Here is a 54911-nt window from a genome sequence, read left to right as displayed (position 1 = left end):
ACGGCTTCTCGTCAGGCATGGGCGGCGGCCCCGGTGTCGTCAGTCGAACCGCTCCGCCGGGTTGAAGTCGCTGACGCTGGCCTGTGGCATGTCGATGCGGCGCAGCAGTTCCTCCAGCGACGCGGCGAGCACCCGACCGTCAAAGGAGCGCAGCGTTTCAAGAGATACCCCCGCGAGGTCTACTAGGTCGGACTCGACGGCGGCCACAGAGGGCTCCATGACGGTCAAACCCCTTCCCCCGGCTGATTCGTGGATGTGGGCTGCACACATACCCCGGCATCCCCCAGATAATGGCCCGCCGGGCACAGAATGAAACCCCGGGGGCGCCAGGGCACCGCGATATCAGGTCACCGCGCGATGACGCCGGGCCAGCGCCGCCGCCTCCCGGTCCATGCGGGCCACACCCTCCGAGTCGCCCTCCAACAGCCTTACGGCTTCCAGGAATTGGTCCAGCGTCCCGCGATAGCGCAGACAGGTGCGCAGGATCCCGAACACATCGGGGCGCAGGGAGTCCGAGCGGGGGCTCGTCGCGGCGATCGAGGGGTCGATGCCGGACAGGACCAGGTCGAGGGTGGTGCGCCGGGCGACGGTGGGCAGCGCGACCAACGCGCCCGCCAGCCCTCCCAGTTCACCGAGCGGCAGATCGGCGGGCAGCCGGGTGAGGGACAGCGGGGACCCGGGCGTCTCGCCGGGCGGGCCGGAGCGGTCCAGCCCGGCGGCGGACAGGGGCAGTCCGGCGCAGGCGTGCAGGGTGGTCAGTTCGGTCCGGCTCAGCAGGGTGTACCAGCGGCTCACCCGGACCGCCGCGAGCCGGCCCAGGCCGTCCGACCGGTGGTGGGCGCTCACCAGACCGACGAGCCGTCCGCCGTGCCAGACGGCCGCGCCCGACATGCCCTCCCAGGGGGAGTGCCGCGGCTCCGGGTCGGCGGCGGGCGGCGGGACCGCCAGTTCCAGCGTCCCCTCCCGGCGGTTGGAGAGCACGGAGGTCAGTCCGGTCGCGTGGCAGGAGTCGCGGAACCGGGAGGGCGAGCCGTCGTCCGACGGACGCGTCGGGTCCGTGCGCAGTTTGAAGCGGGGGAAACCCAGGGCGCTCCACGGCAGATGGACGTCCTCGTCCGGCAGGTCGCCGTAGACCGGGGGCTCGGCCGGTGCCGCGTGCGGGCCGGGCGGCGGTGCGTCGGTGATCTCCAGAAGCGCCACGTCCGCCTGGTCGGAGGCGAGGACGACCGCGGCCCGCGCGGTCCACTCGTCGCCCCGGTCCGCCTCGAACCGGACCCGCGCGGCGCCGTCCCGTACGACGTGGGCGGCGGTGAGCACCCAGTGGGACCCCACCCGGTAGCCGGACCCCCGCCGTCCGGACCCGTTCGCCCCCGCACCCGAGCGGACCAGCACCTCCGCCACGCGGAGCGGGTCCAGTCCGGCACCCGACTCCCGGGCCGGCGCGAGGCGATCCGCTTCAGTCACGCACACGTTCTTCCCCGTTCCCGCCGCGGGGTCACCCAATTCGGGAAGATTCCGAGCGGTTTGCGGCTCGCGGTACGGGTGATGGACTAGAGTCGACCAAGTGGCATGAAAACCGCCGAAAAGGTGGTTTTCTATCACATTACTTTTCACAGCACGCTTACGTGTACTGAACACGTGTACTACTCAGGGACGGCACCATGGAGAAGTCGGGAGTCGAGTCCGAACTGGTCGACCTCAGCGGGGTCCCGCTGGACGCCTGGCCCGCGCTGGACCTCCCGTCGGCCGACGCCTCCATGCGCCGGCTGCTCGCCCGCATCGACGACGCCACGAGCAGCCTCGGCGGCTACAACCCCCAGCGCGACGGCTAGCCCACCGTGCGGCAGACCTCGCCGGCCCATGTCCTGCCCGCCCGCTCCTTCGAGGAACTCCTCGGTGGCGGCGGCGACACGACGACGGTGGACGCGCTGTGCGCGAGTGAGCGCAGCTGGCGGCTGCTCGTCGTACGCGCCCTGCTGGACGCGGCCGGTACGGCGCCCGACGGCCCGCTGCCCCCGCCGGCCGACGCCTGGCGGCTGCTCGTCCGGGCCGGGGCGGCCGACCCGGCGGCGGCCGAGCGGGTGCTGGCCTATCCGGCCACCGGCGTCTGGGCCGCGCACACCCTGCGCCGCCTGCGCGGCAGCACCGAGGACGACGCGCCCTCCTGGGTGCACACCGGCCACCTCCACGCCCTCGCGGCGAGCGCGGCCATCGCCGCCGGCCTGGACTTCCGCACCACTGTGCCGGTCCGGTACGGGTGGGCGGTGCTGCCGGGCATCGGCGCGATGAAGGTGGAGGGCGCGCCTGGGGGCGGTGCAGCCGAGGGCGGCACTCTTGCGGGCGGCACTCTCGCAGGCGGCGCGCCTGAGGGCGGTGTGCCCGGGCGTGCCGCCGTTGACGATGGCGCGTCCGGGTGGGCCGCCGTGGAGGATGGCGCACCCGACTGGGCCGCCGTCGAGGTGTGCGGCGACGGCGACGGGCGGCTCACGGTCGCGGGGCGGGCCGTGCCCGGGCCCGGCTGGCACGGGCTCACCCGGCTCGACGCCGACGGCTGTGCCCTGCTGCTCGACGACCTCGACCCCTACCGCACCCTGCGCGCCCCGTCCGTGCCCGAGCCGCTCGGCTCCGCCGACGACCGTGACTGGCGGGAACTGTTCGCCGGTGCCTGGCAGGTGCTGCGGGAGGCCGGCGCCGAGGAGGCCCGCGCGCTGGCCCGTGGACTGGCCGTGGTCGTGCCCCGGCCGCGCGCCGAACGGTACCGGCCGCACAGCGCCTCCTCCGGCGACGCCTTCGGCGCCGCGCTGGCCTCTCTCCCGGACGACGCCGAACAGTTCGCCGCGACACTGGTGCACGAGTTCCAGCACAACAAACTCAGCGCGTTCATGCACCTGTTCACCCTGTACGAGGGCGGCGGCGACCGTCTGCACTACGCGCCCTGGCGCGACGACCCGCGCCCCCTGGGCGGACTGCTCCAAGGCGTGTACGCCTTCCACGGCGTCGCCGGATTCTGGCGCCGACGCCAACACCCCCTCGGACGCTTCGAGTTCGCCCTGTGGCGGTCCCAGACCGCCCATGCTCTGCGATCCATCGCCGACGCCGAGCAACTCACCGACCTCGGGCGGCGGTTGGTGAGCGAACTGTCCGCACGGCTTCGGCCCTGGCTCGCCGAACCGGTCGACCCCCGCTGCCTCGCCGCCGCGGAACTCGCCACCGCCGACCACCGCGCGACCTGGCGGGCGTACCATCTGCGCCCCGACCCGCGCACGGTCCGCGCCCATGCCGAGGCCCTCGCGCAGGGGACCCCGCCGCCCGACGGCCCCCCCGCCCCGGCGCTCGTCCCCGGCCGCCCGACCCGGGGGCTGGACACCCGGGCGGTGCTGCTGCGCCGCCTGCTGGCCGATCCCGAGGGCCTCACCGGGCTGCGCGACGACCCCGGCGCCGTCGTCGAGGGCGCCCGCCCCGAGGACGTCGCCCTGGTCACCGGCCGCACGGACGAGGCACTCGACGCGTTCCGGGACCGTATCGCGCAGGGTGCCGGCGACCCCGAGACCTGGGTCGGCCTGGCCCTCGCCGCCCGCGCCGCCGGCCACCTGGCCGGCGCCCCCCTGCTCGCCGCCCCGGAACTGGCGATGGCCCTGCACACCGGACAGGATCCGCTGGACCTCGCACTCGCCCTCACACCCGGCGGCTCACCGGTCCCGTAGGAGGCGGCCGATCTCCAGGTGGTGCGGGGCCGGAGAGCGGCCGCCCGCGATCACCCACAGGCAGTTCTGCAGCATCCGGCCCAGGGTCCAGGCCCGGGCCCGCTCCCGGTCCAGACCCAGGACGTCGGTCATCGCGTCGAAGCGCCAGTGGACGTCGTCCGGATCGAAGCGGTTGTCGAGGGCCGGCCAGAGTTCGAAGCCGGGGTCGCCCGCGAGCGGCTTGGGGTCGATGGCCAGCCAGGGGGCGCGGTCGGCGGCGAGGACGTTCTCGTAGTGCAGGTCCCAGTGCAGCAGCCGGTCGCCCGGCTCGGCCACGACCTCCCGTACGGCGGCCGCGCAGTCGGCGAGCAGCCGCCGCTCGGCGGGATCGGGGACCTCGGCGAGCGCCCCGGGGGTCTCCTCCAGCATGTCCCGTGCGAGGGCGCCGAGCGTACGCAGCCCGGCCGGCGCCGGGACCGACGTCAGCCGCTCCAGCAGACCGGCGATGACCAGGACCGCCTCATGGATGTCCACCCCCGACAGCATCCGGGCCGGATCGAGGCGTTCGAGAAGCATGGTGCCCGTCGGCTCGTCGTGCCGCAGCAGGCGTACGGCGTTCTTGCCGGCCCAGGCCCGCAGGGCGACCGGTTCGCTCCCGGTCTCCTCGTCCAGGATCTGGAGCTTGAGCACCGCCCGGGTGCCGTCGGCGGCCGTCACCGGCAGGACCAGCGCGCACACGCCGTGCATGGAGGGGCCGTCGATCCGCAGGTCCCAGCGCTCCAGAAAGCCCTCCGCGAGTGCGGGCAGCCCGGCGATGAACGCCCGTCCCGCCGCACCGTTGATCTTTACCTGTTCTGTCACCAGCGCGCCCGGAATGTCGATCACCTCCCGGACGATACTTGCGCGTGTGAATCGGCTCCCGCGAATTTCCGGCGCCCGGCGGGCGGTGTGGGTGTACGTCCGCAGCGCGCCCGGCACCTATGTGTGGCTGGCGGTCCTGTTCTTCACCACGGTCGCCCTGCACCACATGTCCCCGGAGTTCGAGCAGGAGTTCCTGCGGCAGCGGTCGACCAACCTCCACGAGCTGTCCCGGCATCCCGTGCGGGTGCTGATCGCGAGCGCGATGTGGATCGACGGCGGCTACTGGCTGCCGTACGCGGTGCTGTACTCCGTGTTCCACGCCCAGGCGGAGCGCTGGCTCGGAACCCTGCGCTGGCTGGTGGTGGTCGTGGCGGCGCACGTCCTGGCGACGCTGATCAGCGAGGGTGCGCTGCTGAAGGCGATCCGGGACGGGATGGCGCCCAAGTCGGCCGTCAACACCCTTGATGTGGGGGTGAGTTACGCGCTGGCGGGGGTGGTGGCCGTCCTCGTGTACCGGATCCCGTCGCCCTGGCGGTATCTGTATCTGGCGGTCGTGTTCGCCGTCTACACCGTGCCGCTGGCCGCCGGGCCGACCTTCACCGACTTCGGCCACTTCGTCGCCGTCCTCATCGGACTGGCCTGTTTTCCGCTGGTCCGAGGGCGGGTTACCGTCCGTCCATGAACGGTTTCGTCAACGGCGGGGTCTCCTTCTGGTACGCGTACGACGGGCTTCCCGCCGTACGGGAGCCGCTGGCCGGTGACACGACCGCCGACGTCGTGATCGTCGGGGGCGGATACACCGGGCTGTGGACGGCGTACTACCTGAAGAAGGCCGATCCGGCGCTGCGGGTCTTGGTCCTGGAGCAGCGGTTCTGCGGATACGGCGCCTCCGGGCGCAACGGCGGCTGGCTCTACAACGGCATCGCGGGCCGCGACCGGTACGCCGCCCTGCACGGCCACGACGCCGCCGTCCGCCTGCAGAAGGCCATGAACGACACGGTCGACGAGGTGGTGAGGGTGGTGGAGGAAGAGGGCTTCGACGCCGACATCCACCAGGGCGGCGTGCTGGAGGTGGCCCGGACGCCCGCCCAGCTGGCCCGGCTCAAGGACTTCCACGCGCACGAGCTGTCGTACGGCGAGCGCGACCGCGAGTTGTACGGCGCCCGGGAGACCGCCGAGCGGGTGCGGGTGGCGGGCGCCGTCGGATCGACCTGGACGCCGCACGGCGCCCGTGTGCACCCGGTGAAGCTGGTGAAGGGGCTGGCGGCGGCGGTCGAGGCGCTGGGGGTGGGGATCCACGAGTCGACGCCCGTGACCGCGATCCTCGCCGGGCGCGCCGTCACGCCGTACGGGACCGTGCGGGCGCCGTACGTGCTGCGCTGCACGGAGGGGTTCACCGCCGCGCTGAAGGGCGAGCGGCGGACCTGGCTGCCGATGAACTCCTCGATGATCGCCACCGAGCCGCTGAGCGAGCGGCAGTGGGCGGCCGTGGGCTGGGAGGGCCGGGAGGCGCTCGGTGACATGGCGCACGCCTATATGTACGCCCAGCGCACCGCCGACGGACGGATCGCGCTCGGCGGGCGCGGGGTGCCGTACCGCTTCGGCTCGCGGACCGACCACGACGGGCGGACCCAGCGCGAGACGGTGGCGGCACTGCGGGAGATCCTGGTGGGCTTCTTCCCCGCGCTGGCGGGCGTCCGGGTGGCGCACGCCTGGTCGGGGGTGCTGGGCGTGCCCCGCGACTGGTGCGCGACGGTCACCCTGGAGCGGGGCAGCGGGCTCGGCTGGGCGGGCGGATACGTCGGCTCGGGTGTGGCCACGGCGAATCTCGCCGGGCGGACCCTGTGCGACCTGGTCCGGCTGGACTCCGGGGCCGCCGGGCACACCGGGCTGACCCGGCTGCCGTGGGTCGGGCACCAGGTCCGCAAGTGGGAGCCGGAACCGCTGCGCTGGCTCGGCGTCCAGGGCATGTACGCCACCTACCGCACCGCCGACCGCCGTGAGACGCGCACGCACAGCGCCGGGTCGTCGCGGCTGGCGCGGATCGCGGACCGGGTGGCGGGGCGGCACTGACACCTCGACGGCCGCTGGAATCCCCTGGGCGCGGTGTCGGACGTGTGTGCGACGATCGCTCAACGACCATTGTTCCAGGGGGAATCGATGACTGACGCGGATACCTGTCCGCCCGCGAGACGGCGGCGGGCCGCCGCGCTGCTCGCCGCAGTGCCGCTGCTCGCCTCGCTCCTCAGCCTCACCGCGGCCGGCACCGCCCGTGCCGACGACCCGGTCGATCCCACGTGCGCGCCGCTCGCGCTCGCGCCGTTCGGGGACCCGGGCGACGCCGTGGGCAGGGCGACCGTCGCACCCGACTCGAGCGTCTGCTACACCGTCACCGTCGACACGCCCGGCCTGTATCTGGCGCCCGCGCTGGACGGCAGCGGCAACGCGGTGACCAGGCAGCTGCTGGCCGCCGACGGCAGCCAGGTGGACTGCTACGGCGACGCGTACACCACGCGCACCATGTGCGCGGTGCCCGCGGCGGGCACGTACACGCTGAAGGTTCTCAACACCGGCTGGGAGGACGAGGACACCTCCGTCAGCTTCGTGCCGCTCGGCGCGGCCAGGGGCTGCGCCGACCCCGTCGGCACGAACTGGGACCAGCCGGACCTCACCCGCACCACCGTGAGCCCGGTGGAGGTCGACTGCCGGCCCTTCGAGGGCGCGAGCGGCGACCGGGTCCGGCTCACCTACGGTTCGAAGACGTACGGCGACTCCCTCGCCTGGATCACCGACGCGACCGGCGCCCGGATCTGCGAGCAGTTCCCGGAGAACGACGAGGACAGCTGCGTCCTGCCCGGCGACGGCCCCTACCGGGTGATCTCCACCGTCACGAGCGCGGACAACGGCTTCCCCGCCGAGTACGCCGTGAAGGTGCGCCGGCTCAACGACCCGCAGGGCTGCACCACCGCCCCGGTCCGGCCCTACGGCCCGCTGGAGCAGCAGGACCTCACCACCAACCCGTGCTTCACCTTCACCGCCGCCGCGGCCGGCCCGTACACCGTGCACTCCGTGAACGAGGACCGGCAGGTCGGGGTGGCCCGGGTGTACGACGCGGCCGGACTGAGCGTGTGCCGGTACGGGGCCGACCCGTGCCGCATCAAGGACCCCGGCACCTACACCGCCGTCCTCGACGACGGCAGCTACCCCTTCCGTGACACCCGCGCCGGGCTGGTCGTCCTCGACCGGGCGTCCGACGCCGGGTGCGTGGCCACCGGCACCGGCCTGTACCGGGGCGAGCTGAGCACCGTCGGACAGTACGACTGCCTGGCACTGGACGCTCCGCAGGGTGCCAGGATCGCCGCGCTGACCCCGGCGGGCTCGTCCGGGGCCGAGGCCGAGGTGGAGGTCGTCGACCGGGACGGCACGGTCCAGTGCTCCGCCGACAAGCTGTCCGGCGGCGACTGCGCGCTCACCGGGACCGCCCCCTACCGGGCCCTGGTGCACACGGACGAGGGCGAGGGCGACGCCACCGGGCCGTACGGCGTCGCCCTGTACCGCACCGACGCCGCCAACAACTGCCCGGTGCTGCCCGCGGGCGGGTTCTCCGCCGACGGCGCGAAGGCCGGGTTCGCCACCGGTGGCGGCGTGTTCTCCGGCTGCCTGAACATCCCGGCCGACGCGCACACCGCCTCCGAGGTCCTCCAGCTCGACGCCGCCTCCGGAGACGTCGGCGCCGAGTTCTCCGTACTGGACTCCGACGGCCGCCGGATCTGCGCGCAGGACTGGCCCGCCACCCACAGCTGGGCGCTCTGCGCCCTCACCCCGGGCAAGGCGCACACCGTGCTGGTGACCGGCCTCGACCAGACCGCCACCTACACCATGACCCGGCGGGACGTCACCGCGACCGCCTCCTCGGCAGGCTGCACGGAGGCACCCGCGACGGCGGTCGGCGGCCCGTCGGCCAAGGGCGCGTACACCGGCAAGGGCGCGTTCGGCTGCCGCCAGGTCACCACCACGGCGGCCACCGACGTGCTGCACATCAACGTGCGGGACTCGCTCAACGCCCTGGAGGCGGTCGTCCTCGACGCGGCCGGCAACACCAGGTGCACCGCCCGTACGTCCCCCTGCGCGGTCACGGGTTCCACCACGTACCAGGTCCTGGTGCGGGACCCGATGACGACGCGGACCGTGCCCGTGTACCGGCTGGACGCGCTGCGCGTCGCGACCGCGGCGGGGCCCGCCCCGGAGTGCACCAAGGTCCCGTCGGTGGCCTACGGCTACGGACCGGTCACCGGCACCCTCGACGAGACCCGCACGGCGGTGTGCGCCGTACTGCCCACCGCGCGCACCGACAGATTCGACGCGGAGATCACGAACACCGCCGGCAGCGGGGCCACCGCGGTGCCCGTGCTCTACAACAGCAGGTGGACCAACGGCTGTTCGCTGTACACCGGCGGCTACGAGTGCGAGGTCGCCAGCCCGTCCGGCAGCGCCCAGAGCGTGTTCCTGCTCGGTCTGCCGGACAAGGTCTCCAGCACCTCCTACAGCGCCAGGCTGACCTGCGCGTCCGCGCTGTGCGGCCCGGACAAGGTGAGTGTCACCGCGCTGAGCCCGGCCACCGGGGTCACCGGGGCCAAGGTCAGGCTCACGGTGACCGGCACCGCGCTGCCCGCGAACGCCACGGTACGGCTCACCCGGAGCGGCACGACCCTGACCGCCACCACCGACTCGGTCTCCGCCGACAACCGGACCCTGACCGCGACCCTCGACCTGACGGGCGCGGCCACCGGTACCTGGAACGTCAGCGTGCTCGCCGGCTGCTGCGAGTACCGGCCGGGCAGCTTCACCGTGGCCGAGCCCCTGCTGGCGAACACGGCAGCCCCCAAGGTGACCGGCACCGCCAAGACGGGCGCCAAGGTCACCGCCACGCCGGGCGGCTGGTCGGCGACGCCGACGTCGTACACGTACCAGTGGAAGGCGGACGGCCGGGCGATCGGCGGGGCGACGGCGAAGACGTACACCGTGCCCGCGTCGCTGGTCGGCAAGAAGCTCACGGTCACGGTCACCGCGGTCAGGAGCGGCTGGAGAAGCGCCTCGGCGACCGCGGCGGCGGTGACCGTCGCCAAGGGGGACGCGCCCAGGGCGACCAAGGCGCCGGTGATCAGCGGGACCGCGAAGGTCGGGAAGACGCTGAAGACCACCAGGGGGACCTGGAGCCCGGCGGCCACGTCGTACGCGTACCAGTGGTACGCGAACGGCCGGGCGATCAGCGGGGCGACCAAGTCCTCGCTGGTGCTGAAGTCGGCGCAGAAGGGCAAGAAGATCACCGTGAAGGTGATCGCGCACCGCAGCGGTCACAAGGACGGGTCGGCGGTGAGCAAGGCGACGAGGGCGGTCGCCCGGTAGGGCGTCGCGCGTGTGGACCGGGGCCGGGGGGCGTTGCCGGGGGGCGTTCAGCCCACCGGCTCCGGTACGGCCGTCCGGGCCGGGACCTCCCGCTTCGGGGGTTTCACCGTCACCATCAGGCCCGCGATGAGGCCCGCCAGGAGCATGATGCCCGCCGCCCACCAGATGGCGACCGTGTAGCCGTGCACGATGCCCACGCGGGTGACCGCCGCCCTGTCGGCGGGGTCGGGGTCGGGGTCGGTGAGGTGGGCCGTGATGTATGCGGTGCTGCTGGTGGTGGCGATCGTGTTGAGCAGAGCCGTATTTCAGTCGCCGGTCATGGTTCCAGGACCACCTTTCCGGTGGTCCTGCGGGTCTCCAGGGCGCGGTGCGCGGCGGCGGCCTCGGCGAGCGGGAAGCGCTGTACGGCCGGGGTGAGCCGGCCGGCCGCGGCCTCGGCCAGGGCCCGGGTCTCCAGGGCGCGGACGCCGCCGGCCTTCTCCAGCATCACGGGCCCCAGGACCGACCGGGAGACGCCCTCCACGTAGTGGCCCTCTCCGTCGCGGATGCCTTCCGCCGACCAGCCGAAGACGAGGTGTGCCCCCTTCTCGCCGAGGAGGGCGACGGCCTCGCGGGCGGCCTCCCCGCCGACGCCGTCGAGGACGACGGTGACGGCCCGGTCGCCCAGTCCGGCGCGGATCTTCCCCGCCCAGCCGTCGTCGTCGTAGTCGACGGCGAGATCGGCGCCGTTGGCCGCGACCAGGGCGGTCTTCTCCGGCCCGCCGGCGACACCGACGACCGTGGCGCCGGTGTTCCTCGCGTGCTGGACGAGGAGGGTGCCGATACCACCGGCGGCGGCGAGGACCAGGACCACCGCCCCCGGCCCCAGCTCGGCGAACTGGGCGATCCCCAGTGCCGTACGGCCCGTGCCGATCATCGCGACGGCCTGGGCGGGGTCCAGGTTCGGCGGGATCTCGTGCAGCCGTCCCGCGTCGGTGACGGCGAGCTCGGCGTACCCTCCGGGCGCGAAGCCGAGGTGGGCGACGACGCGCCTGCCGAGCCAGGAGGACGGGGTGCCCTCGCCGAGGGACTCGACGACACCGGCGACCTCGCGGCCGGGGACGGTGGGCAGCGGGGTGGGCGTGGGCGCGGGGCCCTGGAATCCCTCGCGCAGGGCGGTGTCGAGAAGGTGCACACCGGCGGCCTCGACGGCGATACGGACCTGGCCGGGGGCGGGGAGGGGGTCCTCGACCTCCTCGTAGGCCAGGTTCTCGGGCGGGCCGTAGGCGTGGAGACGTATCGCATGCATGAGCCAAGCCTTCAACCTCGAGCGAGCTTGAGGTCAAGGGGCCGGTGGGGTGGGGGGACTGTCAGTGGCGGGGTGCAGGATGGGGGCATGGCGAGGACACGGGCAGGATCTTCGGGCAACGGCAGTGGTGTGAAGGGGGCGCGGCGCCCGGAGGTGCGGCTGCCGCCGCTGGAGCCGTACGACGGCGGCGAGCTGGAGCCCGACGGGGACTACGACGGGGTGGAGCTGCGGGACCTCGACCTCGCCGGGCAGGACGGCGCGGGCGCCCGCTTCATGGACTGCGCCCTGACGGAGTGCGCGCTGGACGGTACACGGCTCAAACGGGCCCGCGTCCTCGACTCGGTCCTCACCGGCGTCCGGGGCGTCGGCACGGACCTCGCGGACGCGAGCCTGCGCGACGTCGAGCTGGTCGACGCCCGCCTCGGCGGCACACAGATGTTCGGCGCCGTACTGGAGCGGGTGGTGGTCCGGGGCGGGAAGATCGACTTCCTGAACCTGCGGCAGGCGCGGCTGCGGGACGTCGTCTTCCAGGGCTGTGTGCTGGTCGAGCCGGACTTCGGCGGGGCCCGCCTCGAGCGGGTCGAGTTCGTGGACTGTGCGCTGAAGGGGGCGGACTTCACGGCGGCGACCCTGACGGACGTCGACCTGCGCGGAGCGGTCGAGCTGGGCATCGCGGCGGGCCTGGACCGGCTGGCGGGCGCGGTCATCAGCACGGGCCAACTGCTGGATCTGGCACCGGTGCTGGCGGCCCAGCTGGGGATCAGGGTGGAGGGCTAGCCGTCGGCCGGCCGTGGGCTAGCCGATGCGGGGGTAGCGGGCCTGGAGGGTCCAGATCGCCGGGTTCTCGCCCAGGTCGTCGTGGAGGTCGATCAGGTCGGCGAGGAGGTCGTGGAGGAAGTCGCGGGCCTCGCGGCGCAGTGCGGCGTGCGAGAAGGTGAGCGGGGGCTCCTCGGCCGGCATCCAGTCGGCCTCGACGTCCACCCAGCCGAAGCGGCGCTCGAAGAGCATGCGGTCGGTGGACTCGGTGAAGTCCAGTTCCGCGTACTGGGGGCGGGCGGCGCGGGAGCCCCTCGGGTCCTGGTCGACGCGCTCCACGATGTCGCACAGCGCCCACGCGAAGTCGAGCACCGGAACCCATCCCCAGGCTGTGGACAGCTCCCGGTCCGCCTTGGTGTCGGCGAGGTAGACGTCACCGCAGAACAGGTCGTGGCGCAGCGCGTGGACGTCCGCGCGGCGGTAGTCCGTCTGGGGCGGGTCGGGGAAGCGGTTGGAGAGGGCGTAGCCGATGTCGAGCACGTAGGGATGGTGTCATGCCCTCGTAGGATCCCTGACGTGCCCCGATACCTGCGCTCTGTCTGCCTGGCGCTTTTCCTGACGGCCTGCTCGGGCACCGACGTCCAGGGCACCGGCGGGGCGTCCGGCGTCGGCGACCCGTACTTCCCCCTGGCCGGCAACGGCGGATACGACGTCACGCACTACGGCCTGGCCCTCGCCTACGACCCAGGCGGCGACCGTCTCACCGGCACGGCGGTGATCACGGCCCGCGCCGAGCGGGACCTGTCCGCGTTCGATCTCGACCTCGCCGGTCTGGACGTCGATAAGGCGGAGGTCGGGGGGACCGGGTCCGCCGTCGCCCGTGACGGCCAGGAACTGACCGTCCGCCCGGACAGGACCCTCGCGAAGGGCGAGACCTTCCGAGTCTCGGTCCGCTACTCCGGCACCCCACGGACGATCACCGACCCGGACGGCTCGAAGGAGGGCTGGCTGCGGACGGCGGACGGCGCCCTCGCGCTCGGCGAACCGACCGGCTCCATGGCCTGGTTCCCCGGCAACCACCACCCGTCCGACAAGGCGTCGTACGACATCGCGGTGACGGTCCCGAAGGGCCTGACGGCGGTCTCCAACGGCGAGCTGCGGAGCCGGCGGACCGACGGGGGCCGTACGACCTTCACATGGCACACCGCCGAGCCGATGGCGAGCCACGCGGCGACGCTGGCGATCGGCCGCTACACGGTCACCCGCTCGCGACTGCGGACCGGCCTGCCGGTGTACGTGGCGGTGGACCCCACCCAGGCCGCGCCCAGCAAGGCGGTACTGGCCCGCCTCCCCGAGGCGATGGCCTGGTCGGAGCGCAGCTTCGGCCCGTACCCCTTCTCCTCCACGGGAGCGATCGTCGACCGCCCGGAGGACTCCGCCTACGCCCTGGAGACCCAGACCCGCCCGGTGTTCCCCGGCGCCCCCGACACGGTCACGCTTGTCCACGAGCTGGCCCACCAGTGGTTCGGCGACTCCGTCACACCGAAGACCTGGCGGGACATGTGGCTCAACGAGGGCTTCGCGACCTACGCGGAGTGGCTGTGGACGGAGGACGAGGGCGGCCCCACGGCGGAGGAGACCTTCACCGACCTCTACGACCACGGCGAGGAGCGGTACCCGGACCTCTGGTCCTTCCCGCCGGCGCATCCCTCGACCGCCGCGCAGATCTCCTCCTCGCCCGTCTACCAGCGCGGTGCGATGGTCATCCACCGCATCCGCGAGACGGTCGGCGACGACACCTTCCACACCCTGGTCCAGGGCTGGGCCAGGGCCCACCGCCACGGCAACGCGAACACGACCGACTTCACGACGTACGTGGAACGGCAGGCCCCGGGCACGGACTTCACCTCTGTCTGGACCGACTGGCTGTACGGGGAGGGCAAACCGGACCGCCCCCGCTGAGAGCGGCTGTCAGTCCCGTTGCCCGAGATCGCGCCGCATCGCCGCCCTGGCCGCCCACACCGCCTGCCCGTGCCGCAGCCGTCGCTCCTGGAACTCCGGGGAGTCGAGGGGAGGTTCGCCGGAGGCGAGGACCTCCACCAGGTCCCGCAGGGTCTCGTAGACGCCCTCGATGACATCGGACAGCTCCTGCGGCGCGCATATCAGCGCCGATTCGCGCACCTCGTCGGCCCCGGAGGCCCGGAAGGCCTCCCGCACGGCGGCCTCCCGCACGGCGGCCTCCCGGCCGGTGCTCCCCGGGACGTGACCGGCTGCCGCGGTGTTCTCGGGGGAGTGATTGGCTGCCGCCGCGTACATGTCCTCGTAGGCCAGCCGGTACCTGGTCAGACAGCTGACGTAGATCTCCCTGCGCTCCTGCCGGGTCCGTTCGACGAGGTCGCGGCGCCAGCGCACCCGGTCGGCGAGGAGCGTGGACCCGACACCGACGAGGGCGCCGAGGCCGGTGGCGGCGAGGGTGCTCCACTCCATGCCGGCTCAGTCTTCCGTGCCGGACTCATCGAGCAGTCGGGCGAGTTCGGGCGGCCACACGGACTCGGCCGGCGTGCGCAGTTCGTCCCGGGTCCACCAGCGCCCGTCGAGGATGCCGTCCGCAGCGTGGGAGGCGGGGATGTGCGCACCGAACGGCTCCCGGCGCGGGCCACGGGCGACGTAGATGCGATCGTGCTGGTGGACACGGACATCGGCGCGGGTGAAGTAGTGCTCCCAGGTGCAGAGCAGCGGCCCGAGCGCGAGGTCCGCCCACCCGGTCTCCTCCCGCAGCTCCCGCAGAGCCCCCTCCTCCGGAGTCTCGCCCTCCTCCAGCCCACCGCCGGGCAGCGCCCAGTGGAAGCCGTCCTCGACGTTGTGGTACCGGAAGAGGAAGACGGCGCCGTCGGGGTCGAGGACGGCGACCCGGGCGGCACGGCGGAGCCGCGTACGAAGCGGCTTGCGCAACACCGCGCAGGGCCGCCCGAGTTGCAGATCAGGCCGGTGCCCGACGACCACGTACCCGAGTGCCTTCCAGAAGGCGAGCCCTCTGGGATTGGCATCGAGCACGGCGAGCCGCACGGCGTCCCGCCCGCCGCTGCGGAACCGCTCCTCCACCTGCTCGACGATGAGCCGCCCGTACCCCTTTCCCTGCGCGCCGGCATCGACCATCAGCAGCCCGATCCAGGGATCGGGATCGTCGGGATCGGGATGCCGGGCCAGGGTGATCACCACCCCGACGAGCCGCCCCTCACTACGGGCGAGCAGCACGTCGATGCCGGGGTTGGCCAACTCGTCCGCGAGCACCGCCGCCACCTGCTCCGGCCGGATGTCGTCGGGGTCCGGAAAGTCACCGCTGAGCGCCTGGAACTCACGGTGGGAGGCGTAGAGGGCGGTGAGTTCGGTGAGGAGGGGGCCGGGGATGTCGTGGTCGGGGGTGAGGGGGAGCGGGGTCAGAAACATCTGCGCAGGTTATTCGGTGGAGACGGTCCGCGACGGGGTGCTCTCATGGCCCGATGTGGACTGACGTGCCGGTGACGGTGGACCGCGGGGACTACCCGGACGCGGTCACGCCCTGGGAGGACGAGGGCTGGCGGGCCGAGGCCCTCGGCTGGGCGGAGCGGGAACTCGCCGCGCTGGGGTTGCGGGTGTCGGGCGGGCCGACGGTGCGGTTGCGGCCGTGGTCGGTGCTGGCACGGCTCCGGGTGGAGGGGCTGGAGTCGGGCTCCGTCTGGTTCAAGTCCGCTCCGCCTGACAGCCGCTTCGAGGCGGGGCTGGCCGAGGCGCTGGCGGGATGGGTGCCGGAGTACGTACTGCGCCCCCTGGCCGTCCGGCCCGACCGGGGCTGGACCCTGCTGCCCGAGGGCGGCCCGCTGTTCCGCGAGGCCCTCGACCACGGCACCGCGGACGCCCGTGACTGGGAGGAGATGCTGCGCCAGTACGCGGCGATGCAGCGGACGCTGGTGCCGCACGCCGACGCGATGGAGGCGCTGGCTGTGCCGAGCGCACGCGACCTTCCCGGCCTCTTCGACCGGCTCACCACCGACGCCGAACTCCAGTCGCTGCGCCCCAAGTTGGTTGACTGGTGCGCGGAACTGGCGGCCTACGGCATCCCGGCCTCACTCGACCACTCCGACCTGCACGACGGCCAGGTCTTCATGCGAGCCTCACCGAAACGCTTCGTGTTCTTCGACTGGGGGGACGCGTCCGTAGCCCATCCCTTCAGCAGCCTGCTCGTCACCGGCCGCATCGCCGCGCGACGCTTCGGAGCGGACGTTCTGCCGCGCCTGCGGGACGCCTACCTCGAACCCTGGACCGACCTCGGCCTGACGACGTCCGAACTCCGCCGAGCGGTCGCCCTGGCCACCCGACTCGGCGCACTGGGCCGGGCGGCGGCGTGGGGGCGGTTCGTCTCGGGCGGCCGTGACGGCCAGGACGGCTCGGCCGAGGGTGCGGCACGCTGGCTGCGCGAACTGTTCACCGAGGAGCCGCTCTACACCTGACTCGTCGGACCAAGTTCGAACCAGACGTGCTTGCCACCCCGGCCGGCTGGCTGCGCCGGCCCGATCCCCCACTCCCGCGCGACCGCCTCGACGAGAAGCAGGCCCCGGCCGTCCTCGTCAGCGAGGTCGCCTGCGGTAGTGGCCGCCGCCCGCGTCGGCTCGTCGTCGTACACCGACACCCGCACCCGGTCATGCCGTAGGACGGCTTCGCGTCCACGAGTTCGGGGTGATGACCGGCGACTCGGAGGATTAGGGCGACGGTATCTCGGCAGATCTTGGGGCTGGTGGGGGAGTTGGGGGTGCGGAGGCGGTAGATCTGCGGGGGGTGTGGGGCGAGTGCGGTGGGGTCCATGTAGGCGCTCCCTCGTTGAACCAGTCGGAACGGGTCCCGAGAAAGACAGTAGGGCACAGATATGTGCCGTCACATAATGATGACGTGTTTCTCACTCGTGTGGGTGGACCCGTCGAAGGGCCGCGCGGCAGACTGTGTCCGCAGGCAGGAAGGGAATCGATGCCTCCCAGGAGCAATCCCACCGCGCGGCAGGCGCGGTTGGGTGCGGAACTGCGCAAGTTGCGTGAGGCGGCGGGCCTCAACACGACAGAGGCGGGGGCTCTGCTGGGTGGAAATCAGGCCCAGATCAGCCACATCGAGGCCGGCCGCTGGGGTGTCAGTGCGGCGCGGGTACGGCAGTTCGCGGTGCACTACGAGGCTTCGAACACCCAACTGGTCGACGCACTCTGCGCGATGGCCGAGGAGCGGGGCAAGGGATGGTGGGACGAGTACCGAAGTGTTCTCGCTCCGGGGTTCCTCGATGTGGCTGAGCTTGAGCACCGTGCGACTTTCCTCAGGTCGCTGCAGACGGTGACGATTCCGGGCCTGTTGCAGACCGGAGAGTATGTGCGAGCCATTCATCGGGACCGTGTCCCCCCGCTTCCGCCCGCGGTGAACGGTCTACGGGTCGAGTTCAGGCTGAAGCGAAGCCAAGTCCTCGATCGGGAGGACTCGCCCCCGTTGGAGGCGTTCATCCACGAGGCGGCTCTGCGTATGCGGTTCGGCGGGCGCAAGGTCACTCAGGCCCAACTCGCGTACCTGCGGGAGGTCTCCGGTCGGCCGTCGGTGACCGTACGCGTGATTCCCTTCGCGTACGAGGGCTTCATCGAAGCCACTCAGCCCGTGCTTTACGCGGGCGGCCCCGTGGAGGAACTGGACACCGTCAGACTCGACAGCGCTCTGGGCGGACGCAGTCTGTATGCCGACGCGGCACTCAGGAAGTACCGCGCACAGTTCGAGGTCGCCGACCGGGCCGCGCTGGGTATCGAGGAGTCCCTTCAGCTGATTCACGGTATCGAAAGAGAGCTATGACCATGTCTCCCACGCCTGTGAACCGCTGGCAGAAGTCATCTTTCTCGGGCGTCGACGGCGAGGACTGCGTCGAGGTCGCCCACGCAGCACCTCACGTCTTACTGCGCGAAAGCGATTCCCCCGCCACCGTGCTCATGGTGCCACCGGTGAGCCTCCTCGCCCTGATACGTCAGGTAAGGACCCTCAATTCGGCCTCGATCAAGTCCCGGGCTTCCTGACCGTAGAAAGCCGACCGCTCCAGCAGGCCGAAGGCCCTTTCGTACACGGCGACCGAGTCCTCCTCCGTGACGCTGAGGCAGGAGGCGTAGGTCTCCACCTCGACCAGTTTCCCGTCGAAGATGGAGAACGAGTGCCCCGGATAGACGGCGAGTTCGGCGCGTGCGGGAATCACCCCGAGCCTGACGCCTGGCAAGCTCAAAGCATCGAGCACATGCCGAAGTTGCTCCCGCATCACTTCGGCCCCGCCCAAGTTCGTCCGCAACGCCTGTTCGTCCAGAAGCGTGTGGTACGTGCGGCTCTCCTGTCCCATGAATTGGGCACGGGCTGTGCGCCTTGCGACTCCTGCCTCGACATCATCGGGAATGGCATGGAAGTCGACGACGTGCCGCAGGACCGCTCTCGCGTAGTCGGCGGTCTGCAGGTTGCCCCAGATGATGTTGCTGCAGTAGTGCCGGGAGTCCCGGGTGCGGCGTACCAGTTCGAGGAACGCGTCCTGTACCGGGCCTGTCCCCTCCTGGTGGAGTTCGTTCCACCCCAGGTGCGTTGGCTTGGGCTGTGTCATGCGAGCAAGCTTCCCGCTATGGCGAGTGGCTCATCCAGTCGTACAAAGCGACCGAGGAGGAGCTGAAGGAGTGCCAGCAGATCGGTTCGATTCCCGGTCACTCCACAGAAGTCCCGGACCACGAGACGATCATCAGGCTGCCGGCCGTCATGCTTCAGTACATCCCTCGACCTGACAACGACTCCGGAGAGACCGCACGTGCAACACCAGCGCGTAACGCCCTGGCGCAGGCGCAACGCTCAGCGATCCACCTCGAACTTCGCGACAGCTACATGCTGGACGACCCGGAATTCATCGCATGGCAGCAGGGCAAGCGACTCGATCCCGCTGACCGGCCGGCGTGGTGGGGCGGCTGGCATGACGTGGTTCGGGACGCGGTGTCGTCGTCCGGCGGCTGCGTGTCGTGTCCGAACCGATCAGCGACTACGTCAGGTACGAGTACGACTGCACGTTCACCAACCTCGCGGCCGGCGAGGAGGTTCGCTGGCTGCCGAGGCGGAAGACAACTGACCTGGCACTGCCTGGTACCGACTTCTGGGTGTTCGACGGCGTCCAGGCGCTCTTCCATCACTTCACCGGTGATGGCCAACTCGATGAGGAGGGACGGGAGCACGCGGATGACCCGGGGACGGTGAAACTCTGCGTCGACACCTTCGAGGCTGCCTGGCAACGCGCCGTCCCTCATGAGGAGTACCGGCCCCGCTGACTCGATCTACCCATGACTGCCTCTTCTTCTTCGAATGCCCAGCAGGCCCGGCAGGCTCTCGCGGACCGTCTCGCGGAGCTGTGCCGGGACGCCGGCCTGTCCGGACGAGACCTTGCCGCGCGCTGCGGCTGGCACCCCTCCAAGTCGTCCCGGATCATGAACGCCCGCACACCCCCGTCGGCGGATGACATTCAGGCGTGGTGCCGCGCGTGCGGCGCGCAGGACCAGGCTTCCGACCTGGTCGCCTCGCTGCGGAGCGTCGAAGGCATGTGGATCGCTTGGCGACGCATGGAACGAACGGGGCTGAGACAGGCGCAGGAGGCGCGGGCTCCACTGTTCGAACGCACACGTCGCTTCCGTTCGTACTCGTCGTGGCTGGTCCCGGGCTTGATCCAGACGTACGGCTACACCGAGGCCGTTCTGCGCGCCGTCCAGCGCCGCCGGGTCGAGGTCGACGACGTGGCGGAAGCCGTGGCCGCCCGTATGGAGCGCCAGCGTGTGCTGTACGAAGGCGACCGGCGCTTCGCGTTCCTGGTAGAGGAATCGGTCCTGCGGAACGGGACCGGCGGACCCGACGTACAGATCGGGCAGCTCGGCCACCTGCTCACGGTCGGCACGCTGCCGAGTGTCAGCCTGGGTGTGGTTCCCATGCGCACGGATCGTTCCCGGATGCCGGTAGAAGGGTTCTGGATCTTCGACTCGGCACAGGTCAACGTCGAGCTGGTCTCCGGCTACCTCACGCTCACTCAGCCCAGCGAGGTGGCCGAGTACGCCGACACATTCGCCGAACTGGCCGAGTCGGCCGTGTACGGGGCGGACGCCCGCACGCTGATCACGGGTGCGATGAACTCTCTCGGGTGATTGCTGTGCAATCCCGTGCAACATCGTGGATCCGTAGGGCGCTGTCTCCCTACGGTCGTTATATCGATCGGACCAGCCGGGGAGGCCAGCCATGCCGACACCGAAGCCGCAGGGGTATCGCCTGAGGGAGCTACCGGCCGAGCCGGTTGCCGAGCCGGGGTGTGCTGTCTGTTTGTCCCTCGTGGTCGCCAGACGGAACGCCCGGTCCCACGGCGACTACAGCGCCGCGACCGACCGCAACGTCGAATTGCGTGCGCATCGGGCCGAGGCTCACTGATGGACATGGAAGAATGTTGATTCAGGCAGCCCGAGGCCTAGTCATCCGCCACGTTCGCCAGAAAGTTCCGATTTACGTCAATCAGGTGATCAAGTGCTGCTCTGGCGGCGGCCAGGCTGTCTATTGTGGACGAAAGGCGATTTCGCTCCTGATTCATTGCGGTCAAAGCTTCCCGGGCTCTGTCCATGTTGGGCTCCGTCATGCAGGGGACCATCTGAGCGATGGTTCTGCTGGACATTCCGGCGGCCAGGAAGCTCTGAACCAGCGCCACCCGCTGGACGTGATCATCGTCGTAGCACCGCTGGCCGCTGGGGGACCTTGTGCTGACCAGCAGGCCCTGCTGCTCGTAGTAGCGCAGTGATCGACGGCTTGCTCCTGTCCGGGCGGACAGTTCACCGATCCGCATCTCAACCCCTCGTGTGCATTGGGTCACGGCGACTTGCCCTTGACATCGATGTGAGCGTTTAGGTTAACCCCATGGCTCGCGATCCGCCGCCAGGGCATCTGGTTGCCGACCTCTCGCGTTCGCGAGCACGAAAAGGAGAAGTCCGTGATCAAGTTCGCTTTCATGATCAACCGTATCGATGGAATGACCTTCGAGGAATTCGTTGAGCATCACCGAAATCGCCACGCCCCGTTGTTCACCTCCATTCCAGAAGCGCGGCAGTACGTGAAGAAGTACACCGTCTCTCACCCGGTACCCGCCGAAGGGTATCCGAGCCCCGCCTACGACGGCCTCACTGAAATCTGGTTTGAAAGCTGGGCGGATCACGACGCCTTCTTCGCGTCTAAGAATTACAAGGAGTTGGTGAACCCGGACGAGAGTAGGTTCATCGATATGAATTCAGTGGCGGTAATGGTCACTGAAGAAAGGGTTGTGGTCTAATCCTTGGAGGCCCAGCGATCAGGGTTTCGGAGTGCTGGACGGGCCGTTCGTAGCCGCAGGCATGTTGGCGGGCTGGGTGCCACCATCACGCCTATCCGCGCGCCCTCTTACGCGCGAGGAGCCCCCGACCGGGCAGTAGCGCGGTCGGGGGCTCCGGTGATCACCTCGTGCCCGGCGTCGTCCGTCAGACGTTGACGCCGAAGTCCTGGGCGATGCCGACCAGGCCCGAGGCGTAGCCCTGGCCCACGGCGCGGAACTTCCACTCCGCGCCGTTGCGGTAGAGCTCGCCGAAGACCATGGCGGTCTCGGTCGCCGCGTCCTCGGAGAGGTCGTAGCGGGCGATCTCGGCGCCGCCGGCCTGGTTGACGATGCGGATGTAGGCGTTGCGGACCTGGCCGAAGTTCTGCGAGCGGTTCTCCGCGTCGTAGATCGAGACCGGGAAGACGATCTTGTCGACGTCGGCGGGGAGGCCCGCCAGGTTGACGTTGATCGCCTCGTCGTCGCCGGCGCCCTCGCCGGTGCGGTTGTCGCCGGTGTGGACGATGGTCTGGTCCGGGGTCTGCTTGTTGTTGAAGAAGACGAAGTGGCCGTCGGAGTAGACCTTGCCCTGGGGGTTGACCGCGATCGCGGAGGCGTCGAGGTCGAAGTCCGTGCCGGTGGTCGTGCGGACGTCCCAGCCGAGGCCCACGGTGACGGCGGTCAGGCCCGGGGCCTCCTTGGTGAGCGAGACGTTGCCACCCTTGGACAGGCTTACAGCCATGGTTGGGAGTCCTTCCCTCGGTTCGTGCGGAGTCGTACGTAGCTTCCTGCGGGCACGAAGCTACAGCTATCCCTATGAACGCAGGCAAGGGTGTCCAAGGTTCCCCGCCGCGTCCCGTGTCTTTACTTTCTTTACCAAGTGCGACCAGGCGCGTCACGACGGTCGGCGATATTGGGGTGACGTGGACCGGACAGACGCGGGAACATGTACGGCATGTCCGGTCCCCATGTCATCCGCGGTTCCGTCGCCCTGCCCGAGGCGGAGCTCATCTGGCGTTTCTCGCGGTCCTCGGGGCCAGGCGGGCAGCACGTCAACACCAGCGACTCCCAGGTGGAACTGCGCTTCGACCTCGCGCACACCGAGGCGTTGCCCGAGGTGTGGAAGGCGCGGGCGCTGGAACGGCTCGCGGGGCGGCTCGTCGACGGCGGTGTCATCAGCGTACGAGCCTCCGAGCACCGGTCCCAGTGGCGCAACCGCGAGACCGCCGCCGTACGGCTCGCCGCGCTCCTCGCCGAGGCCACCGCGCCGCCGCCCAAGCCGCGCCGGCCGACCCGGATCCCGCGCGGGATCAACGAACGGCGGCTGCGGGAGAAGAAGCAGCGGTCCGAGACCAAGCGGGGGAGGAACGGCCGCGACTGGTCCTGAGGCCTCCCGGTGCCGGCTCCGGCTTCCCTGACGTGCACACCTCCGCGATCCGCGAGACGCTGTGCGGAGCGCGTTTCGAGGAGCCCAGTAGCCGAGGGAGACGACAACGATGTCAGAGTTGTCAGAGTTCGTCCCGGAAGCGAGTACGGCCGTCGCCGCCCCGCCCGCCTCACCGCCCGCCTCCCCGGTCCGGTCCATCGAGCTCCTCGTCGGTGACGTTCCGATGACCGGCCTTCTCGCACTGCCCCCGGACGGCGTCCCGCCCCGGGCCGTGATCGTCGCGCTGCACGGGAGCGGGATGGCCGCCGGGTACTTCCACGGACAGGCCGACGCCTCGACCTCGCTGCTCTCCCTCGCCGCCGACGCCGGGTACGCCGCGCTCGCCCTGGACCGGCCCGGGTACGGCGGGTCCGCGCGTCGGCTGCCGCACGGGCTGTGCCTCGCCGAGCAGGCGGTGTTCGTGCGGGCCGCGCTGCGGGCGTACGTGGCCGCCGGGCACGGCACGGGGGAGGGGTTTCTGCTCGTCGGGCACTCGATGGGCGGCAAGGTCGCGCTGACCACCGCGGCGTCCGCGCGGGCGGAGGAGGGGCTGCTCGGGGTGGACGTCTCCGGCGTCGGCGCCCGGTGGGCCGTCTCGCCCGAGCGGCTCGCCTCGCTGGGGCGCCGCCCCGACCCCCGGCTGCACTGGGGGCCCCTCACGCTGTATCCGCCGGACACCTTCCGGCTGGCGCGCGGCTTCGTGTCGGCCGTGCCGCGCCGGGAGGCCGCGGAGATCCCCGGCTGGCCCGTGCGGTACGCCGACGTGGCCCGCCGGATCCGGGTCCCGGTGCGGTTCACCTTCGCCGAGTACGAGCGCCTGTGGGCCTGGGACGCCCCGGCCGTGCGCGAACTCACCGGCTGTCTCACCGCACCGGTCCGCGTCGACCACGAGCCGGGTGCCGGGCACAACATCAGCCTCGGCCACACCGCCCGCCGCCACCACCTGCGCCTGCTGGACTTCCTGGAGGAATGCCGGGACCGCGCCGACCGGTCCGACCGCGCCGACCGATCCGACCGGTCCGACCGCGCCGACCGATCCGACCGTGCGGACCGTGCCGACCGACGGGACCGACCGGACCGTGCCGACCGATCCGACCGGCTCGTGCGCTGACCGCCAGCCCGCCAGCCCGCCAGCCCGTTGGCCCGTCCAGTCCAGGTCGGCCGGTTCAGGTCGGGCCGCTCACCACGCGCGCGTGCCGCACTTCCGCGAGCGTCGGCGTTCCGGCCCGCACGACTCGGCCGACAGGCCGCCTGAGCTGCCCGCCCCGACCACCCGGCCGCCCGTCTGCCCGACCGAGCCGTGCGCCCCGACCCGACCCGACCCGCCCCGTCCGTCCGACCGAGCCGTGCGCGACCTGCCTCCCGGCTTCCCCGGCCACGGGCGCCCCTCACCCCACCCCCAACACCCCCACCGTCTGCCCCCCCCCGCTCGTCTCCCCGTTCCTATGGAAGCCCAGGCCCAGGTAGAAGCCTGCCGGGCCCTGCTCGCCCTCCTCCCAGGTGACGTAGCACTCCGTGCCGCCGCGGCGGTGGATCTCGGCTGCGACCGATCGCACCGCGAAACGGCCGTAGCCGCGGCCCTGCTCGCCGGCGGCTATGTTCAGCCGCCACAGGCCGGACCGGAACACGCTTCCGTCGCCCTTCCAGTCGATGTCGAAAAAGGCCATAAGAAAACCGACCGCGCGGTCTTCATTCACGATCAGGCGGGGCCAGGCGACGCCGGGGTGGACATACGCCTCCGCCAACGACTTCACCACAGGTGCGACTGCGAATTCCTGCTCGGGGCGGACTTTGACGGCGAGAGCGGCGTCCAGGTTCGCGGAGGTGATTTCTTCCAGCTGCATCCGCGCAACGTAGGACGGCCAATCGGACCGGTCCACCCAATTTCCGGCTCAGCCCAACTGCCGGTACCCGCCCCGGAAATAGACGAGCGGTCCGCCTTCCGCGCTCGGCATCCGAGCGGTCAGTACGCGGCCGAGCACCAGCGTGTGGTCGCCCGCCGGAACCCGCTGTTCCGTTCGGCATTCCAGGGTGCCCAGCGCGCCGCCCACCAGAGGCGCCCCGGTCGCCTCGCCGGGGACGTACGGGATGTCCTCGAAGAGCAGGCGGTCGCTGAGGCGGCCCTTCATCGCGAAGCGGCCCGCGATGTGCCGCTGGCTCTCGGTGAGCACGGAGACGGCCCACAGGGGCTGTTCGTCCAGCAGGTCGTCCATGCGGGAGCCCGTGCGCAGGCTGACCAGGACCAGGGGCGGGTCCAGGGAGACCGAGAGGAACGCCGTCGCCGTCATTCCGGCGTACTCGCCGGGTGGCGCCGCGGGGTCGTCCGGGTCGAGCGACGCCTCCTGCGCGGTCACCAGGACCACGCCGCCGGCCAGCCGGGACATGACCGCGCGGAACTCGTCGTTGCTCACCCCCACAGCATGCCTGGGGTCGGGGATCGTCTTCAGTACGTCGGAAGCCACGCCGGGAACGGTAGTGTCCACCTCGCGCGCCCCGCATCGGACTCCGGTCCGAGTAAGGGTCCGCGTAGGGGCGTAGGTCTCCGGAACGACCGCAGAACGACTCCGGTGGATTTCCTATCTGCCCGACCCGTTCAGGAAACACACAGGGAAAACGCAGAAACCCCACTCAAATGTTCACGTTCATCTGTGACTTGAGTCACAAGGGGCATGAATTGTTGACCCTGTGTACCGAGTGGGCAGCGCGCTGTGATTCAGTGGCAGACAGATCAGTGGCAGACAGAAACGACAGAAACACGTTACGCCGAAGACAACCCTTGATTCGCTGCGAAGTCTCGGGGGGAGGGCGAAGCATGGAGACCGAGTCGGAGCCGTACGTCCAACTTGGGTCCCTGCGACAGCTGCACCAGGTAATGGCCGAGATGAACACGGCCCGCAGCCTGGCCGACACGCTGCAGACCGTCGCCGACGGCGTGGTCACCGCACTGGGCTATGAACTGGCGTGCGTCAACCTCGTGCGCCCCGACGGTGATCTCGTGGTCGCCGCGCTCGCCGGGAACCCCGCCGCCGAGGCTCTGATCACCGGCCGGGTGGGCTCGAGAGAGTCCTGGGAACGGCGCCTGAACATGGGGGAGACCTGGGGTGACCTGGTCTTCATACCCCACACCGAGGGCTGGATCCTCGACGACGACGACGTCCCGCAGTGGTACACCGACGGGCCCGCGCCCCGCTTCGAGGACGAGTGGCATCCGTCGGACCGCCTCTTCGCGCCCATGTTCATGCCCCCGGTGCCCGGCGGCGGCTCCTGCGGCGAACTGATCGGCGTCCTGTCCGTGGACCGGCCGCGCAACGGCCGGCGGCCCGGCGCGTGGGGGCGCGAGGCGCTCCAGATGTACGCCTTCCAGGCCGCCATCGCGCTGAGCAACGCGCGTCTACGTGCGAATATGCAGCGGGCACTGGTCAGGCTGGAGCGTGAGCAGCAGGCACTGCGTGCCAGCGAGGAGTCCTTCCGGCAGGCCTTCGAGTACGCCCCCTCCGGCATGGCCATCGCCGAGATGGGCGGCGACCAGCACGGACGCATCCTCCGGACCAACGACGCGCTGTGCCGCCTGCTCGGCCGGCCCGCCTCCGCGATGCGCCGCTACGCCTTCTCCGACCTCGTCCATCCCGAGGACATAGGCACCCTGCTGCGGACCTCGGCGGAGGGCGGCCGGGCCGAGCTGCGGCTCGGGCGGCGGGACGGCACATACGTCTGGGTCAGCCTCCGCAACTCCGTCGTCGCCGACGCCGCCGACGGGCCCCGCTTCCTCCTCACGCACGTCGAGGACATCGAGGAGCGCAAGCGCCGCGAGCTCCAGCTCGCCCACCGCGCCTCGCACGACTCCCTCACCGGCCTGCCGAACTCCGCCGAGCTGCGCTCGCGGCTGTCCGCGCGAATATGCCAGCGCCCTCAGTCGACCCACCCCGCCGCCGTCGCCGTCGACGCCATGGACCAGGCCTACGGACATCCCGCGTTCGACGCCAACGGCCACGGCTTCGACTACCGGCCGGGGGGCGTCGAGTCGTACGAGGGGTACGACCACCACGTCCACACCGCCGCCCCCGAGGACACCCCCCGCGACGACGGCGCCAAGGGGCTCGCGGTCCTCTTCTGCGACCTCGACGGATTCAAGTCGATCAACGACCGTTTCGGGCACAACGCGGGCGACGCGGTCCTCATCGAGGTCGCCCGGCGCCTCTCGCGGGCCGTCCGCGACGGAGACACGGTCGCCCGGCTCGGCGGCGACGAGTTCGTGATCCTCGCCGACGGGCTCGGCCGCGCCGACGCCGCCGACCTCGCCGTACGTCTGCGCAACGAGATCATCCAGCCGATCCGCGCCGAGGGGCGGGCGGTCCGGGTGGGCGCCAGCTTCGGCATCGGGTGGGCACACTGCGGGATGACGGCCGACGAGGTGCTGAAGTCCGCCGACGAACGGATGTACGTCGAGAAACGATCTCGTCCCAAACAGCACAGACGTGCGGGATGAGGGCCTGCTCAGCCGCCTGATGCGATCCGAGTCACCCGTTTGGGGCACCGGGAGCGGGTAGGCTCGCCACCCTGAACACTTGCATTACCCCTGTATTGCATCAGCCCCGCACCTGTTGAGGAGTACGACGCCGATGACGCCCGGCAACAACGGCGCGAGTACGCCCGAGGACGACGACCCGTTCGGCTACCTCTACGCCGACGGCCAGGCCAACGGCGCTCAGCCGCCCTCCGGCGGTGGCTACGGCTACCCGAACTCGGTCAGCAGAGTGCGTGCCGTCGGTGAGCGCACCTACGGCGGCCAGCAGGCCGCCCAGCAGGCTCCCACGGCCCCCTACGGCCAGGTGCCGCAGCAGCACGGCGCCTTCGGCCAGCCGAACGCGAACTACGCGGCCCCCGAGACCCCCTCGCGTCAGCACTCGGCGCCCGGCGGGCGCGGCGGCGGCCGGGGCCCCAATACCAAGGGGCTCCTCATCGGCGCGGTCGCGGTGGTCGCGGCGGTCGTGATCGGCATCGCCATCGCGATGTCCCAGGGCGGCTCCGACGACAACAAGGCGAGCGGCGACCCCTCCGCCTCCGCGCCCCAGTCCCAGAGCGCCTCCCCGAGCTCCTCGAGCACCAGTTCGGTATCGGCTTCGGGTGAACTCCCCAAAACCGACGCGAAGGCACTCCGCCTCGACGGCGGCACCTCTTTGACCTCGGAGGTGAAGGGCGCGAAAGCTGACGGTGGGGTTTACGTGAACGGCTTCAACCACGTCGGAGCCAAGGTGACTTGGACGGTCAGCGGCATCCAAGAGGCAGGAGACTTCCGGCTGTACGCGCGTTACAGCATTCCCGGTGCCGATGCCAATGCCACGCTGTCGGTGAACGGCCAAGCAAACAGCCAGCCACTCGGCTTGAAGAACTTCATCGGCTCCCCGAAGGGGAACTATGAAAAGGGCTGGCAGAGCACATGGGCTCCGGTCACCCTGAACAAGGGGACCAACGTCATCGAGATTGCCTGTAATCAGGGCAACCAGTGCGACGCACTCTTCGACCAGCTATGGCTGGAATAAGGACCTGACAGTCAAACGGTCCGCCGGTAGATCCGGCGGACCGTCAACGGCCCGTAAAGGCCGCGGTTTTACCTCCCGTAGACTGCGATCCCCGTGACGGTGGAACCGGGGTTGTCCGAGTAGGTGCGCGGATGCAGAGTGACTAGCCGGGTGCCGACGCCGCAGCCGGTGCCCGGGGTGATGTGCCAGAACTCAATGTCATAGGACGTCTGGTTCGAGACGGACCGGGCAGTGGTGAAGGGATAGCAACCCGGCGTTACGGAGAGGACGGTCCTGGTTCCAGTCCTGTTCGTCCCCGACCATCCGCAGACCTTCCCTGTCGGGCAGGTATTGGGATCAGCCGCCGCAGCTGGTGTGGCGAACGCGCCGCCCAGCAACGCGCCGGTCAGAGCCACCGTCGTCAGGCTCTTCTTGAGTGCGCTCATATCAGGTTCCCCCTATATCTTTCGCTATTGGTCGATGTAGCGAACAGTGATCATCTGATCATCCGGCTGACATGAGGGGAAAGGGCGTTTCTCGGCCAAATTGCTAGGCGGGCATATCCGGTGAGGGTTGCAAAGCTCTCACGCCGCCGTCACCGACACTCGCGCCAGGAGTTCCTCGTAGGCCGCCCGGTCGAAGTCGCCCGCTGTCGGGGACAGGACCGTCGCCGCCGACAGGGCTACCGCTCGGGTGAGGCGGGCCGGCCAGGGGAGGTCTTCGACCAGGGCCGAGAGCAGGCCCGCGGAGACCGCGTCGCCGGCGCCTGTGGGGTTGCCGGGGAGGCGCGCCGGTGGGGTGGCGTGCCAGCGGCCCTCCGGGGTGGCCGCGAGCAGGCCCTGGGGGCCGAGGGAGGCCACCACGGCCTGGGCGCCGCGCCGGCGGGCGTCCTGGGTCGCCTTCAGCGGCTCGTGGGAGCCGGTGAGTTCGGCCAGTTCGGCGGCGTTCGGCTTGATGACGTCCGGGCGGGCGGCCACGGCCCGGCGCAGCGGTTCGCCGCTCGTGTCCAGGAGTACGGGTACGGCCGCCGCCCGCGCCGAGCGGATCAGTGCCGCGTACGCCCCCACCGGCACCCCGGGCGGCAGGCTGCCGCACAGGGCCACCGCGTCGGCGTCGGCGACCAGCCCCTCGTACGCCTCCTGGAAGGCGGACCACTCGGCCGGTGTGATGAGCGGGCCGGGCTCGTTGAGCTGGGTGGTGTCTCCGGAGAGGGCGTCGACGACGGCGACCGTGCGGCGGGTCGGGCCGGAGACGGGGAGCAGCCCGTCGGTGACACCCGGTACGGCGCCGAGCAGTTGGCGTACCACAGCGCCCGTCGCGCCGCCCGCGAAGCCGGTGGCCGTCACCTCGTGGCCGAGGGCGGCCAGCACGCGGGCGACGTTCAGGCCCTTGCCGCCGGGGCGCTGCGCCACGTCGGTCACCCGGTGCGTGGCATGCGGGCGGAGAGCCGGCACGTGGTACGTCAGGTCGAGCGCAGCGTTCAGTGTGACGGTGAGGATCACCTCGTCGACCTCCCCCGGCTGACTTGTGCCCAGACTAATCAGCCCAGTTGGGGATCCACTACCCAAGTGCCCTTGCGCATCACGCCCTTGAGGTCGAAGTTCTCGTCGAGCAGGACCAGGTCGGCGTCCTTGCCCGGCTCCAGGGAACCGACGGTGTCGTAAAGGCCCAGCAGGCGGGCCGGGTTGGCGGAGAGCGCCGCGACCGTGTCCGCCACCGGCAGCCGGTCGATCGTCACCGCCCGCTTGAACGCGCGGTCCAGGGTCAGCGTCGAGCCCGCGATCGAACCGCCCTCCACCAGCCGCGCCACGCCCTCGCTGACCTCGACCTCCAGCGGGCCGACCAGATAGCGGCCGTCTCCGACCCCGGCCGCGCCCATGGCGTCCGTGATGAACGCGACCCGGTCCGCGCCCGCGTGACGGAACGCCAGCTCCAGGGCGGCGGGGTGCAGATGGGTGCCGTCGTTGATGAGCTCGACCGTCACCCGCTCGTCCTCCAGGAGCGCGGCGATCGGGCCGGGGGAGCGGTGGCCGAGCACGGGCATCGCGTTGAAGAGGTGGGTGGCGACCGTGGCGCCCGCGTCGACGGCCTGAGCCGTCTGCTCGTACGTCGCGTCCGTGTGCCCGACGGCCGCGATCACACCGAGCTCGACGAGCAGCCGTACGGAGTCCAGGCCGCCCGGGAGTTCGGTCGCGAGCGTGACCATCTTCGCCCAGCCGCGCGCCGCGTCCACCAGCTTGCGGACCTCCGCCGGGTCCGGGTCGCGCAGCAGCGCCTCGGAGTGCGCGCCCTTGCGGCACGGCGAGATGAACGGGCCCTCGAAGTGGATCCCGGCGAGGTCGCCCTGCTCGGCGAACTCGCTCAGCAGGCCCGCCTGGCGGACCAGGATGTCCATGTCGTCGGTGACGGTGGAGGCGACGAGGGTGGTGGTGCCGTGGGCGCGGTGCGTGCGGATGGCTGTTTCGATGTCGTCCGCGGTGCCGGAGAAGGAGGCTCCGCCGCCGCCGTGGTTGTGGATGTCGACGAAGCCGGGGAGCAGCCAGCCGTTGAGGTTGACCACCTCGGCGGTTCCCTGCGGGGCTTCGGCCGCGATTTTGGTGCCGTCGATCGTGAGGCGGCCGTCGGTCACCGTGCCGGTCGGCAGTACGAGTTTTGCGCCGGTGAGTACCTGCGGGTGCGTCGTGGTCTTTTGCGCAGTTCCCCGCGCCCCTGGGGGGGTGGCCATCAGGGTGTTACCTCCATGCTGTCGGTGTGGTTGAGGAGATCCCAGGCCAGGAGGCCGGCGCCGCGGCAGCCTGCTGTGTCGCCCAGGGTTGCCGGGACGATGGCCGGGAGCTTCTGGAAGGTGATGCGGCTGCGGACGGCGTCCCGGAGCGGTGCGAACAGGGTTTCCCCCGCCTCCGCGAGGCCGCCGCCGATGACGAGGACGCGCGGGTCCAGCAGGGTGAGCGCGGTGACCAGGCCGTCGGCCAGGGCGTCCACGGCCTCCTGCCAGACCCGGACGGCGTTCGGGTCCCCGGACGTGACGGCCTTCGCGCAGTCCGCCGCGTCCGCCTCCGGATCACCGCAGGCCGCCGCCCACGCCGCGCTCACCGCCGCCGCCGACGCGAACCGCTCCAGACAGCCGCGCTGCCCGCAGGGACACAGGGCCCCGCCGGGCCGTACGACGACATGGCCGATCTCGCCCGCGGAGCCGTGCGCGCCCGCCTCCACCCGGCCGTCCACGCCGATCGCGCCCGCGATGCCGGTGCCCAGCGCGACGAACAGGAACCGGTCCGCGCCCCGGCCCGCGCCGACGCGCCCCTCGGCGAGGCCGCCGGTGCGCACGTCGTGGCCGAGGGCCACCGGGACGCCGAGGGCGGCGGTCAGCAGGTCGCGCAGCGGTACGTCCCGCCAGCCCAGGTTGGCCGCGTAGACGGCGACGCCGGCCGCGTCGTCGACGATGCCCGGTACGGCGACCCCGGCCGCGGCAGCCGGTCCGCCGAGGTACTGGACGCCGTACGCGCGCAGCTCGGCGGCGAAGTCGAGGATGCCGGCGACCACGGCGTCCGGGCCGCGCTCGCGGCCGGTGGGGCGGCGGTCCTGGTGCAGCAGGGTGCCGTCGGCCCCGACCAGTGCGGCCTTCATCCCGGTGCCGCCCACGTCGAGGGCGATGACATGTCTCACGGGAACAGTGTGACCCCCGGAACCGCGAGAGGTCTAGTCCACTTACGTGTCTTGGGGGTACCGTGCCGCCCCAAGAGACACATAAGAGGTCTAGTCCTCTTATGTGGTGTGGACCTTACTGACCTACTCCGAATACGGACCCATTGGCATGAGCAATCATTTGTCCATCATTCGGACAGGTTCCGCGCTGGGTATGGCCGCGCTCCTGTCCGGATGCGGACTGACCGGACTGACCGAGGGGTCCGGGCACGTCACCCTCAGACTCGTCGCCGCCGACTACGGCGACAGCGACGCCAACAGCAGCAAGAAGTACTGGGGCGAGCTGGTCGACGCGTACGAGAAGGACCACCCGGACGTCACCGTCGACGTCTCCGTCTACTCGTGGAACGACGTCGACGCCAAGGTGAAGGCGATGGTCGACGCGGGCAGTCCGCCCGACATGGCACAGATCGGCGCCTACTCCGACTACGCGGCGGCCGACCAGCTGTACAAGGCCGACGAACTGCTCTCCGTCACCGTCCAGGCCGACTTCGTACGGCAGCTCGCCGAGGCGGGCAAGGTGCGGAGCATCCAGTACGGCATGCCGTTCGCCTCCTCCACGCGGCTGCTGTTCTACAACAAGACCCTGTTCGCCGAGGCCGGCCTCACCCCGCCGACCACCTGGGCCGAACTCGCCCAGGACGCGCGGGTGCTCAAGGACAAGGGCGTGAAGTACCCCTACGCCCTCCCCCTCGGGCCCGAGGAGGCCCAGGCCGAGGCCATGCAGTGGCTGCTCAGCGGCGGGGGCGGCTACACACCGCAGACCCTCAGCAGCTACAGCATCGACTCCCCCGAGAACATCGACACGTTCGGCTGGCTCAAGGACAAGCTGGTCGACAAGGGCCTGACCGGGCCGGTCGCGCCGGGCAAACTCAACCGGGCCGCCGCGTTCGCCGCGTTCACCGCCGGTGAGGTCGGCATGCTGAACGGCCACCCGTCCCTCATGAAGGCGGCCCAGCAGAAGGGCGTGAAGTTCGGCATGGTCCCGATGCCCGGGCGCAGCGAGCCCGGCAAGATCGCCATGGGCGTCGCCGACTGGATGATGGCCTTCCGGAAGAACGGCCACGCCAAGCAGATCGGCGACTTCCTCGACTTCGTCTACAGCGACGAGAACGTGCTCGACTTCTCCCGGGAGTACGACCTGCTGCCGGCCACCGCCTCCGCCTCCCAGGTCATGAGCACGACCAAGGAGGACGCCGACCTCAAGCCGTTCCTGGAGGAACTCCCGCTCTCCGAGACGTACCCCGTCGGACGGACCTCCTGGGCGCAGGTCAGCGCACTGATCAAGAAGCAGATCGGCCAGGCCGTCGCCCCGGGCGGCGACCCCGCCACCGTGCTGGGCGACCTCCAGACGGCGGCCGGGAAGGCGGACATCGCCGCCGGGGACTGAGCGGGTGTCAGTGGCCGGAGGTACCGTGCGGTCCATGCAGGAACAGCTGGGGGCGAGGGAGCAGGCGGTCCTCGCCCTGGAGCGCCGGGGCTTCTCCGGCCCCGGCGCCAAGGAACGAGCGATCCGCGAGGAACTGGACCTCTCCCCGTTCCACTACTACCAACTCCTCAACGCCCTCCTCGACGACCCGAGGGCCCTGGCCCACGACCCGGTGACGGTGAACAGGCTGAGAAGGGTGCGGGAGTCCCGTCGGGGGGAGCGTTGAGGGGTGCCCGATCGCTAGGGTCGAGACATGGGCACCCCCACCACCCCCGCCGGCCGTGAGGCACTCGACGCGATCCTCGCCGATCCCTCCCACACCCTGATCGCCCTCGACTTCGACGGCACCCTCGCACCCATCGTCGAGAACCCCGAGGACGCCAGGGCCCACCCCGACGCCCTCCCCGCGCTCACCGCCCTCGCCCCGAAGGTCGCCGCCGTCGCGGTGATCACCGGGCGCCCCGCCGAGGTCGCCGTACGCAACGCCGGCTTCGCCGGAGCCGGGGCGAAGGGCCTCGACCACCTCACCGTCCTCGGCCACTACGGCGCCGAACGCTGGGACGCCCGCACAGGCGCCGTCACCGCCCCACCCCCGCACCCCGGCATCGCGGCCGTCCGCACCGAGCTGTCCGCCCTCCTCGACGGGCAGGACCCCGGTGTGTGGGTCGAGGAGAAGGGCGGCCGGGCCGTCGCCGTCCACACCCGCCGCGCCACCGCACCCCAGGCCGCCTTCGACGCCCTCCGCGGCCCCCTCACCGACCTCGCCACCCGTCACGGCCTGATCGTCGAACCGGGCCGGCTGGTCCTGGAGCTGCGCCCGCCGGGCATGGACAAGGGAGTGGCGCTGCTGGACCACGTCCGCGAGACCGGCGCCCGGAGCGTCCTCTACGCCGGCGACGACCTCGGCGACCTCCCGGCCTTCGCCGCCGTCGAGAAGCTCCGCGAGGACGGCGTCCCCGGCCTGCTCGTGTGCAGCGGCAGCAACGAGGTCACCGAGGTGTCCGCCCGCGCCGACCTCGTCGTGGACGGCCCCGCCGGCGTCGTGGGACTGCTGCGGGAGCTGGCCGCTCAGCTCGCCTGAGGGCCCGGAAGATCCTGGAGGGCCTCCAGCTGCTCCAGGAACCAGCGGGCCGGAGGGAGTGCCGTCGCAGCCGCCGCCAGCTTCTCGGTGCGCTCGGCGCGCTCCTCCGGCTTCATGGTGAGGCCCTCGTGCAGGGCGCGGGCGGTCTCCAGGATGTCGTACGGGTTGACGACGAGCGCGTCCTCGCGGAGTTCCCAGTACGCGCCGGCCTCCCGGGACAGCACCAGCGCGCAGCCCTCGTCGGAGACGACCGGGACCTCCTTGGCGACCAGGTTCATGCCGTCCCGGACCGGGTTGACCAGGGCGACGTCCGCGAGGCGGTAGGCGGCGAGGGAGCGGGCGAAGTCGTCCTCCAGGTGCAGGACGACCGGGGTCCAGCCGGGGGTGCCGTACGTCTCGTTGATCTCGGTCGCCACCCGCCGTACCTCCGCCATGTAGTCGCGGTAGACGGCCAGGTCCTGGCGGGAGGGGTAGGCGAAGGCCACGTGGACGACGCGCTCGCGCCACTCGGGGTGGTCCACCAGCAGCTGCCCGTAGGCCAGCAGGCCCCGCACGATGTTCTTGGACAGCTCGGTACGGTCGACCCGGACGATCGTCTTCCGGTCGCCCTCGCCGCCGATCTCCTCGCGGAGGGCGGCCATCCGCTCCTCGACGTCCGGCCGGTGCGAGCGCTCGCGCAGGAAGTCGGCGTCGGCACCGAGTCCGTGCACGCCGACCTGCGTCTTGCCCGCACTGTCGGCGAACTCGGCGCAGCACGCGGTGAACGCGTCCGCCCAGCGCCGGGTGAGGAAGCCCAGACGGTCCGCGCCCAGCATGCCGTGCAGGAGCCGCTCGCGGATGTCCTGGGGGAGCAGCGCGAAGTAGTCCACCGGCGCCCACGGTGTGTGGGAGAAGTGGCCGATGCGCAGGTCGGGGCGGAGCTCGCGGAGCATCCCCGGCACCAGGCACAGGTGGTAGTCCTGGACGAGGACCGCCGCGCCCTGCGCCGCCTCCTCCGCGAGACCCTCCGCGAACGCGCGGTTGTACGTCTCGTACGACGCCCACTGGCGCCGGAACTCCGCGTCGAAGACGGGCTCCAGCGGGGTCTGGTAGAGGAGGTGGTGGATGAACCAGAGCACGGAGTTCGCGATGCCGTTGTAGGCGTCGGCGTGGATGTCCGCCGGGATGGGCAGCATGCGCACGCCCTCCTCGCCGACCCCGCGCCGGACCGCCTCCCGGTCGCCGTCGGACAGCGCCGAGCAGACCCAGAGGGCGCCCGCGTCCGGTCCGATCGCCGACAGGCCGGAGACCAGCCCGCCGCCGCCGCGTTTCGCGCGCAGCGAGCCGTCCTCCCGCACCTCGTACGAGACCGGGCCGCGGTTCGACGCGACCAGCACCTGAGCAGCTCCACCGGTGGTAGCCATAGCCCTCAACCTAGCCCGGTCCGGAAACGCTCAAACGTACGGTCGCGGTGTGTGGAGGGCCCGTATACGGCCCGTTCACCGTGTTACGCGACCTTGCGCGACGCGTACTCCGCGATCTCCGCCATCGGCGGCCGTTCCTCCGTGTCCACCGAGTAGGTGCGCGGCTCGAAGCCGTCCGAGCCGCGTTCGAACTGGGTGAGGGCGGGGCGGACGAGATGGCCGCGGGCCAGCCGGAGCTGGGCGGTGCGGTAGATCGCCGCGGCCATCCGGCCGAGCGCCTGTCCGTCCTGGTGGCGGTGCTTGCGCACACCGACGTCGACCTGGGCGAGGGCGTTCAGCCCCACCAGGTGCAGCGCGTCGACCAGCATCCCCAGCTCCACGCCGTACCCGACCGGGAACGGCAGCTGCTCCAGCAGGCTGCGGCGGGCCGCGTACTCGCCGCCCAGCGGCTGCACGAAGCCGGCCAGCTGCGGCCAGTGCATGTTGAGCAGCGGGCGGGCCATCAGCTCGGTGACCCGGCCGCCCTGGCCCGCCGCGCCGGCGAGCGGACGGTCGTACATGCCCTTGACGAGGGCCACGCCCGGGTCGGTGAGCAGCGGGCCGACGATGCCCGAGACGAAGTCCGAGGAGAACTCCCGCAGATCGGCGTCGATGAAGCAGACGATGTCCCCGCGCGTGACGAGCAGGGAGCGCCACAGCACCTCGCCCTTGCCGGGCACGGCCGGGAGGCGGGGCAGGATCGTGTCGCGGTGGACGACCCGGGCCCCGGCCGCCGCCGCGACCGCGGCCGTACGGTCGGTCGACCCGGAGTCGACGACGATCAGCTCGTCGACCAGCGGTACCTGCTGCATGAGGTCGTGACGGATGACGGCGACGATGTCACCGACCGTCTCCTCCTCGTTCAGCGCGGGCAGCACGACGGACACCGACTGGCCCGTGGCGCGCTTGGCGGCGAGTATCCGGTGCAGCGGGCGGTCGGTCAGGGACCAGGAGCGGGTCGTCAGCCAGCGCTCGGCTTCTTCCAGCACAGTCTGCGGCTCCTCACATCTCGCGGTACAACGCGTGTACATCTCGCGGTTCGGACGACTATCTCAACTGTGGTGGCCTTCGGTTACAGTCTTGAACAACGCGGATGACCATCGCATGTCCGGGGTCGTTCAGCGTTCAATGAGATCAACAACTTCATACCGCTCATCCAGAGGGGCAGAGGGACACGGCCCGATGAAGCCCCGGCAACCCTCCAGCCGGTCTGACCACGTAGATGTGGTGAGGCTCCCGGCTCGGGAAGGTGCCAAATCCGTCTCACGGCGAGGTGCGTCGTGAGGAAGATGAGGAGAAAGGGCCTCCCCTCACATGGCTGCGCAGACTGTTGCAACCGACTCCACGAAGACCGTCGACCTTGGTCCCGCCGCGGCGCTGAGCTGCCGGGAGTGCGGGCACCGCGTCCCCCTCGGGCCCCTCTTCGCCTGCGAGGAGTGTTTCGGCCCCCTTGAGATCGCGTACGACTTCTCCGCCTACGAAACGGAGGAGCTCCGCAAGCGCATCGAGGCGGGACCCGCGAACATCTGGCGTTACGCGCCGCTGCTGCCCGTCCCGGCGGACGTGGCGGACAAGCCCAACATCAACCCCGGCTGGACCCAGCTCGTCAAGGCCGACAACCTCGCCCGTGAACTCGGCGTCGACTCCGGCAAGCTCTTCGTGAAGGACGACTCCGGCAACCCGACCCACTCCTTCAAGGACCGGGTCGTCGCCCAGGCCATCGAGGCCGCCCGCGCGTTCGGGTTCACGACGCTGTCGTGCTCCTCGACCGGCAACCTCGCCGGCGCGGTCGGCGCCGCCGCCGCCCGGGCCGGCTTCCGCTCCTGCGTGTTCATCCCGCACGACCTGGAGCAGGGCAAGGTCGTCATGGCCGCCGTCTACGGCGGTGAACTCGTCGGCATCGAGGGCAACTACGACGACGTCAACCGCTTCTGCTCCGAGCTCATCGGCGACTCGGCGGGCGAGGGCTGGGGCTTCGTCAACGTCAACCTGCGGCCGTACTACGCGGAGGGGTCCAAGACCCTGGCGTACGAGATCTGCGAGCAGCTCGGCTGGCGGATCCCGGACCAGCTGGTCGTGCCGATCGCCTCCGGCTCCCAGCTCACGAAGATCGACAAGGGTCTGCAGGAGCTGATCAAGCTCGGGCTGGTCGAGGACCGGCCGTACAAGATCTTCGGCGCGCAGGCGGAGGGGTGCTCCCCGGTGTCCGTCGCGTACAAGGCGGGGCACGACGTGGTCCGCCCGCAGAAGCCGAACACCATCGCCAAGTCCCTGGCCATCGGCAACCCGGCGGACGGTCCGTACGTGCTCGACATCGCGCGGCGCACGGGCGGGGCCGTGGAGGACGTCACGGACGAGCAGATCGTCGACGCGATCAAGCTGCTCGCCCGGACGGAGGGCATCTTCGCCGAGACCGCCGGCGGGGTAACCGTGGGGGTCACTCGCAAGTTGATCGAGAACGGTCTGCTGGACCCGACGAAGACCACGGTCGTCCTGAACACCGGCGACGGCCTGAAGACCCTGGACGCGGTGGCCGGTACCGGCCTCACCGCGACGATCCGCCCGAACCTCGACTCCTTCCGAGAGGCTGGCCTCGCATCATGAGCGTCAACGTCCGCATCCCCACCATCCTGCGCACCTACACCGGCGGCGCGGCCGAGGTGACGGCCGAGGGCGCGACCCTCGGCGAGGTCATCGCCGACCTGGAGAAGAACCACACGGGCATCGCCGCCCGGGTCCTGGACGACCAGGGCAAGCTGCGGCGGTTCGTCAACGTGTACGTCAACGACGACGACGTCCGCTTCGAGCAGGGACTGGACACGGCGACTCCGGACGGCGCCGGCGTCTCGATCATCCCGGCTGTCGCGGGCGGCTGATCCCTGGATTACTACCCGCCGGTAGTAACCGTCGGTAACAGTGATTACCGAGCGTTCATCGAATTGCCCCCTCCGTGAGAGAAGCGGAGGGGGCAATTCAGTGAGGTTGAACGAGGTACAGTTGGGGAACCCGGTCCAGCACCCCGGTTCTGGCGCCTTTGATTTCTGCCTTACAGCCGACAAGAAGTAGCCAAAGTGCATGTCTCATGCGCGGCATTTGTGGCTTTTATGGGGCCCGACTTGCCCTGAATTCAGGCGAATTCTCGCCACATTCCGGATCCCGCGCGTCCAGAATTCTCGTCCGACTGACCTGTTGCAGACGGCAGTTGGACAGATACATTCGGCCGCGGTCGACGCGTTCCGGCGCACGCCCCCAACCAGCTGGGGGGTGAGGTCTGACCCGGATCCGCGAAGTGTGGATCTGTGCAAGGGCCAGTAATAGGGGAGTTAGGCATGGCTCAGGGCACCGTCAAATGGTTCAACGCGGAGAAGGGGTACGGCTTCATCGCGGTCGACGGTGGTGCGGATGTTTTCGTCCACTACAGCGCCATCCAGATGGACGGTTACCGCACCCTGGAAGAGGGTCAGCGGGTCGATTTCGAGATCTCGCAGGGCCAGAAGGGGCCGCAGGCGGACATGGTCCGGCTGGCGACCGGCTGAAGCACGCGCCGACTGACAGCGTCGTTCTTCTGTTCTTCACCGAAGGGCTCGTGCCTCCCGGGGCACGGGCCCTTCAGCATGCCCGGGTCCGGTCGCCCGGCGCCTCGCATCTGTGAGAGGCGCTTGCACTCGACCATGCCGAGTGCTAATCATTGGCGTTAGCACTCTGAAGGTGAGAGTGACAAAGAAGGACCGAGTCGGTGAGGCCCGCAGGCCAGGTGGGGCAAGGAACCACGGGGCATGCGAGCCGTCCGTCGCGGGCGCGGGCGCGGTCCGAAGGAATCACCCCCAGTCCTGGAGGGACCACTTCACATGGCCAAGATCATCGCGTTCGACGAGGAGGCGCGGCGCGGCCTCGAGCGCGGCATGAACCAGCTCGCGGACGCCGTGAAGGTGACGCTCGGCCCCAAGGGCCGCAACGTCGTCCTCGAGAAGAAGTGGGGCGCCCCCACGATCACCAACGATGGTGTCTCCATCGCCAAGGAGATCGAGCTCGAGGACCCGTACGAGAAGATCGGCGCCGAGCTGGTCAAGGAAGTCGCCAAGAAGACGGACGACGTCGCCGGTGACGGTACGACCACCGCGACGGTCCTCGCCCAGGCCCTGGTCAAGGAGGGCCTGCGCAACGTAGCCGCCGGCGCCAACCCCATGGCCCTCAAGCGCGGTATCGAGAAGGCCGTCGAGGCTGTCTCCGGTGCCCTGCTCGAGCAGGCGAAGGATGTCGAGACCAAGGAGCAGATCGCCTCCACGGCCTCCATCTCCGCCGCCGACACCCAGATCGGCGAGCTCATCGCCGAGGCGATGGACAAGGTGGGCAAGGAAGGCGTCATCACCGTCGAGGAGTCGCAGACCTTCGGTCTGGAGCTCGAGCTCACCGAGGGCATGCGCTTCGACAAGGGCTACATCTCGGCCTACTTCGCGACCGACATGGAGCGTATGGAGGCCGTCCTCGACGACCCGTACATCCTGATCGCGAACTCCAAGATCGCCAACGTCAAGGACCTGCTCCCGCTCCTGGAGAAGGTCATGCAGGGCGGCAAGCCGCTGCTGATCATCGCCGAGGACGTCGAGGGCGAGGCCCTGTCGACCCTGGTCGTCAACAAGATCCGCGGCACCTTCAAGTCCGTCGCGGTCAAGGCCCCGGGCTTCGGCGACCGCCGCAAGGCGATGCTGAACGACATCGCCATCCTCACCGGCGGCGAGGTCATCTCCGAGGAGGTCGGTCTCAAGCTCGAGAACACGACCCTGGACCTCCTGGGCAAGGCCCGCAAGGTCGTCATCACCAAGGACGAGACCACCATCGTCGACGGTGCCGGCTCCTCGGACCAGGTCGCCGGCCGGGTCAACCAGATCCGCGCCGAGATCGAGAACAGCGACTCGGACTACGACCGCGAGAAGCTCCAGGAGCGCCTGGCGAAGCTCGCGGGCGGCGTGGCCGTCATCAAGGCCGGTGCCGCCACCGAGGTGGAGCTCAAGGAGCGCAAGCACCGCATCGAGGACGCCGTCCGCAACGCGAAGGCGGCCGTCGAGGAGGGCATCGTCGCCGGTGGCGGCGTCGCGCTCATCCAGGCGTCCTCCGTCTTCGAGAAGCTGGACCTCGAAGGTGACGAGGCGACCGGCGCCAACGCCGTGCGCATCGCGCTCGAGGCCCCGCTGAAGCAGATCGCCATCAACGCCGGCCTCGAAGGCGGTGTCGTGGTGGAGAAGGTGCGCAACCTGACCCCCGGACACGGCCTGAACGCCGCGACCGGTGAGTACGTCGACCTGGTCAAGGAAGGCATCATCGACCCGGCGAAGGTCACGCGCTCTGCCCTGCAGAACGCCGCGTCCATCGCCGCGCTCTTCCTCACCACCGAGGCCGTCATCGCCGACAAGCCGGAGAAGGCCGCGGCCCCGGCCGGCGGCGGCATGCCCGGCGGTGACATGGACTTCTGAGCCTGATTTCCGGGCTCGGGTTTCCTACCGAGGGCGGTACTCCCTGCTGACGCGGGGGGTACCGCCCTCGGGCGTTGAAGGGCTCCGCGAGAAACCCTTCCAGAAACTCTTCGAGAAAAAATCCCGGCGATGTCGAGAACCCGTGGCCCGCTCCGTCCCCGGGGTGAACGCGACCACAATGGGGTCGCACCGGCACCGAGGAGAACCACCATGGCCAAGTACCTGCTGCTCAAGCACTACCGAGGCGCCCCGGCCGCGGTCAACGACGTCTCCATGGACAAGTGGACGCCGGAGGAGATCTCGGCCCACATCCAGTACATGAACGACTTCGCGGCCCGGCTGGAGACGACCGGCGAGTTCGTCGACGGCCAGGCGCTCGCCCCCGAGGGGACCTGGGTCCGCTACGACGGCGAGGGCCGCCCGCCCGTGACCGACGGCCCGTTCGCCGAGACCAAGGACCTCATCGCCGGCTGGATGGTGATCGACGTCGACAACTACGAGCGCGCCGTCGAGCTGGCCGGGGAACTGTCGGCCGCCCCCGGCGCGGGCGGCAAGCCGATCCACGAGTGGCTGGAGCTGCGCCCGTTCTACGGCGTGCAGCCCACGGTCACGGAGTGACCGCTGAGGTGAACGAGGTCCTGCTGAGGAGCCTCACGCCGAGCGTGCTCGGCATCCTCGTCCGCCGCGGAGCCGACTTCGCGGCGGCCGAGGACGCCGTGCAGGACGCGCTGGTCGAGGCGGTCCGCGTATGGCCGGCCGACCCTCCGCGGGATGCGAAGGGCTGGCTGGTCACCGTGGCCTGGCGCAAGTTCCTCGACGCGAGCCGGGCGGACACCTCCCGCCGCCGGCGTGAGGATCTCGTCGACGAGGAGCCGGCACCCGGGCCCGCACCCGCGACGGACGACACACTCCAGCTCTACTTCCTCTGCGCCCACCCGTCCCTCACCCCGTCGTCCGCGGTCGCGCTCACGCTGCGCGCCGTCGGCGGGCTGACCACCCGCCAGATCGCCCGCGCCTACCTGGTACCCGAGGCGACCATGGCGCAGCGCATCAGCCGGGCCAAGCGCACCGTCAACGGCGTGCGGTTCGACCGGCCCGGCGACGTCGCCACCGTGCTGCGCGTCCTCTACCTGGTCTTCAACGAGGGCTACTCCGGCGACGTCGACCTCGCCGCCGAGGCCATCCGGCTCACCCGGCAGCTCGCGGCCGCGATCGACCACCCCGAGGTGGCCGGGCTGCTCGCCCTCATGCTGCTCCACCACGCCCGGCGCGCCGCCCGGACCGCGCCCGACGGCAGTCTGGTGCCGCTCGCCGAGCAGGACCGCGGTCGGTGGGACACGGTGTCGATCGCCGAGGGCATCGGAATCCTGCACAGGGCCCTGGCCCGCGACCGCCTCGGCGAGTTCCAGGCCCAGGCCGCCATCGCCGCCCTCCACGCGGACGCGCCCACCGCCGAGGAGACCGACTGGGTGCAGATCGTGGAGTGGTACGACGAGCTCGCCCGGCTGACCGACAGCCCGGTCGTCCGCCTCAACCGCGCGGTGGCGGTCGGCGAGGCCGACGGACCACGCGCCGGTCTCGCGGCCCTGGCGCCGCTGGACGAGTCGCTCCCCCGCCACACCGCGGTGGCGGCCTACCTCCACGAACGCGACGGCGACCTGCCGACGGCGGCCCGCCTGTACGCCGAGGCGGCGAGTAAGGCCCCCAACCTGGCGGAACGCGACCACCTGACCCGCCAGGCGGCTCGGCTCAACGCCCGGGGGGACCACTGACGGGTTCGTCAGTCGGCGTACTTCTTGAGCGGCTCGGTGTCGAGGGTGATGCTCACCGGGGGCGGGAGCTCGACCGTGGCTCCCCAAGCGTAGGAGTCGATCCGCTGGTAGCGGCTGTCCTTGGGCTCGCTGTACACGACGACTGTGTTGTTGTCGCGATCGACGAGGAGGTATACGGGGATGGCGGCCTCCGCGTAGCCGACGGGTTTGTCGATGCGGTCGCGTTGGTTGGTGTCACGGTCGTGAGACGTGATTTCGAGGGCCATCAGAATCCCCGCGGTGTCGGACCATTCGCCGTCGTCGATGAAGTGATCCACCGGTGCGAGTGCCGCGTCGGTCCGAGCACGACCCTTGCGGTATGCCTCGGCCTTGACGCCGGATTCGGGAGCGAGGTCAAGATCGGGACGGTGGAGCAGGAACTGGCGCACCAGCCACATGTAAATCGAACGGTGCTTGCCGTCCGGCATTGCCTTGACCTCTAGTTTTCCATTGACGTACTCCAGCCGGACGGTCTCCGGCGCCCGCCGGTCCAGTTCCTCGAAGTCCTCGACGCTGAGCGGATCCCTGGTGCGGACCCGGCCGTCGACGAATTCGAGCCGCACATGCTCAGGGGCTGCTGCGGCGAGGTCCTCGAAGTCCTCGATGGGCATCTGCGGGCGTTCGGCGGTGCTGGGGGTCATGGCGTCGCCTCCTCCCCTCCATCGTGCCCCGGGGTGGTGTCGTCGGACCGTAGGAGCGGTCATGCGGGTGTCCTCTCTCGTTGTTGCAGTGACATAGCCGCACGAATCTCGTCCGCGCGGGCCTGGATGGCCGATGCGGAGAGGGGCGTGTTGGAGCGGGCGGGCGCGGGTCCGCCTCTGCATGCGCCGCACTCGCCGCCCGGCAGCGCTTCGGGACGGCCGGGGATTCCGCACTTCGCGCACTCGAGAATCCGGCGGGGCGGCCGTACGGGCGGCGGCTCGGGAGGGAGCTTGTCCGTCAGACGCCGCCGGAGCAGGGCCACCGGGCTGTGGACGGGCGTGGGCAGACCGGCGGTCAGGGCAGTGAGGAGGGTTTCCTCCGTGGCCCCTCGCGCGAACCACTCCTCCACCAGCGGGGCGAGCTGGGCGCAGTCGGCGGCGGAGAGGGACAGAACGGGGGTCGTACGGCCGAGGGCGGCCAGGAGGATGTGGGCGCGGGAGCGGGTGGGGCGGGTCCGGGGCGCGTCTTCCGGTACGTCGCCCCGTGCGAAGGTCGCCCACCAGCCGTCGTCGCGTGCCGTACGAGACCACCACGATCGGGTGATCCAGCGGGAGCCGCCCGAGTCGGTTTCCAGCCGTTCCCTGCCGCGCCTCAGGTGACCTGCCGCCTGGATCCTGTTGAGCGCCGTGCCGAGGGCGCATTGCCCGTACGGCAGCGTCTTGGCCAGCGTCTTTACGGAGATGTCGGCGCCGTCGGGCAACCGGTCGAGGTACGCGGCGATGGCCGCCTCGCGGGGCGGGAGGTGCGCGAAGTCGTGGTTCGCGCGGGGAGGTTGGCCGGGCGCCGATCGCTTGCCGTAACCCGGATTGGCCATGGGGTGCGGGGAAGCGTGCGCGGACGGGGAGACAGCACTAAACTCAGCATCAGCCACGGATCGAAGTCGGCTTTCGGTCTAGTAGGTCAAGCCCCCGCAGGTGCTGCTAACACCTGGCGGGGGCTGTTTCGTTATGCGCACGGTAGAGGTTCGTAACCGTCCGTGGCAACTCGGTCGCTCCGGGTCAACTCGCGGGGAGGGTGGGTGGGTTGGAGCCCACTACCCATTCCAAACAAAGAGCGCTCGGAGCTGGACTCTTGAGCTTCGGGAGTTGGGGCGGACGATGTACGACACCGGCGAGGAGTTCCCGCCCCCGGCCTCAGGGGGCGATCTTGTCCGGACGAGCAGACAATGAGCGCGAGGCATCCTGTCGCGGCTGTGGTGGGATGCGCGGTCCTCCGGTCACCGTCGAGACGATGGTGGACCAGAGAGAGACGGATCGTGATGTCGGACGAGAGAGCCGAACGCATCGCGGATTTCATCGGGCCACTACGGGTGAAACCCGGGTCGAAGGTGCGCCTGGACCGGGACTTCGATCCTCGCTACAAAGCCGGTCTGAGGAAACGGGACGGGATCGAGCTGCTGCGGACCGGGGTGTCGCTGCTGGCCGAGTACCAGGAGCGGCTGGCCGCCCAGGACACGTACGGCGTACTCCTGTGCCTCCAGGCACTCGACGCCGGCGGCAAGGACGGGACGATCCGCCATGTGATGAGCGGCGTCAATCCCCAGGGCGTACGGGTCAGCAGCTTCAAGGTGCCATCCGCCGGGGAACTCGACCACGACTATCTGTGGCGCTACGCCCAGCGGCTGCCCACTCGCGGGGAGATCGCCATCTTCAACCGCTCGCACTACGAGGAGGTTCTCGTCGTACGGGTCCACCCCGAGAACCTGGTCCGGCAGAAACTGCCGGACGAGGCCCGGGGGCCGGACATATGGGAGCGGCGCTACCGGGAGATCAACCACTGGGAGCGGTACCTCACGGGCAACGGGTTCAAGGTGGTGAAGATCTTCCTGAACCTGTCCAAGGAAGAGCAGCGCACCCGCTTCCTGAAGCGGATCGACCGGCCGGAGAAGAACTGGAAGTTCTCCGCGGCCGATGTCCGTGAGCGGCGCCAGTGGGACGACTACCAGCACGCGTTCTCCGAGATGCTGTCGGCCACGAGTACGAAGTGGGCGCCGTGGTACGTCGTGCCGGCGGACCGGAAGTGGTTCGGGCGGATCTGCGCGGCGGCGATCCTCGCACACACTCTGATCGACATCGATCCTCAGTACCCCGACGTCGGGGAAGAGGCGCGGGAGGATCTGCTCGTCACCAAACGGGACCTGGAGCGGGAGGCCCCTGCCGGGGCACCGGCCGATCCGTACGCCGACCGGCATCCGTCGGCCGCGCGGGCCGCTGGGCGGAGAGACCGGCCGAAGAAGAAGCGCGGCTAGGACCTGTCGGAGCGGCGCGCGACCGGCCGGGACGCATGCGCGGCCACGGATCGGAGGCAGAGCGATGACGGTGCGTTCGAATTCCGTGGGAGAACAGCCTCCGTCCTCGGGCGATGGCTGGTACGCGCACGCTCCCGAGGAGGTCGTAGCAGCGTTCGGTGTCGATCCGGCGGTCGGTCTCTCCGCAGCACGGGCCGCGCAACTCCTTGCCTCGCACGGCCCGAACTCGCTGCCCGAGGAGAAGCGACCTCCGGCCTGGCGCCGGTTCCTCCAGGAGTACCGCAGTTACATGCAGATCGTCCTGGTGGCCGCGGCGGTCGTCTCGCTGCTCGTCAGGGAGTGGACCACCGCGGTCCTGCTGATCGTCCTGACCCTGCTGAACGCGGTCGTGGGCCTGCGCCAGGAGGGCAAGGCCGAGAGCGCGATGAACGCGCTGCAGTCGATGATGAAGGCGACGGCACGGGTACGCAGGGACGGCACGGAGGCCGAGATCCCCGCCGAACAGCTGGTCGTCGGCGACATCGTGCTCATCGCCGCAGGGGACCAGGTGGCGGCGGACGGACGCATCATCGAGGCCAGTGCCCTGCAGATCGACGAGTCGGCGCTCACCGGCGAGAGCGTTCCCGCCTCGAAGGACGCCGGCACACTCCCGGGCACCCGGCCGGCACCCGGCGACCGGACGAACATGGCGTTCATGAACACCCCGGTCACCCACGGCAGCGGCGTACTCGTCGTCACCGCGACCGGCGTCGCAACGGAGGTCGGCAAGATCTCCGGGATGCTGTCGCTCACCGAGAAGGAGGTACCGCCGCTCACCAGGGAACTCGACACCCTGACGCTGTGGATCACGGGGGCGGCAGGCCTGACCATGATCGTGATGTTCGCCCTGGGGCGCGGGCGGGACCAGGCCTGGGACGTCCTGTTCGTCAGCGCGGTCTCGCTGGCCATCGCCGCCATCCCCGAGGCCCTGCCGACCGTGACCCAGGCGATCCTGTCCGTCGGCAGCCTCAACCTGGCGAAGCGGAACGCCATCGTCAAGGAACTGCCGTCGGTCGAGACCCTGGCATTCACGTCGGCGATCAACTCGGACAAGACCGGCACCCTGACGATGAACCAGATGACCGCCGTCGAAGTCGTGAGTCCCACCGACCGGTACACCGTCTCGGGCACGGGCTACGCGCTCGACGGGAAGATCCACCATGCCGCAGGTGCCTCCGCGGGCATCGAGGACACGATCCTGCCGTACGTGGTGGCCAGCGACGCGAAGCTGGTGGAGGGCGAGGTGGTGGGCGATCCCACCGAGGGCGCGCTGCTGGTGCTCGCGCACAAGGCCGGGCTGGACATCGACGCCACCAGGGAGGGACTCCCCCGGCTCGCCACGCTGCCGTTCGACCCGGACTACAAGCTGATGGCCACCTTCAACTCAGCGGTGGACGCATCCGGGCGGCAGGTCGTCCGATGCTTCGTCAAAGGCGCGGTCCCGGCGGTGGTGGCGCGGGCCGCCACCGCGCTCGCGGCCGGAGAGACCATCCCGTGGGACGCCGAACTGAACGCTCGCGCCAAGGCGCAGACCCAGCGGATGGGCGGCGAAGGGCGCCGGGTGATGGCCGCGGCCACCCGTGATCTGGACCCGGCCGGGTTCGATCCGGACGGCGACCTGCTCGCGTACGTCGCCGAGCTGCGGATGACCAGCCTCGTCGCCATGGTCGATCCACCCCGCGAGGACGCCAGGGCCGCCGTGGCCGGTGCCCAGGCGGGGCACATCCGGGTCCGCATGGTGACCGGTGACGACGTCACCACCGGCGCGGCGATCGCCCGGCAGCTCGGCATCCCCGGCGAGGCGGTCCTCGGCGCCGACTTCGCCGCCATGAGCGAGGCCGAGCAACTCGCCCGCATCGACGGCATCGGGGTGGTGGGACGCGTCGCGCCGGAGCACAAGGTACTGCTCGCCGACACGCTCAAGAAGAAGGGCGACGTCGTGGCGATGACCGGGGACGGCGTCAACGACGCGCCCGCCATCAAGGCCGCCGACATCGGTATCGCCATGGGCAGCGGAACGGACGTGGCGAAGAACGCCGGACGCATGATCCTCTCCGACGACCGCTTCGCCACCATCGTCTACGCCGTGGAGCAGGGCCGCAGAATCTACGACAACCTCACCAAGTACATCCGATTCGTACTGCTCCTGCTGGTCACCTTTGTGCTGACCTTTCTCGGGGCCACCGTCTTCAACATCGCCGCCGGTGAGCCCTTCACCCCGCCGCAGGTGCTGTGGATCCACTTCGTCGTCAACGCCTCCTTCGGATTCGCGCTCGGCTTCGACCGGGAGAGCCCCGGGCTCATGCGACGCAGGCCGCGTCCGCGAGGGGAGTCGGTGCTCACTCGGCCAGTACTGATCACGGTCGGGCTCGGCGGACTGGCGATCACCGTCATCCTGCTCGGACTGATCAAGCTCGGTCAGGCCCACTTCGACAGCGTCGAGACCGGCCGGTCGATCGCGTTCACCGCCTTCGCCCTCTGCCTGATCGTGGCCGCGTTCGAGTGCCGCAGCGAGACGGATTCGGTGCTGACGACGTCCACCTTCGACAGCAGGCAGATGAACTGGGTGGCACTCACCCAGTTCGTGCTCGCGGTGCTGGTGACCCAGATGGACGGCTTCCGCCGCATCCTTGGGACGACCCAGATCAACGCGCGGCAGTTCGGCTGGGCGCTGCTGGCCGCCCTCGCTCTCCTGCTCCTGTGGGAACTGGGCAAGCGCCTGGCCCGTCGCAGGCCGGGGGCAACTTCCAGGCAGTTGCCACCCTCGCCGCCGCTGTAGCTGGACTTGTACCAGGTCACGACCTCACGGGTGTTGTTCTCCATGCTCGTAATCCTGCGGCGAAAGTGCCGATGCCTGGAGGAGGTTGAACATGAGGGTGTGGCGGGCGACGGTCGCGGGGTCGTCCAGCAGCTTCCCCATGTCCGGTGCCTCCACGAAGGAGAGCGGAGGCGCGTCCTCGAACTCCATCAGTTTCAGGGGGCCGTCCATCGCCGTCGACCTGCGGACCGGGCGGATCGGGGAGGTCATGGGGCGGGTGGGCGGGCGCGTGCAGTTGCGGCCCGTGGGTGGTGGGCGGGAGTGGGACTGCCGGCCGGAGGACGTGGGGGAGGCGGGTTCCGGCGACGTGCTGCGGGAACGGGTCCGGGCGCTGAACCGGGCCGCCCGCTCAGGTGTAGTAGGAGCCGACGGCGGGCTGGCCCGTGTAGTTGGGGCCGGCGTCGGGGTCCGCGCCGACGTAGGTGAAGGGGAGGGTGATGGATCGGGGGCCGTGGAGGGTGACGCGGTGGTGGCGGGGGGAGTAGCGGAAGCCGGAGGCGCGTAGGGCTGTGATCGCCGCGCGGCCCGCCGGCGTGCCGTCGGGGCGGCGGATCGAGTCCGGGTCGAAGTGGGCCGTCAGCAGTCCGTCCTCCGACAGCCAGGACGCGGCGCGGGTGAGCAGGCCGAGTTGGTCGCCTATGTAGTGGAGGCCGTGGACGCAGGTGATCAGGTCGTAGGTCCGGGTGGGGGTCCAGGTCGAGACGGAGGCGATGATCTCCTCCAGGGTCGGTGGGGTCGGGCCCGGGGCGAGTGGGCCCACCAGGTCGACCGCGGTGAGGACCGCGTCGGCGGGCAGGGCCGACGCGGCCTCCCGCAGAGCGCGGCCCTCGCCGCTGCACAGGTCCAGCCAGGAGGGCGCCGGCCGGTCGGCCAGGTGGGCCAGCAGGTCGACGCCCAGCTCGCGGGCGTAGCTGTTCACGCCAGTGAGGCCGCGTTCGCGGTTCATCGTGTTGTTGGCGACCACGGAGGACCGTTCCAGGTCGACGGCTGTGACCAGTGCACGCTGCTTCCTCATGCGCTCATTGTCGTCACTGTCGGCCTGTGGTCACCGCCCGAGGGCCTTCCGCATCCTGTCGGGGAGGTCGCTGGTGAAGCCGTCCACGCGCAGGTCGCGGAGGCGGCGGGCCTGGGTGGAGGTGTTCACCGTGTACGGCCATACCTTCAGGGGCCTGCCGTGGGCGCCCTTGAGGGCGTGGGCGCGGCGCACGAAGTCCGCTGTGGTGGCGTGGTGTTCGGGGTTGACCACGTCGACGTACCGCGCGTAGGACGCGAGTCGGGCGGCTGACGCGCCCTCGTCGCAGATGCCGAGTCTGAGGTCGGGGCGCCGGGCGTGGACGTCCCGGAGGGCGGGGGCCGAGAAACTGATCATGTAGAGGCGGTTGTTGACGTGGCGGGCGTCCAACCAGCCTTTGCGGCCGAGGACGTTCAGGATGTCCTTCGTGATGCCGGGGTGGTTGGCCGGCCACTTGATCTCCAGGACCAGGCCCTGGTTGTTGCGGTCCAGGCGGTCCAGGAGCTGTCCGAGGGTGGGGATGCGGGCGGACTCGTACCCGGAGCCCCTCCACTGGGGGGAGGCGCCCGCGCGGAGCCTGTTCAGTTCGGCCATGGTGAAGTCGCCGACCTTCCAGGGGGCGCGCTTGGGGAAGACCCTGCGGGCGTCGGTCGTACGGACGAGGTTCTCGTCGTGCATGATCATCAGCACGCCGTCCTTGCTGCGCTGCACGTCCACCTCGACCCAGTCGGTTCCCGCGCGGTCGGCGCGGTCGACGGCTTCCAGGGTGTTCTCGGGGGCCAGTCCCGCGGCCCCGCGGTGGCCGATGACGAGGGGGGTGGCGGTGTCCGCGTGCGCGGCGGGGGCAAGGAGCGTGAGGGCGGAGAGGGCGGAGAGGGCGGAGGTGGACAGGGCGAGGCTGATTTTGCGCATGGGTGTGGTGCCTTTCAGGGTTTTTCGGCGCGTTCGGGTCGGTCTCACCATGAGCTTTGGCAGGTTCGCGGAGGTGTGCACAGCGGTGGTGCTCCATGCGGGAGGCCGGGTGAACTGAGCGGAACGGGCGGCGAAATGTTCCTGAAATGTCGGGGAATGGGAGGGGAATTGCGGCGGGTGGAGGCGGGGTGGGACGGCTCCTGCGTGTGTGGGATCACAGGGCGGGGTGGCCGACGCCGGAATGTGGGACATGCGCGTGCGGGTTGAATCGTTCGCAGGTACTCAATGCATGTGCACATACCGCCCGGTCCCCATCACCGTTACGAGGAGCCCCTACGTGAGCGTCACCCCGCCCACTCCCGCCCGCGCCGCCGACATCCTCACCCGGCCCGTCACGATCAACGGCCTGACCGTGCCGAACCGGATCGCCATGGCGCCCATGACCCGTATGCACTCCCCGGGCGGTGTGCCCGGCGAGAACGTCGTCTCGTACTACGCGCGGCGCGCCGCCGCCGGCGTGGGCCTGATCGTCACCGAGGGGACGTACGTCGGGCACGACGCCGCCGGGCAGAGCGACAGCGTGCCGCGGTTCCACGGTGCGGAGCAGCTCGCCGGGTGGGCGAAGGTCGCCGAGGGCGTGCATGCGGCGGGCGGGAAGATCGTGCCGCAGCTGTGGCACATCGGGATGGTGCGCAAGCAGGGCGAGCCGCCGGTCGCGGACGCGCCCGCGGTCGGTCCTTCGGGTCTGCGCCTCGACGGCACGGACGGCGACGGCAAGGCCATGACCCAGCGCGACCTGGACGACGTCATCGGCGCGTTCGCCGAGGCCGCTGCCGCCGCCGAGCGCATCGGCTTCGACGGCGTCGAGATCCACGGCGCCCACGGCTACCTCGTCGACCAGTTCCTGTGGGCGGGCACCAACCGCCGTACCGACGCCTACGGCGGTGACCCGGTCGCCCGTACCAGGTTCGCCGCCGAGATCGTGGCCGCGGTGCGCGAGACCGTCTCCGCCGAGTTCCCGGTCATCTTCCGCTACTCGCAGTGGAAGTCCGAGGCGTACGACGCCCGGCTCGCCGAGACCCCGGAGGAGCTGGACGCGATCCTGGCGCCGATCGCCGCGGCCGGTGCCGACGCCTTCCACGCCTCCACCCGCCGCTACTGGCTCCCGGAGTTCGACGGCTCCGACCTCAACCTCGCGGGCTGGACCAAGAAGATCACCGGCAGGCCCGCCATCACCGTCGGCTCGGTCGGCCTGGACGGCGACTTCATCCGGGGCTTCGCGGGCGAGGGCTCCCCGGTCAAGGGCATCGACAACCTGCTCGACCGCCTGGAGCGCGACGAGTTCGACATGGTGGCGGTGGGGCGCGCGCTGCTCCAGGACCCGGAGTGGGCCACGAAGGTCCTCGGCGGACGGTTCGACGAGCTGAAGCCGTTCGACGCGGCTTCGCTGCGCACCCTCAGCTGATCACTCTTTTGATCACTCCTTCGTGAGTATCGTCCGAGGGATGCGGATCCTTCATCTCTCGGACACTCACATCGAGCGCGCCGACGAGCCCGACAGCCGTGGTGTCAACGCGACCGACTCGCTGCGGCTGATGCTCGGCGAACTCCGTCACCTGCGGGACGTGGACGCCGTCGTCGTCACCGGCGATCTCGCCGACGACGGCTCGGTGGAGGCGTACGCGACCGTGCGGGGGCTCGTCGGCGACTTCGCGCGCCCCCTGGACGCTCCCGTCTTCTACACGACCGGCAATCACGACGAGCGGTCCGCCTTCGCGAAGGTGCTGGGCAGCGGGCACGCGGACGCCGTCGCCGAGTTCCCCGGCGAGGAGCGGTCCGCCGTCAGCACGGTCGGCGGATGGCGGCTCGTCACGCTCGACTCACTGGTGCCGGGGAAGGTGTACGGCGGTCTCGGCGCCGGCCAGCTGGAGTGGCTGCGCGGTGTGCTGGGCGCCCCCGCCGAGCACGGCACCGTGCTCGCCTTCCACCATCCCCCGATCTGCCACCCCCTCTCGGCCACCCAGCAGGTCTTCGGGCTGCGCGATCCCGGTGAGCTGGCGGCGGTGATCCGGGGGAGTGACGTACGGGTTCTGCTGACCGGGCACTTCCACCTCCAGCTGTGCGGCTTCCTGGCGGAGGTGCCGGTGTGGGTGACGCCGGGTGTCGTCAACCGCATCGACCTGACCACCGCGCCCGGGACCGAGCGGGCGGTGCGGGGGGCTTCGGCGTCGCTGGTGGAGCTGGGCGGGGGGTCCGGGCCGCTGTTCCATACCTTCCACGCACGGGATCCGCGGGCCCACGAGACGGTCTACCAGCTGGACGAGGAGCGGACCCGGGAGATCATCGCGCGGCACGGCTGAGCAGGCGGGGGAAATTTCGCTTGCTTAACTCAATCAATCTGCATAAGCTTGCTTGAGTCAAGCAGTTCACCCCCCTGCGCAACCGACGGAGGCCCTGTCATGTCCGACGCCCTTGCCCGACCCGCCGCGGCGGGACCATCCGCCCCGCCGAGGTCGAACGCCGTGGTGGCGGTGCTGGCCCTGGCCGGAATCGTCGTCGCGCTGATGCAGACCCTGGTCATCCCGATCGTCCCCGAGCTGCCGAAGCTGCTGGACGCGCCCGCGTCCGACACCGCCTGGGCGGTCACCGCAACGCTGCTCGCCGCGGCCGTCGCGACCCCGGTCGTCGGCCGGCTCGGTGACATGGTCGGCAAGCGGCGGATGCTGGTGGTCAGCATCCTGATGCTGATCTCCGGATCGCTGGTCTGCGCCCTCGCCGACTCGCTCGTCCCGATGATCGTCGGCCGTGCCCTGCAAGGCCTCGCGGCCGCCGTGGTGCCGCTGGGCATCAGCATCCTGCGCGACACGGTCTCCGCCGAGAAGCTCGCCAGTTCGACGGCCGTGATGAGTGCCTCCCTCGGTGTCGGCGGTGCGCTCGGTCTGCCCACCGCCGCGTTCATCGCGGACAACTGGGACTGGCACGTCCTCTTCTGGACCTCCGCCGCCCTCGGCGTCGTCTCCCTCCTCCTCGTCCTGGTGTTCGTCCCCGAGTCGAAGAACCGCGCCGGTGGACGCTTCGACCTCGTCGGCTCGCTCGGCCTGTCGGCCGGTCTGGTCTCCCTGCTGCTGACCGTGTCCAAGGGCTCCGACTGGGGCTGGACCTCCGGCACCACGCTGGGCCTCGGCACCGCCGCCGTCGTCATCCTGCTGGCCTGGGGCTGGTGGGAGCTGAAGTCCAAGCAGCCGCTGGTCGACCTGCGCACCACCGCCAAGACCCAGGTCCTGTTCACCAACCTCGCCTCGATCGCCCTCGGCTTCTCGATGTTCGCGATGTCCCTGGTCCTGCCGCAGCTGCTCCAGCTGCCCGAGCAGACCGGCTACGGCCTCGGCAAGTCGATGATGACCGTCGGCCTGGTGCTCGCCCCGCAGGGCTTCGTGATGATGGTGATGTCCGCCGTGTCCGCCAAGGTCACCAAGGCCAAGGGGCCGAAGGCGACGCTGATGATCGGCGCGCTGATCGTCGCCTCCGGCTACGCCCTGAACATCGTCCTGATGAGCGAGGTCTGGCACCTGGTCCTGGTGTCCTGCATCATCGGCGCCGGTGTCGGCTTCACCTACGGTGCGATGCCCGCCCTGATCATGGGCGCCGTCGACCCCTCCCAGACCGGTGCGGCCAACAGCCTCAACACCCTGATGCGGTCCCTGGGCACGTCGTTCGCCAGCGCCATCGCCGGCGTCGTCCTCGCCCAGATGACCACCGACTTCGGCGGGTACGCCCTGCCGTCGGAGAACGGCTTCAAGGTCGTCATGGCCATCGGCGCGGGGGCCGCGCTCCTCGCCTTCTTCCTCGCGACCTTCATCCCCAAGCACAAGGAGACGGTGCGAGTTCCGGCCGCCGACGAGGTGGAGGAGGCCACGCCGGTC

General features: G+C 70.6%; 55 protein-coding genes, 3 pseudogenes and 1 riboswitch (2 of these 59 only partly in view). Of the genes and pseudogenes, 32 read left to right on the top strand and 26 right to left on the bottom strand.

Annotated elements, in window-relative coordinates:
• The 3 genes from ACFPIH_RS41960 to ACFPIH_RS41950 form a co-directional block, all read right to left on the bottom strand.
• Positions 1-19, bottom strand: the beginning of a protein-coding gene (locus ACFPIH_RS41960) for an aKG-HExxH-type peptide beta-hydroxylase (RefSeq protein ID WP_381183223.1). Its footprint begins 1799 nt before the window's first position; the window shows 19 of its 1818 coding nt (coding positions 1-19); its start codon is at positions 17-19; its stop codon lies beyond the left edge, outside the window.
• Positions 20-39: 20 nt separating this feature from the next.
• On the bottom strand, positions 40-207 hold the full coding sequence (locus ACFPIH_RS41955; RefSeq protein ID WP_381183222.1) for a hypothetical protein: 168 nt from the start codon (positions 205-207) through the stop codon (positions 40-42).
• 135 nt (positions 208-342) lie between these two features.
• A complete protein-coding gene (locus tag ACFPIH_RS41950; RefSeq protein WP_381183220.1) occupies positions 343-1464 on the bottom strand; it encodes an effector-associated domain 2-containing protein in 1122 nt (373 codons plus the stop codon).
• A 197-nt stretch (positions 1465-1661) separates the two neighbouring features.
• Here ACFPIH_RS41950 and ACFPIH_RS41945 point away from each other — a divergent pair, with 197 nt between their 5' ends.
• Both ACFPIH_RS41945 and ACFPIH_RS41940 read left to right on the top strand, forming a co-directional pair.
• On the top strand, positions 1662-1832 hold the full coding sequence (locus tag ACFPIH_RS41945) for a hypothetical protein (protein WP_381183218.1): 171 nt from the start codon (positions 1662-1664) through the stop codon (positions 1830-1832).
• Positions 1833-1838: 6 nt separating this feature from the next.
• Positions 1839-3704: an HEXXH motif domain-containing protein gene (locus ACFPIH_RS41940; protein ID WP_381183216.1), complete on the top strand. Its 1866-nt coding sequence runs from the start codon at positions 1839-1841 to the stop codon at positions 3702-3704.
• Here ACFPIH_RS41940 and ACFPIH_RS41935 read toward each other — a convergent pair.
• On the bottom strand, positions 3690-4580 hold the full coding sequence (locus ACFPIH_RS41935) for an aminoglycoside phosphotransferase family protein (RefSeq protein WP_381183237.1): 891 nt from the start codon (positions 4578-4580) through the stop codon (positions 3690-3692). The genes ACFPIH_RS41940 and ACFPIH_RS41935 overlap by 15 nt on opposite strands.
• Here ACFPIH_RS41935 and ACFPIH_RS41930 point away from each other — a divergent pair.
• The 3 genes from ACFPIH_RS41930 (at position 4558) to ACFPIH_RS41920 (ending at position 9950) form a co-directional block, all read left to right on the top strand.
• The gene (locus ACFPIH_RS41930; protein WP_381183214.1) at positions 4558-5226 is read left to right on the top strand and encodes a rhomboid-like protein; all 669 of its coding nucleotides are present in this window, start codon (positions 4558-4560) and stop codon (positions 5224-5226) included. The two genes, ACFPIH_RS41935 and ACFPIH_RS41930, sit on opposite strands and share 23 nt — an antisense overlap.
• A complete protein-coding gene (locus tag ACFPIH_RS41925) occupies positions 5223-6617 on the top strand; it encodes an NAD(P)/FAD-dependent oxidoreductase (protein WP_381183213.1) in 1395 nt (464 codons plus the stop codon). Before ACFPIH_RS41930 ends, ACFPIH_RS41925 begins: the two co-directional genes overlap by 4 nt.
• 87 nt (positions 6618-6704) lie before the next feature.
• A complete protein-coding gene (locus tag ACFPIH_RS41920; protein ID WP_381183211.1) occupies positions 6705-9950 on the top strand; it encodes a Tat pathway signal protein in 3246 nt (1081 codons plus the stop codon).
• A 47-nt stretch (positions 9951-9997) separates the two neighbouring features.
• Here ACFPIH_RS41920 and ACFPIH_RS41915 read toward each other — a convergent pair.
• Both ACFPIH_RS41915 and ACFPIH_RS41910 read right to left on the bottom strand, forming a co-directional pair.
• Positions 9998-10252: pseudogene (locus ACFPIH_RS41915) on the bottom strand (MFS transporter); the annotation flags it as partial.
• 14 nt (positions 10253-10266) lie between these two features.
• Positions 10267-11238, bottom strand: a complete 972-nt coding sequence (locus tag ACFPIH_RS41910; RefSeq protein ID WP_381183209.1) for a zinc-binding dehydrogenase — start codon at positions 11236-11238, stop codon at positions 10267-10269.
• A gap of 87 nt (positions 11239-11325) precedes the next feature.
• On the opposite strand from ACFPIH_RS41910, the gene ACFPIH_RS41905 reads away from it, so the two are divergent.
• Positions 11326-12015: a pentapeptide repeat-containing protein gene (locus ACFPIH_RS41905; protein ID WP_381183207.1), complete on the top strand. Its 690-nt coding sequence runs from the start codon at positions 11326-11328 to the stop codon at positions 12013-12015.
• 18 nt (positions 12016-12033) lie between these two features.
• Here the strand turns inward: ACFPIH_RS41905 and ACFPIH_RS41900 are convergent, their stop codons facing one another.
• Positions 12034-12534, bottom strand: a complete 501-nt coding sequence (locus tag ACFPIH_RS41900) for a hypothetical protein (protein WP_381183205.1) — start codon at positions 12532-12534, stop codon at positions 12034-12036.
• Positions 12535-12540: 6 nt separating this feature from the next.
• On the opposite strand from ACFPIH_RS41900, the gene ACFPIH_RS41895 reads away from it, so the two are divergent.
• Positions 12541-13956 carry a M1 family metallopeptidase gene (locus tag ACFPIH_RS41895; RefSeq protein WP_381183203.1) on the top strand — a complete coding sequence of 472 codons (1416 nt, stop codon included), beginning with the start codon at positions 12541-12543 and terminating at the stop codon, positions 13954-13956.
• A 9-nt stretch (positions 13957-13965) separates the two neighbouring features.
• Here ACFPIH_RS41895 and ACFPIH_RS41890 read toward each other — a convergent pair whose 3' ends face one another.
• Both ACFPIH_RS41890 and ACFPIH_RS41885 read right to left on the bottom strand, forming a co-directional pair.
• Positions 13966-14481, bottom strand: a complete 516-nt coding sequence (locus tag ACFPIH_RS41890; RefSeq protein WP_381183201.1) for a hypothetical protein — start codon at positions 14479-14481, stop codon at positions 13966-13968.
• A 6-nt stretch (positions 14482-14487) separates the two neighbouring features.
• The gene (locus tag ACFPIH_RS41885) at positions 14488-15441 is read right to left on the bottom strand and encodes a bifunctional GNAT family N-acetyltransferase/NUDIX hydrolase (protein WP_381183199.1); all 954 of its coding nucleotides are present in this window, start codon (positions 15439-15441) and stop codon (positions 14488-14490) included.
• A gap of 53 nt (positions 15442-15494) precedes the next feature.
• Here ACFPIH_RS41885 and ACFPIH_RS41880 point away from each other — a divergent pair, with 53 nt between their 5' ends.
• From ACFPIH_RS41880 to ACFPIH_RS41865, 4 genes are all read left to right on the top strand, one after another.
• Complete coding sequence (locus ACFPIH_RS41880) at positions 15495-16481, top strand: aminoglycoside phosphotransferase family protein (RefSeq protein ID WP_381183197.1); 987 nt, start codon at positions 15495-15497, stop codon at positions 16479-16481.
• Between the two features lie 26 nt (positions 16482-16507).
• The gene (locus ACFPIH_RS41875) at positions 16508-16681 is read left to right on the top strand and encodes a hypothetical protein (RefSeq protein ID WP_381183196.1); all 174 of its coding nucleotides are present in this window, start codon (positions 16508-16510) and stop codon (positions 16679-16681) included.
• A 311-nt stretch (positions 16682-16992) separates the two neighbouring features.
• Positions 16993-17844 (top strand): helix-turn-helix domain-containing protein, encoded by an 852-nt coding sequence (locus ACFPIH_RS41870; RefSeq protein WP_381183194.1) that lies wholly within the window; start codon positions 16993-16995, stop codon positions 17842-17844.
• Complete coding sequence (locus ACFPIH_RS41865; protein ID WP_381183192.1) at positions 17841-18062, top strand: DUF397 domain-containing protein; 222 nt, start codon at positions 17841-17843, stop codon at positions 18060-18062. The genes ACFPIH_RS41870 and ACFPIH_RS41865 overlap by 4 nt, the downstream gene beginning before the upstream one ends.
• Here the strand turns inward: ACFPIH_RS41865 and ACFPIH_RS41860 are convergent.
• Positions 18014-18625, bottom strand: coding sequence for a DUF5753 domain-containing protein (locus tag ACFPIH_RS41860; RefSeq protein WP_381183190.1), 612 nt, complete (start codon positions 18623-18625; stop codon positions 18014-18016). The genes ACFPIH_RS41865 and ACFPIH_RS41860 overlap by 49 nt on opposite strands.
• 149 nt (positions 18626-18774) lie before the next feature.
• Between ACFPIH_RS41860 and ACFPIH_RS41855 the strand changes: the two are divergent.
• Positions 18775-19331: pseudogene (locus ACFPIH_RS41855) on the top strand (DUF6879 family protein).
• A gap of 12 nt (positions 19332-19343) precedes the next feature.
• Positions 19344-20192: a helix-turn-helix domain-containing protein gene (locus ACFPIH_RS41850; RefSeq protein ID WP_381183189.1), complete on the top strand. Its 849-nt coding sequence runs from the start codon at positions 19344-19346 to the stop codon at positions 20190-20192.
• A 314-nt stretch (positions 20193-20506) separates the two neighbouring features.
• On the opposite strand, the gene ACFPIH_RS41845 is transcribed toward ACFPIH_RS41850, so the two are convergent.
• Complete coding sequence (locus ACFPIH_RS41845) at positions 20507-20875, bottom strand: MerR family transcriptional regulator (protein WP_381183187.1); 369 nt, start codon at positions 20873-20875, stop codon at positions 20507-20509.
• 144 nt (positions 20876-21019) lie between these two features.
• Here ACFPIH_RS41845 and ACFPIH_RS41840 point away from each other — a divergent pair, with 144 nt between their 5' ends.
• A complete protein-coding gene (locus tag ACFPIH_RS41840; protein ID WP_381183185.1) occupies positions 21020-21355 on the top strand; it encodes an EthD domain-containing protein in 336 nt (111 codons plus the stop codon).
• Positions 21356-21539: 184 nt separating this feature from the next.
• On the opposite strand, the gene ACFPIH_RS41835 is transcribed toward ACFPIH_RS41840, so the two are convergent.
• Positions 21540-22115 (bottom strand): TerD family protein, encoded by a 576-nt coding sequence (locus tag ACFPIH_RS41835; RefSeq protein ID WP_005486352.1) that lies wholly within the window; start codon positions 22113-22115, stop codon positions 21540-21542.
• Positions 22116-22319: 204 nt separating this feature from the next.
• Between ACFPIH_RS41835 and arfB the strand changes: the two genes are divergently transcribed.
• Together arfB and ACFPIH_RS41825 are read left to right on the top strand one after the other, a co-directional pair.
• A complete protein-coding gene (gene arfB / locus ACFPIH_RS41830; RefSeq protein ID WP_381183183.1) occupies positions 22320-22760 on the top strand; it encodes an alternative ribosome rescue aminoacyl-tRNA hydrolase ArfB in 441 nt (146 codons plus the stop codon).
• A 109-nt stretch (positions 22761-22869) separates the two neighbouring features.
• Positions 22870-23910 (top strand): alpha/beta hydrolase, encoded by a 1041-nt coding sequence (locus ACFPIH_RS41825; RefSeq protein WP_381183181.1) that lies wholly within the window; start codon positions 22870-22872, stop codon positions 23908-23910.
• Positions 23911-24187: 277 nt separating this feature from the next.
• Here the strand turns inward: ACFPIH_RS41825 and ACFPIH_RS41820 are convergent, their stop codons facing one another.
• A complete protein-coding gene (locus ACFPIH_RS41820) occupies positions 24188-24643 on the bottom strand; it encodes a GNAT family N-acetyltransferase (protein ID WP_381183179.1) in 456 nt (151 codons plus the stop codon).
• Positions 24644-24691: 48 nt separating this feature from the next.
• Positions 24692-25183 (bottom strand): flavin reductase family protein, encoded by a 492-nt coding sequence (locus ACFPIH_RS41815; protein ID WP_381183235.1) that lies wholly within the window; start codon positions 25181-25183, stop codon positions 24692-24694.
• 428 nt (positions 25184-25611) lie between these two features.
• Between ACFPIH_RS41815 and cdgB the strand changes: the two genes are divergently transcribed.
• Complete coding sequence (gene cdgB, locus ACFPIH_RS41810) at positions 25612-27285, top strand: diguanylate cyclase CdgB (protein ID WP_381183177.1); 1674 nt, start codon at positions 25612-25614, stop codon at positions 27283-27285.
• Between the two features lie 133 nt (positions 27286-27418).
• Positions 27419-28339: a carbohydrate-binding protein gene (locus tag ACFPIH_RS41805; RefSeq protein ID WP_381183175.1), complete on the top strand. Its 921-nt coding sequence runs from the start codon at positions 27419-27421 to the stop codon at positions 28337-28339.
• Positions 28340-28407: 68 nt separating this feature from the next.
• Here the strand turns inward: ACFPIH_RS41805 and ACFPIH_RS41800 are convergent, their stop codons facing one another.
• The 4 genes from ACFPIH_RS41800 to ACFPIH_RS41785 all read right to left on the bottom strand — a co-directional run bounded on the left by ACFPIH_RS41800 (position 28408) and on the right by ACFPIH_RS41785 (position 31984).
• Positions 28408-28764, bottom strand: coding sequence for a peptidase inhibitor family I36 protein (locus ACFPIH_RS41800; RefSeq protein WP_381183173.1), 357 nt, complete (start codon positions 28762-28764; stop codon positions 28408-28410).
• A 138-nt stretch (positions 28765-28902) separates the two neighbouring features.
• The gene (locus tag ACFPIH_RS41795) at positions 28903-29820 is read right to left on the bottom strand and encodes a 1-phosphofructokinase family hexose kinase (RefSeq protein WP_381183172.1); all 918 of its coding nucleotides are present in this window, start codon (positions 29818-29820) and stop codon (positions 28903-28905) included.
• 38 nt (positions 29821-29858) lie between these two features.
• On the bottom strand, positions 29859-31043 hold the full coding sequence (gene nagA, locus ACFPIH_RS41790) for an N-acetylglucosamine-6-phosphate deacetylase (RefSeq protein ID WP_381183170.1): 1185 nt from the start codon (positions 31041-31043) through the stop codon (positions 29859-29861).
• Entirely contained in the window at positions 31043-31984 is a 942-nt protein-coding gene (locus ACFPIH_RS41785) for an ROK family protein (RefSeq protein ID WP_381183168.1), read from the bottom strand. The genes nagA and ACFPIH_RS41785 overlap by 1 nt, the downstream gene beginning before the upstream one ends.
• Before the next feature lie 148 nt (positions 31985-32132).
• On the opposite strand from ACFPIH_RS41785, the gene ACFPIH_RS41780 reads away from it, so the two are divergent.
• Genes ACFPIH_RS41780 through otsB form a run of 3 tightly spaced genes read left to right on the top strand, consistent with a single transcriptional unit; the run spans position 32133 to position 34533 of the window.
• The gene (locus ACFPIH_RS41780; protein ID WP_381183166.1) at positions 32133-33413 is read left to right on the top strand and encodes an extracellular solute-binding protein; all 1281 of its coding nucleotides are present in this window, start codon (positions 32133-32135) and stop codon (positions 33411-33413) included.
• Between the two features lie 34 nt (positions 33414-33447).
• Positions 33448-33678, top strand: coding sequence for a DUF3263 domain-containing protein (locus ACFPIH_RS41775; RefSeq protein WP_381183164.1), 231 nt, complete (start codon positions 33448-33450; stop codon positions 33676-33678).
• Between the two features lie 27 nt (positions 33679-33705).
• Positions 33706-34533: a trehalose-phosphatase gene (otsB, locus tag ACFPIH_RS41770; protein ID WP_381183162.1), complete on the top strand. Its 828-nt coding sequence runs from the start codon at positions 33706-33708 to the stop codon at positions 34531-34533.
• Here otsB and ACFPIH_RS41765 read toward each other — a convergent pair.
• Positions 34521-35936 (bottom strand): alpha,alpha-trehalose-phosphate synthase (UDP-forming), encoded by a 1416-nt coding sequence (locus ACFPIH_RS41765; protein WP_381183160.1) that lies wholly within the window; start codon positions 35934-35936, stop codon positions 34521-34523. The two genes, otsB and ACFPIH_RS41765, sit on opposite strands and share 13 nt — an antisense overlap.
• 83 nt (positions 35937-36019) lie before the next feature.
• A complete protein-coding gene (locus ACFPIH_RS41760) occupies positions 36020-36964 on the bottom strand; it encodes a glucosyl-3-phosphoglycerate synthase (RefSeq protein ID WP_381183158.1) in 945 nt (314 codons plus the stop codon).
• A 160-nt stretch (positions 36965-37124) separates the two neighbouring features.
• Positions 37125-37271: riboswitch (SAM riboswitch) on the top strand.
• 18 nt (positions 37272-37289) lie between these two features.
• On the opposite strand from ACFPIH_RS41760, the gene thrC reads away from it, so the two are divergent.
• The 6 genes from thrC (at position 37290) to ACFPIH_RS41730 (ending at position 43218) form a co-directional block, all read left to right on the top strand.
• Positions 37290-38579, top strand: coding sequence for a threonine synthase (gene thrC, locus ACFPIH_RS41755; protein ID WP_381183156.1), 1290 nt, complete (start codon positions 37290-37292; stop codon positions 38577-38579).
• Positions 38576-38851 (top strand): MoaD/ThiS family protein, encoded by a 276-nt coding sequence (locus ACFPIH_RS41750; protein ID WP_381183154.1) that lies wholly within the window; start codon positions 38576-38578, stop codon positions 38849-38851. The genes thrC and ACFPIH_RS41750 overlap by 4 nt, the downstream gene beginning before the upstream one ends.
• Before the next feature lie 453 nt (positions 38852-39304).
• Complete coding sequence (locus ACFPIH_RS41745) at positions 39305-39511, top strand: cold-shock protein (protein WP_007493268.1); 207 nt, start codon at positions 39305-39307, stop codon at positions 39509-39511.
• Between the two features lie 312 nt (positions 39512-39823).
• Complete coding sequence (gene groL / locus ACFPIH_RS41740) at positions 39824-41446, top strand: chaperonin GroEL (RefSeq protein ID WP_381183152.1); 1623 nt, start codon at positions 39824-39826, stop codon at positions 41444-41446.
• A gap of 210 nt (positions 41447-41656) precedes the next feature.
• Positions 41657-42064, top strand: a complete 408-nt coding sequence (locus tag ACFPIH_RS41735; RefSeq protein ID WP_381183150.1) for a YciI family protein — start codon at positions 41657-41659, stop codon at positions 42062-42064.
• A gap of 8 nt (positions 42065-42072) precedes the next feature.
• Complete coding sequence (locus ACFPIH_RS41730; RefSeq protein ID WP_381183234.1) at positions 42073-43218, top strand: RNA polymerase sigma factor; 1146 nt, start codon at positions 42073-42075, stop codon at positions 43216-43218.
• 8 nt (positions 43219-43226) lie between these two features.
• Here the strand turns inward: ACFPIH_RS41730 and ACFPIH_RS41725 are convergent, their stop codons facing one another.
• Both ACFPIH_RS41725 and ACFPIH_RS41720 read right to left on the bottom strand, forming a co-directional pair.
• Complete coding sequence (locus tag ACFPIH_RS41725) at positions 43227-43898, bottom strand: Uma2 family endonuclease (RefSeq protein WP_381183148.1); 672 nt, start codon at positions 43896-43898, stop codon at positions 43227-43229.
• A 59-nt stretch (positions 43899-43957) separates the two neighbouring features.
• Positions 43958-44773: a hypothetical protein gene (locus ACFPIH_RS41720; RefSeq protein WP_381183146.1), complete on the bottom strand. Its 816-nt coding sequence runs from the start codon at positions 44771-44773 to the stop codon at positions 43958-43960.
• A gap of 444 nt (positions 44774-45217) precedes the next feature.
• Between ACFPIH_RS41720 and ACFPIH_RS41715 the strand changes: the two genes are divergently transcribed.
• A complete protein-coding gene (locus tag ACFPIH_RS41715; protein ID WP_381183144.1) occupies positions 45218-46207 on the top strand; it encodes a polyphosphate kinase 2 family protein in 990 nt (329 codons plus the stop codon).
• 64 nt (positions 46208-46271) lie between these two features.
• Entirely contained in the window at positions 46272-49025 is a 2754-nt protein-coding gene (locus tag ACFPIH_RS41710) for a cation-translocating P-type ATPase (protein ID WP_417801382.1), read from the top strand.
• Here ACFPIH_RS41710 and ACFPIH_RS41705 read toward each other — a convergent pair.
• From ACFPIH_RS41705 to ACFPIH_RS41690, 4 genes and pseudogenes are all read right to left on the bottom strand, one after another.
• Positions 49010-49069: pseudogene (locus ACFPIH_RS41705) on the bottom strand (hypothetical protein); the annotation flags it as partial. The gene ACFPIH_RS41710 and the pseudogene ACFPIH_RS41705 sit on opposite strands and share 16 nt — an antisense overlap.
• On the bottom strand, positions 49050-49274 hold the full coding sequence (locus ACFPIH_RS41700) for a Scr1 family TA system antitoxin-like transcriptional regulator (RefSeq protein ID WP_381183142.1): 225 nt from the start codon (positions 49272-49274) through the stop codon (positions 49050-49052). The gene ACFPIH_RS41700 and the pseudogene ACFPIH_RS41705, both read right to left, overlap by 20 nt.
• Before the next feature lie 139 nt (positions 49275-49413).
• Positions 49414-50079 carry a class I SAM-dependent methyltransferase gene (locus tag ACFPIH_RS41695; protein WP_381183140.1) on the bottom strand — a complete coding sequence of 222 codons (666 nt, stop codon included), beginning with the start codon at positions 50077-50079 and terminating at the stop codon, positions 49414-49416.
• 30 nt (positions 50080-50109) lie between these two features.
• Entirely contained in the window at positions 50110-50988 is an 879-nt protein-coding gene (locus ACFPIH_RS41690; RefSeq protein ID WP_381183138.1) for a glycerophosphodiester phosphodiesterase, read from the bottom strand.
• Positions 50989-51325: 337 nt separating this feature from the next.
• Here ACFPIH_RS41690 and ACFPIH_RS41685 point away from each other — a divergent pair, with 337 nt between their 5' ends.
• From ACFPIH_RS41685 to ACFPIH_RS41675, 3 genes are all read left to right on the top strand, one after another.
• Entirely contained in the window at positions 51326-52453 is a 1128-nt protein-coding gene (locus ACFPIH_RS41685) for an NADH:flavin oxidoreductase (RefSeq protein ID WP_381183136.1), read from the top strand.
• Positions 52454-52493: 40 nt separating this feature from the next.
• Positions 52494-53348 carry a metallophosphoesterase family protein gene (locus ACFPIH_RS41680; protein ID WP_381183134.1) on the top strand — a complete coding sequence of 285 codons (855 nt, stop codon included), beginning with the start codon at positions 52494-52496 and terminating at the stop codon, positions 53346-53348.
• Positions 53349-53447: 99 nt separating this feature from the next.
• A protein-coding gene (locus tag ACFPIH_RS41675; protein WP_381183132.1) for an MFS transporter crosses the window boundary here: on the top strand, positions 53448-54911 show its 5' portion. The gene runs 9 nt beyond the window's last position; the window shows 1464 of its 1473 coding nt (coding positions 1-1464); it begins with the start codon at positions 53448-53450; its stop codon lies off the right edge, out of view.

The organism is Streptomyces vulcanius (genome assembly GCF_042653945.1).
GTDB classification, from domain to species: domain Bacteria; phylum Actinomycetota; class Actinomycetes; order Streptomycetales; family Streptomycetaceae; genus Streptomyces; species Streptomyces mangrovi.
This window is presented reverse-complemented; position numbering and strand designations above follow the sequence as displayed.

Bases quoted from the DNA above. Each gene is read 5' to 3' on its own strand.
- ACFPIH_RS41680 (WP_381183134.1), top strand. From the start codon at position 52,494: ATGCGGATCCTTCATCTCTCGGACACTCACATCGAGCGCGCCGACGAG.
- ACFPIH_RS41890 (WP_381183201.1), bottom strand. From the start codon at position 14,481: ATGGAGTGGAGCACCCTCGCCGCCACCGGCCTCGGCGCCCTCGTCGGT.
- ACFPIH_RS41700 (WP_381183142.1), bottom strand. From the start codon at position 49,274: ATGACCTCCCCGATCCGCCCGGTCCGCAGGTCGACGGCGATGGACGGC.
- ACFPIH_RS41735 (WP_381183150.1), top strand. From the start codon at position 41,657: ATGGCCAAGTACCTGCTGCTCAAGCACTACCGAGGCGCCCCGGCCGCG.
- arfB (WP_381183183.1), top strand. From the start codon at position 22,320: ATGTACGGCATGTCCGGTCCCCATGTCATCCGCGGTTCCGTCGCCCTG.
- ACFPIH_RS41805 (WP_381183175.1), top strand. From the start codon at position 27,419: ATGACGCCCGGCAACAACGGCGCGAGTACGCCCGAGGACGACGACCCG.
- ACFPIH_RS41850 (WP_381183189.1), top strand. From the start codon at position 19,344: ATGACTGCCTCTTCTTCTTCGAATGCCCAGCAGGCCCGGCAGGCTCTC.
- ACFPIH_RS41910 (WP_381183209.1), bottom strand. From the start codon at position 11,238: ATGCATGCGATACGTCTCCACGCCTACGGCCCGCCCGAGAACCTGGCC.
- ACFPIH_RS41780 (WP_381183166.1), top strand. From the start codon at position 32,133: ATGAGCAATCATTTGTCCATCATTCGGACAGGTTCCGCGCTGGGTATG.
- ACFPIH_RS41720 (WP_381183146.1), bottom strand. From the start codon at position 44,773: ATGGCCAATCCGGGTTACGGCAAGCGATCGGCGCCCGGCCAACCTCCC.
- nagA (WP_381183170.1), bottom strand. From the start codon at position 31,043: ATGGCCACCCCCCCAGGGGCGCGGGGAACTGCGCAAAAGACCACGACG.
- ACFPIH_RS41885 (WP_381183199.1), bottom strand. From the start codon at position 15,441: ATGTTTCTGACCCCGCTCCCCCTCACCCCCGACCACGACATCCCCGGC.
- ACFPIH_RS41945 (WP_381183218.1), top strand. From the start codon at position 1,662: ATGGAGAAGTCGGGAGTCGAGTCCGAACTGGTCGACCTCAGCGGGGTC.
- ACFPIH_RS41880 (WP_381183197.1), top strand. From the start codon at position 15,495: ATGTGGACTGACGTGCCGGTGACGGTGGACCGCGGGGACTACCCGGAC.
- groL (WP_381183152.1), top strand. From the start codon at position 39,824: ATGGCCAAGATCATCGCGTTCGACGAGGAGGCGCGGCGCGGCCTCGAG.
- ACFPIH_RS41715 (WP_381183144.1), top strand. From the start codon at position 45,218: ATGTCGGACGAGAGAGCCGAACGCATCGCGGATTTCATCGGGCCACTA.
- ACFPIH_RS41820 (WP_381183179.1), bottom strand. From the start codon at position 24,643: ATGCAGCTGGAAGAAATCACCTCCGCGAACCTGGACGCCGCTCTCGCC.
- otsB (WP_381183162.1), top strand. From the start codon at position 33,706: ATGGGCACCCCCACCACCCCCGCCGGCCGTGAGGCACTCGACGCGATC.
- ACFPIH_RS41775 (WP_381183164.1), top strand. From the start codon at position 33,448: ATGCAGGAACAGCTGGGGGCGAGGGAGCAGGCGGTCCTCGCCCTGGAG.
- ACFPIH_RS41835 (WP_005486352.1), bottom strand. From the start codon at position 22,115: ATGGCTGTAAGCCTGTCCAAGGGTGGCAACGTCTCGCTCACCAAGGAG.
- ACFPIH_RS41710 (WP_417801382.1), top strand. From the start codon at position 46,272: ATGACGGTGCGTTCGAATTCCGTGGGAGAACAGCCTCCGTCCTCGGGC.
- ACFPIH_RS41765 (WP_381183160.1), bottom strand. From the start codon at position 35,936: ATGGCTACCACCGGTGGAGCTGCTCAGGTGCTGGTCGCGTCGAACCGC.
- thrC (WP_381183156.1), top strand. From the start codon at position 37,290: ATGGCTGCGCAGACTGTTGCAACCGACTCCACGAAGACCGTCGACCTT.
- ACFPIH_RS41870 (WP_381183194.1), top strand. From the start codon at position 16,993: ATGCCTCCCAGGAGCAATCCCACCGCGCGGCAGGCGCGGTTGGGTGCG.
- ACFPIH_RS41725 (WP_381183148.1), bottom strand. From the start codon at position 43,898: ATGACCCCCAGCACCGCCGAACGCCCGCAGATGCCCATCGAGGACTTC.
- ACFPIH_RS41800 (WP_381183173.1), bottom strand. From the start codon at position 28,764: ATGAGCGCACTCAAGAAGAGCCTGACGACGGTGGCTCTGACCGGCGCG.
- ACFPIH_RS41845 (WP_381183187.1), bottom strand. From the start codon at position 20,875: ATGCGGATCGGTGAACTGTCCGCCCGGACAGGAGCAAGCCGTCGATCA.
- ACFPIH_RS41745 (WP_007493268.1), top strand. From the start codon at position 39,305: ATGGCTCAGGGCACCGTCAAATGGTTCAACGCGGAGAAGGGGTACGGC.
- ACFPIH_RS41930 (WP_381183214.1), top strand. From the start codon at position 4,558: ATGTCGATCACCTCCCGGACGATACTTGCGCGTGTGAATCGGCTCCCG.
- ACFPIH_RS41825 (WP_381183181.1), top strand. From the start codon at position 22,870: ATGTCAGAGTTGTCAGAGTTCGTCCCGGAAGCGAGTACGGCCGTCGCC.
- ACFPIH_RS41920 (WP_381183211.1), top strand. From the start codon at position 6,705: ATGACTGACGCGGATACCTGTCCGCCCGCGAGACGGCGGCGGGCCGCC.
- ACFPIH_RS41895 (WP_381183203.1), top strand. From the start codon at position 12,541: ATGGTGTCATGCCCTCGTAGGATCCCTGACGTGCCCCGATACCTGCGC.
- cdgB (WP_381183177.1), top strand. From the start codon at position 25,612: ATGGAGACCGAGTCGGAGCCGTACGTCCAACTTGGGTCCCTGCGACAG.
- ACFPIH_RS41925 (WP_381183213.1), top strand. From the start codon at position 5,223: ATGAACGGTTTCGTCAACGGCGGGGTCTCCTTCTGGTACGCGTACGAC.
- ACFPIH_RS41695 (WP_381183140.1), bottom strand. From the start codon at position 50,079: ATGAGGAAGCAGCGTGCACTGGTCACAGCCGTCGACCTGGAACGGTCC.
- ACFPIH_RS41860 (WP_381183190.1), bottom strand. From the start codon at position 18,625: ATGACACAGCCCAAGCCAACGCACCTGGGGTGGAACGAACTCCACCAG.
- ACFPIH_RS41690 (WP_381183138.1), bottom strand. From the start codon at position 50,988: ATGCGCAAAATCAGCCTCGCCCTGTCCACCTCCGCCCTCTCCGCCCTC.
- ACFPIH_RS41750 (WP_381183154.1), top strand. From the start codon at position 38,576: ATGAGCGTCAACGTCCGCATCCCCACCATCCTGCGCACCTACACCGGC.
- ACFPIH_RS41865 (WP_381183192.1), top strand. From the start codon at position 17,841: ATGACCATGTCTCCCACGCCTGTGAACCGCTGGCAGAAGTCATCTTTC.
- ACFPIH_RS41815 (WP_381183235.1), bottom strand. From the start codon at position 25,183: ATGTCCCGGCTGGCCGGCGGCGTGGTCCTGGTGACCGCGCAGGAGGCG.
- ACFPIH_RS41905 (WP_381183207.1), top strand. From the start codon at position 11,326: ATGGCGAGGACACGGGCAGGATCTTCGGGCAACGGCAGTGGTGTGAAG.